At 70.4% G+C, this 45,908-nt stretch carries 36 protein-coding genes and 1 pseudogene (1 of these 37 only partly in view); 24 read left to right on the forward strand and 13 right to left on the reverse strand.

The genetic code is table 11. The features are described from left to right. The 7 genes from secA to GAS53_RS34225 form a co-directional block, all read left to right on the forward strand. Positions 1–1,493, forward strand: partial view of a preprotein translocase subunit SecA gene (secA, locus tag GAS53_RS34195; RefSeq protein ID WP_151481673.1) — the 3' portion only. The gene continues 1,249 nt to the left of window position 1, outside the view; 1,493 of the gene's 2,742 nt are visible here — the last part of the coding sequence; its start codon lies beyond the left edge, outside the window; it ends in the stop codon at positions 1,491–1,493. 127 nt (positions 1,494–1,620) lie between these two features. Further along, positions 1,621–2,910 (forward strand): 1-deoxy-D-xylulose-5-phosphate reductoisomerase, encoded by a 1,290-nt coding sequence (gene dxr / locus GAS53_RS34200; protein ID WP_151481639.1) that lies wholly within the window; start codon positions 1,621–1,623, stop codon positions 2,908–2,910. Further along, entirely contained in the window at positions 2,907–4,211 is a 1,305-nt protein-coding gene (locus GAS53_RS34205; RefSeq protein ID WP_151481640.1) for a M50 family metallopeptidase, read from the forward strand. The genes dxr and GAS53_RS34205 overlap by 4 nt, the downstream gene beginning before the upstream one ends. 166 nt (positions 4,212–4,377) lie before the next feature. Continuing rightward, positions 4,378–5,535, forward strand: a complete 1,158-nt coding sequence (gene ispG / locus GAS53_RS34210; protein ID WP_151481641.1) for a flavodoxin-dependent (E)-4-hydroxy-3-methylbut-2-enyl-diphosphate synthase — start codon at positions 4,378–4,380, stop codon at positions 5,533–5,535. A 114-nt stretch (positions 5,536–5,649) separates the two neighbouring features. Then, on the forward strand, positions 5,650–6,498 hold the full coding sequence (locus GAS53_RS34215; RefSeq protein ID WP_151481642.1) for a GNAT family N-acetyltransferase: 849 nt from the start codon (positions 5,650–5,652) through the stop codon (positions 6,496–6,498). Between the two features lie 148 nt (positions 6,499–6,646). Next, a complete protein-coding gene (locus GAS53_RS34220; RefSeq protein ID WP_151481643.1) occupies positions 6,647–7,216 on the forward strand; it encodes a GNAT family N-acetyltransferase in 570 nt (189 codons plus the stop codon). A 94-nt stretch (positions 7,217–7,310) separates the two neighbouring features. Continuing rightward, complete coding sequence (locus GAS53_RS34225; RefSeq protein ID WP_151481644.1) at positions 7,311–9,005, forward strand: proline--tRNA ligase; 1,695 nt, start codon at positions 7,311–7,313, stop codon at positions 9,003–9,005. Positions 9,006–9,163: 158 nt separating this feature from the next. On the opposite strand, the gene GAS53_RS34230 is transcribed toward GAS53_RS34225, so the two are convergent. From GAS53_RS34230 to GAS53_RS34240, 3 genes are read right to left on the reverse strand one after another with little or no spacing between them, the layout of a single operon-like run. Further along, positions 9,164–10,057, reverse strand: a complete 894-nt coding sequence (locus tag GAS53_RS34230) for an aminoglycoside phosphotransferase family protein (protein WP_151481645.1) — start codon at positions 10,055–10,057, stop codon at positions 9,164–9,166. A 27-nt stretch (positions 10,058–10,084) separates the two neighbouring features. Then, the gene (locus GAS53_RS34235; protein ID WP_151481646.1) at positions 10,085–10,567 is read right to left on the reverse strand and encodes a ferritin-like domain-containing protein; all 483 of its coding nucleotides are present in this window, start codon (positions 10,565–10,567) and stop codon (positions 10,085–10,087) included. Continuing rightward, complete coding sequence (locus GAS53_RS34240; protein WP_151481647.1) at positions 10,564–11,121, reverse strand: hypothetical protein; 558 nt, start codon at positions 11,119–11,121, stop codon at positions 10,564–10,566. The genes GAS53_RS34235 and GAS53_RS34240 overlap by 4 nt, the downstream gene beginning before the upstream one ends. A gap of 204 nt (positions 11,122–11,325) precedes the next feature. Here GAS53_RS34240 and rimP point away from each other — a divergent pair, with 204 nt between their 5' ends. The 9 genes from rimP (at position 11,326) to GAS53_RS34285 (ending at position 23,891) form a co-directional block, all read left to right on the forward strand. Beyond that, positions 11,326–11,838, forward strand: coding sequence for a ribosome maturation factor RimP (gene rimP, locus GAS53_RS34245; RefSeq protein ID WP_151481648.1), 513 nt, complete (start codon positions 11,326–11,328; stop codon positions 11,836–11,838). Between the two features lie 2 nt (positions 11,839–11,840). Continuing rightward, complete coding sequence (gene nusA / locus GAS53_RS34250; protein WP_151481649.1) at positions 11,841–12,863, forward strand: transcription termination factor NusA; 1,023 nt, start codon at positions 11,841–11,843, stop codon at positions 12,861–12,863. A 102-nt stretch (positions 12,864–12,965) separates the two neighbouring features. Further along, positions 12,966–13,247 (forward strand): YlxR family protein, encoded by a 282-nt coding sequence (locus GAS53_RS34255; RefSeq protein ID WP_151481650.1) that lies wholly within the window; start codon positions 12,966–12,968, stop codon positions 13,245–13,247. Between the two features lie 162 nt (positions 13,248–13,409). After that, the gene (infB, locus tag GAS53_RS34260; RefSeq protein ID WP_151481651.1) at positions 13,410–16,562 is read left to right on the forward strand and encodes a translation initiation factor IF-2; all 3,153 of its coding nucleotides are present in this window, start codon (positions 13,410–13,412) and stop codon (positions 16,560–16,562) included. A 303-nt stretch (positions 16,563–16,865) separates the two neighbouring features. Beyond that, on the forward strand, positions 16,866–17,162 hold the full coding sequence (locus GAS53_RS34265; protein ID WP_151481652.1) for a DUF503 domain-containing protein: 297 nt from the start codon (positions 16,866–16,868) through the stop codon (positions 17,160–17,162). A 67-nt stretch (positions 17,163–17,229) separates the two neighbouring features. After that, the gene (gene rbfA, locus GAS53_RS34270) at positions 17,230–17,682 is read left to right on the forward strand and encodes a 30S ribosome-binding factor RbfA (RefSeq protein WP_151481653.1); all 453 of its coding nucleotides are present in this window, start codon (positions 17,230–17,232) and stop codon (positions 17,680–17,682) included. Then, on the forward strand, positions 17,679–18,584 hold the full coding sequence (gene truB, locus GAS53_RS34275; RefSeq protein ID WP_151481654.1) for a tRNA pseudouridine(55) synthase TruB: 906 nt from the start codon (positions 17,679–17,681) through the stop codon (positions 18,582–18,584). Before rbfA ends, truB begins: the two co-directional genes overlap by 4 nt. Positions 18,585–19,166: 582 nt before the next feature. Beyond that, positions 19,167–22,793, forward strand: a complete 3,627-nt coding sequence (locus GAS53_RS34280; RefSeq protein WP_225859255.1) for a serine protease — start codon at positions 19,167–19,169, stop codon at positions 22,791–22,793. Positions 22,794–22,931: 138 nt separating this feature from the next. Further along, positions 22,932–23,891: a bifunctional riboflavin kinase/FAD synthetase gene (locus tag GAS53_RS34285; protein ID WP_151481655.1), complete on the forward strand. Its 960-nt coding sequence runs from the start codon at positions 22,932–22,934 to the stop codon at positions 23,889–23,891. 103 nt (positions 23,892–23,994) lie between these two features. Here GAS53_RS34285 and GAS53_RS34290 read toward each other — a convergent pair whose 3' ends face one another. The 8 genes and pseudogenes from GAS53_RS34290 to GAS53_RS34320 all read right to left on the reverse strand — a co-directional run bounded on the left by GAS53_RS34290 (position 23,995) and on the right by GAS53_RS34320 (position 35,236). Further along, positions 23,995–25,020, reverse strand: coding sequence for an ABC transporter ATP-binding protein (locus tag GAS53_RS34290; protein WP_151481656.1), 1,026 nt, complete (start codon positions 25,018–25,020; stop codon positions 23,995–23,997). Then, complete coding sequence (locus tag GAS53_RS34295; protein ID WP_225859256.1) at positions 25,017–26,021, reverse strand: ABC transporter ATP-binding protein; 1,005 nt, start codon at positions 26,019–26,021, stop codon at positions 25,017–25,019. The genes GAS53_RS34290 and GAS53_RS34295 overlap by 4 nt, the downstream gene beginning before the upstream one ends. Continuing rightward, entirely contained in the window at positions 26,018–26,950 is a 933-nt protein-coding gene (locus GAS53_RS34300; RefSeq protein WP_151481676.1) for an ABC transporter permease, read from the reverse strand. The genes GAS53_RS34295 and GAS53_RS34300 overlap by 4 nt, the downstream gene beginning before the upstream one ends. Positions 26,951–26,973: 23 nt before the next feature. Next, on the reverse strand, positions 26,974–28,041 hold the full coding sequence (locus GAS53_RS34305; protein ID WP_151481657.1) for an ABC transporter permease: 1,068 nt from the start codon (positions 28,039–28,041) through the stop codon (positions 26,974–26,976). Between the two features lie 78 nt (positions 28,042–28,119). Beyond that, a complete protein-coding gene (locus GAS53_RS34310) occupies positions 28,120–29,958 on the reverse strand; it encodes an ABC transporter substrate-binding protein (RefSeq protein ID WP_151481658.1) in 1,839 nt (612 codons plus the stop codon). A 379-nt stretch (positions 29,959–30,337) separates the two neighbouring features. Beyond that, positions 30,338–33,859, reverse strand: a complete 3,522-nt coding sequence (locus GAS53_RS34315) for a MinD/ParA family ATP-binding protein (RefSeq protein ID WP_225859257.1) — start codon at positions 33,857–33,859, stop codon at positions 30,338–30,340. Positions 33,860–34,450: 591 nt separating this feature from the next. Beyond that, a pseudogene (locus GAS53_RS58830) lies at positions 34,451–34,531 on the reverse strand (SCO5717 family growth-regulating ATPase); the annotation flags it as partial. Between the two features lie 408 nt (positions 34,532–34,939). After that, on the reverse strand, positions 34,940–35,236 hold the full coding sequence (locus GAS53_RS34320; protein ID WP_151481659.1) for a DUF397 domain-containing protein: 297 nt from the start codon (positions 35,234–35,236) through the stop codon (positions 34,940–34,942). A gap of 286 nt (positions 35,237–35,522) precedes the next feature. Between GAS53_RS34320 and rpsO the strand changes: the two genes are divergently transcribed. From rpsO to GAS53_RS34345, 5 genes are all read left to right on the forward strand, one after another. Beyond that, positions 35,523–35,810, forward strand: a complete 288-nt coding sequence (gene rpsO, locus GAS53_RS34325; protein WP_005479656.1) for a 30S ribosomal protein S15 — start codon at positions 35,523–35,525, stop codon at positions 35,808–35,810. Positions 35,811–36,091: 281 nt separating this feature from the next. Further along, positions 36,092–38,311: a polyribonucleotide nucleotidyltransferase gene (locus GAS53_RS34330; RefSeq protein ID WP_151481660.1), complete on the forward strand. Its 2,220-nt coding sequence runs from the start codon at positions 36,092–36,094 to the stop codon at positions 38,309–38,311. Then, positions 38,308–39,687 (forward strand): M16 family metallopeptidase, encoded by a 1,380-nt coding sequence (locus tag GAS53_RS34335; RefSeq protein WP_151481661.1) that lies wholly within the window; start codon positions 38,308–38,310, stop codon positions 39,685–39,687. The genes GAS53_RS34330 and GAS53_RS34335 overlap by 4 nt, the downstream gene beginning before the upstream one ends. Before the next feature lie 54 nt (positions 39,688–39,741). Further along, a complete protein-coding gene (dapB, locus tag GAS53_RS34340) occupies positions 39,742–40,494 on the forward strand; it encodes a 4-hydroxy-tetrahydrodipicolinate reductase (RefSeq protein WP_151481662.1) in 753 nt (250 codons plus the stop codon). Between the two features lie 5 nt (positions 40,495–40,499). Further along, positions 40,500–40,952: a hypothetical protein gene (locus GAS53_RS34345; RefSeq protein ID WP_151481663.1), complete on the forward strand. Its 453-nt coding sequence runs from the start codon at positions 40,500–40,502 to the stop codon at positions 40,950–40,952. 85 nt (positions 40,953–41,037) lie between these two features. Here the strand turns inward: GAS53_RS34345 and GAS53_RS34350 are convergent, their stop codons facing one another. Together GAS53_RS34350 and GAS53_RS34355 are read right to left on the reverse strand one after the other, a co-directional pair. Further along, a complete protein-coding gene (locus GAS53_RS34350; RefSeq protein ID WP_151481664.1) occupies positions 41,038–41,598 on the reverse strand; it encodes a hypothetical protein in 561 nt (186 codons plus the stop codon). Positions 41,599–41,721: 123 nt separating this feature from the next. Further along, positions 41,722–41,961 (reverse strand): hypothetical protein, encoded by a 240-nt coding sequence (locus GAS53_RS34355; RefSeq protein ID WP_151481665.1) that lies wholly within the window; start codon positions 41,959–41,961, stop codon positions 41,722–41,724. A 220-nt stretch (positions 41,962–42,181) separates the two neighbouring features. Between GAS53_RS34355 and thyX the strand changes: the two genes are divergently transcribed. The 3 genes from thyX (at position 42,182) to GAS53_RS34370 (ending at position 45,854) form a co-directional block, all read left to right on the forward strand. Continuing rightward, positions 42,182–42,922, forward strand: coding sequence for an FAD-dependent thymidylate synthase (gene thyX / locus GAS53_RS34360; RefSeq protein WP_151481666.1), 741 nt, complete (start codon positions 42,182–42,184; stop codon positions 42,920–42,922). Positions 42,923–43,133: 211 nt separating this feature from the next. After that, positions 43,134–44,033: a 4-hydroxy-tetrahydrodipicolinate synthase gene (gene dapA / locus GAS53_RS34365; protein WP_151481667.1), complete on the forward strand. Its 900-nt coding sequence runs from the start codon at positions 43,134–43,136 to the stop codon at positions 44,031–44,033. Between the two features lie 135 nt (positions 44,034–44,168). After that, positions 44,169–45,854 carry a ribonuclease J gene (locus tag GAS53_RS34370; protein WP_151481668.1) on the forward strand — a complete coding sequence of 562 codons (1,686 nt, stop codon included), beginning with the start codon at positions 44,169–44,171 and terminating at the stop codon, positions 45,852–45,854. Positions 45,855–45,908: the final 54 nt, after the last annotated feature.

The raw sequence follows: 45,908 nt of genomic DNA on the forward strand, positions 1-45,908 counted from the left end.
ACGACCCCGACCAGATCTACCGGACCGTGGAGGCCAAGTACACGGCGATCCTCAACGACATCGCCGAGAAGCACGAGAAGGGCCAGCCGGTCCTCGTCGGCACCACGTCCGTCGAGAAGTCCGAGATCCTCGCCGCCCGGCTGAAGAAGCGGGGCATCCGCCACGAGGTGCTCAACGCCAAGAACCACGAGCGCGAGGCGCAGATCGTGGCGCAGGCCGGCCGCAAGGGCGCCGTCACCGTGGCCACCAACATGGCGGGCCGCGGCACCGACATCATGCTCGGCGGCAACCCCGAGGCGATGGCCCTCGCGGAGCTGGACCGCAAGGGCCTCACACCTGAGGAGAGCCCGGACGAGCACCAGGCCGCGCTCGACCGGATCAAGGAATCGGTCGCGGCCGAGCACAACGAGGTCAAGGAGCTCGGCGGCCTCTACGTCCTCGGCACCGAGCGCCACGAGTCACGCCGCATCGACAACCAGCTGCGCGGCCGCTCCGGCCGCCAGGGCGACCCCGGCGCCTCCCGCTTCTACCTCTCCCTGGGGGACGACCTGATGCGGCTGTTCCGCGCCCAGGTCGTCGAGCGCGTGATGTCGATGGCGAACGTCCCCGACGACGTCCCCATCGAGAACAAGATGGTCACCCGCGCCATCGCCTCCGCCCAGTCCCAGCTGGAGCAGCAGCACTTCGAGTCCCGCAAGGACGTGCTGAAGTTCGACGAGGTGCTCAACCGCCAGCGGACCCTCATCTACGAGGAACGCCGCCGGGTCCTGGACGGCGAGGACCTGCGCGAACAGATCCTCCACTTCATGGACGACACCATCCGCGCGTACATCACCGAGGAGACCGCCGAGGGCTTCCCCGAGGAATGGAACCTGGAGCGGCTCTGGGGCGCCTTCAAACAGCTCTATCCCGTCCAGGTCACCATCGAGGACCTGGAGGAGACCGTGGGCGACCGGGCCAGCCTCACCGCCGACGACCTGATCGAAGCCGTCACCGAGGACATCCACGCCCGCTACGAGGAGCGCGAGGCCGAACTCGGCGCGGACGCCCTGCGCGACTTGGAGCGCCTCGTCGTGTTGTCGGTGCTGGACCGCAAATGGCGCGAGCACCTCTACGAGATGGACTACCTCCGTGACGGCATCGGGCTGCGGTGGACCCTCGGCCGTGAGCCGATCATCGAGTACGAGCGCGAGGGCTTCGACATGTTCACCGCGATGAACGACGCCATCAAGGAGGAGTCCGTCGGCTACGTCTTCAACCTGGACGCCTCCGGCAGGGGCACGGCCGGCCAGGAGGGCCTGGAGCAGGGCCGCCGCACCGACGGGCTGCACTTCAGTGCGCCCACGCTGGATACGGCGGAGGGGGTCGTCGAGGGGGAGTTCGAACCCGCCGACGCCACGCCTGTGCCTCCGGCGGAGAGCGTGGATGATGCGAGGCCGCGCTCGCAGCGGCGGGCGGCCAAGTCCAGGAGCCGTCGGAAGCGCAAGAGGTAGAGGGCCGCGCGGTTTGACGGCGGCTGCGGGTTGTTCCGGGCTGGTCGCGCAGTTCCCCGCGCCCCTTACGGGGCGCCTCGCGGGACGCGCTGTCCTGTTGGAGAGGCAATGCGGCAACAATGGGGGGATGAGCGACAGTCCAGCCCCACTCGCCGATCCGCATCTCGTCTTCGATCCTGTCGACGGAGTACGGGATGTCGTGATCCTCGGCTCCACCGGGTCGATCGGCACGCAGGCCATCGATCTCGTGCTGCGCAACCCCGACAGGTTCCGGGTGACCGGGCTCTCCGCCGCCGGCGGACGGGTCGGACTGCTCGCGGAGCAGGCCCACCGGCTGCGTGTGCGGACGGTCGCCGTCGCGCGCGAGGACGTCGTACCGGCGCTGCGCGAGGCCCTGTCCGCGCACTACGGTGCGGGGGAACCGCTCCCCGAGATCCTCGCGGGGCCGGACGCCGCCACCCATCTCGCCGCCTCCGAGGCGCACACCGTCCTCAACGGGATCACCGGCTCGATCGGCCTCGCCCCCACCCTCGCCGCCCTCGAGGCGGGCCGCACCCTCGCGCTCGCCAACAAGGAGTCGCTCATCGTCGGCGGCCCTCTGGTGAAGGCGCTGGCCAAGCCCGGCCAGATCATCCCGGTCGACTCCGAGCACGCCGCCCTCTTCCAGGCCCTCGCCTCGGGCACCAGGGCCGATGTACGCAAACTCGTCGTCACCGCCTCCGGCGGCCCCTTCAGAGGACGTACGAAGTCCGAGCTGGCCGACGTCACCCCCGAGGACGCCCTCGCGCACCCCACCTGGGCCATGGGCCCGGTCATCACCGTCAACTCCGCGACCCTCGTCAACAAAGGGCTGGAAGTCATCGAGGCACACCTCCTCTACGACATTCCCTTCGATCGGATTGAGGTGGTCGTGCACCCGCAGTCGTATGTCCACTCGATGGTGGAGTTCACGGACGGATCGACGATGGCGCAGGCGACGCCCCCCGACATGCGCGGTCCCATCGCCATCGGCCTCGGCTGGCCCGAGCGCGTCCCCGACGCCGCGCCCGCCTTCGACTGGTCGAAGGCTTCGAGCTGGGAGTTCTTCCCGCTCGACAACGACGCGTTTCCGTCGGTGGGGCTCGCCCGGCACGTCGGGGAGCTCGCAGGCACGGCCCCGGCAGTGTTCAATGCGGCCAACGAGGAGTGCGTGGACGCGTTCCTGAACGGCACTCTGCCGTATCTCGGGATCATGGAGACCGTGACGAAGGTCGTCGCCGAGCACGGCACACCGGGTACGGGAACCTCACTCACCGTCGCGGACGTCCTCGAAGCGGAGACCTGGGCGCGCGCCCGGGCCCGTGAACTGACAGCGCGGGCGGCAGCCCGGACGACAACGACAACGACAGCCACGACAACGGCGGAGGCTCGTGCATGACGACCCTGATGATGATCCTCGGCATAGTCGTCTTCGCGGTCGGCCTGCTCTTCTCGATCGCCTGGCACGAGCTGGGACATCTCTCCACGGCCAAGCTCTTCGGCATCCGCGTGCCGCAGTACATGGTCGGCTTCGGCCCGACCATCTGGTCGCGCAGGAAGGGCGACACGGAGTACGGGGTCAAGGCGATTCCGCTCGGCGGCTACATCCGCATGATCGGGATGTTCCCGCCCGGCCCCGACGGCCGTCTCGAGGCCCGCTCCACCTCGCCGTGGCGCGGCATGGTCGAGGACGCCAGGGCGCAGTCCTTCGAGGAGCTCCAGCCGGGCGACGAGTCCCGCCTCTTCTACACGCGCAAGCCGTGGAAGCGCGTGATCGTGATGTTCGCCGGCCCCTTCATGAACCTGATCCTGGCCGTCGCGATCTTCCTCGGCGTCATGATGACCTTCGGTGTCCAGACCCAGACCACCACGGTCGGCAAGGTCTCCGACTGCGTCATCGAGCAGAGTGAGAACCGGTCGAAGTGCGCGACCGGCGACCAGGCCGCACCCGCCAAGGCCGCCGGGCTCCAGGGCGGAGACAAGATCGTCGCGTTCAACGGCGAGAAGGTCGCCGACTGGTCCACCCTCCAGGCCGACATCCGCGCCAACCCCGGCAAGGACGTCACCCTCACCGTCGAGCGCGACGGCAAGCAGCTCGACCTGACGGCCCATCTGATCCGCAACCAGGTCAGCGCGACCGACGGCAACGGCGGCTATGTCGAGGGCAAGTACGTGTACGCCGGCTTCCTCGGCTTCACGCCCGCCTCCGGCATCGTCCAGCAGTCGTTCGGGCAGTCCGTGGACCGCATGGGCGACATGATGGAGAACGGCGTCGAGTCGCTGCTCGCCCTGCCGTCCAAGATCCCCGCACTGTGGGACGCGGCCTTCGGTGACGGCGAGCGCGAGGCTGACTCCCCGATGGGTGTGGTCGGCGCGGCCCGCGTCGGCGGCGAGGTCTTCACGCTCGACATCCCGCCGGAGAACCAGATCGCGATGATGCTGTTCCTCGTCGCGGGCTTCAACCTCTCCCTGTTCCTGTTCAACATGCTCCCGCTGCTGCCGCTCGACGGCGGGCACATCGCGGGCGCCCTCTGGGAGTCGCTGCGGCGGAACACTGCGAAGGTGCTGCGGCGGCCGGACCCCGGTCCGTTCGATGTGGCGAAGCTGATGCCCGTCGCGTACGTGGTGGCCGGAATCTTCATCTGCTTCACGATCCTGGTGCTCATCGCGGACGTGGTTAACCCGGTGAGAATCTCCTAGTCATACGCAGTTCGTGGCGGCCGGGCACACTGAGTGTCCGGCCGCCCGCCTTTGGGTGGACCTGCCTGTGGAATGTGCTCCCGCCTGCGGGGGTGCCGTAATCTCGATGGCTGGAGCCCGTCAGCTTTCGGGACCGACCGATCCTTACCTTGGGGTTGCACAGCAGATGACTGCGATTTCACTCGGCATGCCGTCCGTTCCGACCAAGCTCGCCGAGCGCCGGAAGAGCCGGCAGATCCAGGTCGGAACCGTGGCAGTGGGCGGAGACGCACCCGTCTCGGTGCAGTCGATGACGACGACGCGTACGTCCGACATCGGCGCCACGCTCCAGCAGATCGCCGAGCTGACCGCGTCCGGCTGCCAGATCGTACGGGTGGCGTGCCCCACGCAGGACGACGCAGACGCGCTCGCGACCATCGCCAGTAAGTCGCAGATTCCGGTCATCGCGGACATCCACTTCCAGCCGAAGTACGTGTTCGCCGCGATCAACGCCGGCTGCGCCGCGGTCCGGGTGAACCCCGGCAACATCAAGCAGTTCGACGACCAGGTCAAGGAGATCGCGCGGGCCGCCAAGGACACCGGCACGCCGATCCGGATCGGGGTCAACGCCGGTTCGCTCGACAAGCGGCTGCTCCAGAAGTACGGCAAGGCGACGCCCGAGGCGCTCGTCGAGTCGGCCCTCTGGGAGGCGTCCCTCTTCGAGGAGCACGACTTCCGGGACATCAAGATCTCGGTCAAGCACAACGACCCCGTGGTCATGGTCAACGCCTACCGTCAGCTGGCCGCCGCCTGCGACTACCCGCTGCACCTCGGTGTGACGGAGGCGGGCCCCGCCTTCCAGGGCACGATCAAGTCGGCGGTGGCCTTCGGCGCGCTGCTCGCCGAGGGCATCGGCGACACGATCCGGGTCTCCCTCTCCGCCCCGCCGGTCGAGGAGATCAAGGTCGGCATGCAGATCCTGGAGTCGCTGAACCTCAAGCAGCGGCGTCTCGAGATCGTCTCCTGCCCGTCCTGCGGGCGGGCCCAGGTCGACGTGTACAAGCTGGCGGAGGAGGTCACCGCCGGCCTGGAGGGCATGGAGGTTCCGCTCCGCGTGGCGGTCATGGGCTGCGTCGTCAACGGGCCGGGCGAGGCCCGCGAGGCCGACCTCGGCGTCGCCTCCGGCAACGGCAAGGGGCAGATCTTCGTGAAGGGCGAGGTCATCAAGACGGTGCCCGAGTCGAAGATCGTGGAGACCCTCATCGACGAGGCGATGAAGATCGCCGAACAGATGGAAGCGGACGGGGTCGCCTCCGGCGAGCCTTCGGTGTCTGTGGCGGGCTGACCTTCCGCTCGGGCTGCGGGGGGAAAAAGCCGGCCCAAGGCATGGGGCGGCGCGGCACATTTTCGCCAGGTACAGTGCGGGGATCAGCAGACTTGATGGTGAAGGCCCCCGTACGTGTTGACGCAGACGACCACCAGAGTCCTCGAACCGAGTGACCTGGACGCCGCGCTCGCAGTCCTCGACCGCGAGCCGGTCGCGAACGCCTTCGTGACCTCCCGAGTACAGGTCGCCGGCCTCGACCCATGGCGCCTCGGCGGCGAGATGTGGGGCTGGTACGAGGACGGCATGCTGACGTCCCTCTGCTACGCGGGCGCGAACCTGGTCCCGATCTGCGCCACCCCCCGAGCCGTCCGGGCCTTCGCGGACCGCGCCCGCAGGGCAGGCCGCCGCTGCTCCTCCATCGTCGGCCCCGCCGAGGCCACGGGCCCGCTCTGGCGCCTCCTCGAGCCGAACTGGGGCCCGGCCCGCGAGGTCCGCCCGCACCAGCCCCTGATGGTCACCGACCGTCTGCCCACCGACATCGCCCCGGACCCGTACGTCCGCCGCATCCGCAAGGACGAGTTGGAGACGATCATGCCGGCCTGCGTGGCGATGTTCACGGAGGAGGTCGGCGTCTCCCCGCTCGCCGGTGACGGCGGCCTGCTCTACCAGGCCCGGGTCGCCGAACTCGTCGGCTCCGGCCGCTCGTTCGCCCGCCTCGACAAAGACGGCAGGGTCGTCTTCAAGGCCGAGATCGGCGCGGCGACCCCCCAGGCCTGCCAGATCCAGGGCGTCTGGGTCGCCCCCGAGTACCGCGGCCAGGGCCTCGCGGCCCCCGGCATGGCAGCCGTCCTGCGCTACGCCCTCGCAGACGTCGCCCCGATAGTCAGCCTGTACGTCAACGACTTCAACACCCCCGCCCGCGCCGCATACCACCGGGTCGGCTTCCAAGAGGTAGGCGCTTTCATGAGCGTCTTGTTCTGAGAAGAAGGCGCGCCCCGTAAGGGGCGCGGGGCGTGACATTGTGCGGCTCCGCCGCGTGGGCGCGACCAGCCACACCCGACCCGCACCCAACAAGACAACCCCCCGTCCCCGGCGCCACCCATCGAAACGCCCGGGTAGTCTCCCGGGCATGCTCCGCTTCCCCGGTCAGGGCCCCCGTACGCCCGACGACGTCGTCATCGGCCCGCTGGATCTGGCCGCCCGGATCGACGAGGCGCTGGCCGTACAGGCCCTGGCCTTCGGACTCGGCTCGGACGAGATCGCCGTACGACGGCAGATCGTGCTGCGGCACATCACCTACCCCGGGGCCCGCGCACTCGGCGCGACCACCGCCGACGGACGGCTCGTCGGCTTCGTCTACGGCATGCCCAACGACCGTGCGCACTGGTGGTCCACCGTCGTCGAGCCCTACCTGCGGAGCCAGGGATACGACGACTGGCTGGACGACTCCTTCGTCATCACCGAACTGCACGTCCACCCGCGCTACCAGAACCGCGGCGTCGGCCGCGCCCTGATCACCACGATCACCGACAGCGCCGCCGAACCGCGCTCGATCCTCTCCGCCATCGACACGGAGAGCCCGGCCCGCGGGCTGTACCGCTCGCTCGGGTACAAGGACCTGGCCAGGCAGGTCCTGTTCCCCAGCGCGCCGAAGCCGTACGCGGTGATGGGCGCCCCTCTGCCCCTGCGCCGCCGGTGACGGATCCCGCCGACAGCGAATAACGGATTTCCGGCGACGGCTGCCCCCCGGCTAACCTCCTAGCATCACCCTTACGCAGCAGGAGTCGAGAATCATGGCCCAGGTCCAGCGCATGTCCCGTTTGATGGTCAAGACACTGCGTGACGACCCGGCGGACGCCGAGACGCTCAGCCACAAGCTGCTGGTCCGCGCCGGCTACGTACGCCGTAACTCGGCCGGCATCTGGACCTGGCTCCCGCTCGGCAAGAAGGTCCTCGACAACATCTCCCGTGTCGTACGGGAGGAGATGGACGCCATCGGCGCCCAGGAGGTCCTGCTCCCGGCCCTGCTGCCCAAGGAGCCGTACGAGGCGTCGGCCCGCTGGGAGGAGTACGGCGACCTGCTCTTCCGCCTCAAGGACCGCAAGGGCGGCGAGTACCTGCTCGGCCCGACGCACGAGGAGATCTTCACCCTCGTGGTGAAGGACCAGGTGGCGTCGTACAAGGACCTGCCGGTCATGCTCTACCAGATCCAGACGAAGTACCGGGACGAGGCCCGCCCCCGCTCCGGCGTGCTGCGCGGCCGCGAGTTCCAGATGAAGGACTCGTACTCCTTCGACACGACCGACGAGGGGCTCGCCGAGTCCTACCGGCTGCACCGCGAGGCGTACCAGAAGATCTTCGCGCGCCTGGGTCTGGACTACCGGATCGTCTCGGCCGTCTCCGGTGCGATGGGCGGCTCGGCGTCCGAGGAGTTCCTCGCGCCCGCCGCGGCCGGCGAGGACACCTTCGCGGACTGCCCGGCCTGCGACTACGCGGCGAACACGGAGGCGGTCACCTTCCAGCTGACGCCGGTCTCCCAGGAGCACGGCCCGGTCGAGGAGTTGGACACCCCCGACACCCCGACCATCGAGACCCTCGCCCAGCACCTCGGCGTCCCCGCCTCCGCCACCCTCAAGAACCTCCTGGTGAAGGTCGACGGCGAGATCGTGGCCGTGGGCGTCCCGGGCGACCGCGAGGTCGACCTCGGCAAGCTGGGCGAGCACCTCGCCCCGGCCGTCGTCGAACTCGTCACGGCCGAGGACTTCGAGGGCCGCGACGACCTCGTACGCGGTTACGTGGGCCCGCAGGGTATGGAGAAGGTCCGCTACATCGCCGACCCGCGCGTGGCCCCCGGCACGGCCTGGATCACCGGCGCGAACAAGGAGGGCAAGCACGCCCGCAATGTCGTCGTGGGCCGTGACTTCGAGGTCGACGACCACCTCGACGTGGTCGTCGTGGAAGACGGCGACCCCTGCCCGAAGTGCGGCACCGGCCTCAAGCTGGACCGCGCCATCGAGATCGGCCACATCTTCCAGCTGGGCCGCAAGTACGCGGACACCTTCCAGCTCGACGTCCTCGGCCAGCAGGGCAAGCCGGTCCGCGTGACCATGGGCTCGTACGGCATCGGCGTCTCGCGCGCGGTCGCGGCGCTGGCCGAGCAGTCGGCCGACGACCAGGGCCTGTGCTGGCCCAAGGAGATCGCCCCGGCCGACGTCCACGTCGTCGCGGCGGGCAAGGCCCTCCAGACCGAGCTGGCCCTCGACGTCTCGGAGAAGCTGGGCGCGGCGGGCGTACGCGTGCTCGTGGACGACCGGGCCGGTGTGTCGCCGGGCGTGAAGTTCACGGACGCCGAACTCATCGGCGTACCGAAGATCCTGGTGGCCGGACGGCGCTCGGCCGAGGGCGTCCTGGAACTGAAGGACCGCCGCACCGGCGAGCGCGAGGAGCTGACGGTGGACGAGGCGATCGCCCGCCTGTCGGCGGAGTAACCGGGGCTCCTGCACCTCCAGCCCGTCCGGTGTTTGAGGAGGAGGCCGTTCAGGCCGATAGCGGGGGTCTGGGGGCGCAGCCCTCAGGGATGGGACGGGTAGGGGCGGCGGGGGGAAACCCCCGCCCCCGCAACCACCGGGCTGTCCGAAGGCACCGGCTACAGCCAGCTCGCGAACTCCAGCAACAACTCCGCGTCCTGGAGGCGGCCCACGCGCCGGGCCCGTACCCCCGACTCCACGGCCCGGAACAGCGTCCAGCCGCGCAACCGCTCCTGATCCACGTCCAGGGACTCCGCGAGACGCTTCACCCGGCGGCGGGTGGTGGCGGCGCCGGACGGGGAGGCGATCAGGTCCTCGACGCGGTCGCGGACCAGGCGGGCCAGGTCGAAGGCGCACTCGCCGACGACGGGGTCAGGACCCACGGCCAGCCAGGGGCTGCGCTCGCCTGCCAGGACCTTGCTCTGCCGGAAAGTGCCGTGCAGCAGACGCGCCTCGGGCGCCGACGCGAGCAGCTCGTCCCGTACCGCCAGCGCCGCGTCGACCAGCGGCGCGGCCTCCGCGTCGGCGCTCGCCCGCATCGCCTCGGCCTGCCGCCCGGTCCGCTCGGCCACCGTCTCGAAGACATGGTCGGCGGGCGGCTCGACCCACAGCCGGCGCAGCGTCCCCGCGGCCTCCAACATCGACTTGGCCTCGGGCAGCGAACGCACCGACACATCGGGATGCAGCCGCTCAAGCAACAGGACGCCCTCGGGACCGGCCGGATCGAGGAGCCGTACCGCACCCAGGCCGTCCCAGTGCGCGAGCGCGGCCCGCTCGCTCTCCGGGCGGGCCCGGCGCGGGGCGAGCTTCAGGACGGCGGGGGTGCCGTCAGGCAGCCGCACGAGGATCACCAGACTGCTGCGCCCGCCGGGCACCTGCACGCGCTCCACGGTCAACTCGCGTAGCGCGACGGCCTGCTGAGCGGCCTGAGGCAGCTTCTCCAGCCAGTCGTCACCGCCCGGTGCCGTCTCGCCGAGCGCCTTGACGAGACGCTGCGGCGGTTCGAAAGCCATGCGCGAGTCGTTCCCTTCCTGTACGCGTTACGAGGTCGGTGTCGCCGACGCGGTGGACGGGGCCGACCGCTCGGCGAGACCAGGGAAGGCTACGCTCTCGCCGCTCCAGCGCACCGACCGCACCGCCGCTTCCCGCAACGCGTCCGCCGCCGCCCGGCGCCGGTCGCCCTCGGCGGCCCGGACCAGGTCGGAGTACACCCCGGCCACCCGGCCCTCCAGCTCGGCGGCGAACCGTACGGCCGCGTCCGAGTCCGTCACCGGGAACGGCAGCGCGTACGCGGCCGCCGCGGGCTCGGGCTTCCCGCCCAGGTCGCGCACGGCTCGCGTCAGCTCGTCCCGCCGCGCCCGGTGCGCGTCGTACGCCGCCCGCGCCTCACTCCGCCGACTCTCCTGGATCTTCCCGCCCACGACCCCGTAGCCGTACACGGCGGCATGCTCGGCACCGAGCGCGGCCTGCACGGCCGTCAGCTCCGCCGGCGCCTTCGCCTCCGTCTTCCCGGAACCGCTCACTTCTCGCCCTCCGTCAGCAGAAACACATGCACCGCACCGGCCGCCGCTACCGAGGCCAGCAGCCGGGCCAGCTCACCCGGCACCTCCAGCAGCGCCTTCGTACGCCGGTCCGCCAACTCCCGCTCGGCCGCGGCAAGCTCCGCAAGCGCGTCCTTCTCCGCAACCGGCACATCAGAGGAGGGGGCCGCCGACGGAGGCGCGGAAGCAGCCGTGGAAGGAGCAGCGGAAGGAGACGGAGACGCCGACGCGCGCTTCCCGCCCCCGAACGCCTGCGCGTGTCGTACGACCTCCGCCCGCAGCGGCGACAGACGCGCCGCCAGCGCTGGATGCGCGGCGAGCACGGCCGCGTACCGCTCCGCGAGCCGCTCACTGTCGCGGGCCGCACGCGCGCGTGCCCGGTCGGCGGCGGACGGGCTCCCCTTGGTGGCGCTCTCGGAAGAGGAGTCGGGGGCGGAGCAGCCCGCGAGCAGCGCGGCGCCGACGCCGGCGGCCCCGGTGAGCAGGCTCCTTCGGCGCGGCCCCGTGGGGGTGCGCGACGGCAGGGTGAACGGCACGGCAGACGTCCTCGGAGGGCTCGTACGAACGGAAGGGCGGCAGGCCCGTGATCACGGTACCCGCGTACCGCCGCCGCACCCACCAGCGGCGCCGTCCCGCTGTCGGGCGAGCCAGGTGGACGGCAACACCCCTTGGGACCGGATACCCTTTGACCTGACACGCGACATACCCACAACAGCACACGCGGCCGAGGAGTCACCCGGATGAGCACCACCCAGAGCGAGAGGCTGCGAGAGCTCCTGGAACCGCTCGTCAGCTCGCAGGGACTCGATCTCGAGGAGATCGAAGTGGACTCGGTCGGACGCAAGCGTGTGCTCCGCGTCGTCGTTGACTCCGACGAAGGAGCCGACCTGGACGCGATCGCCGATGTGAGCCGAGCGCTCTCGGCGAAGCTCGACGAGACCGACGCGATGGGCCAGGGCGAGTACACCCTGGAAGTGGGAACCCCCGGTGCCGAGCGCGAGCTCAAGGAACACCGTCACTACGTACGCGCCACCGACCGCCTGGTGAAGTTCCAGCTGAAAGACGGCGACGAGCTGGTCGCCCGCATCATCACGGTCGACGACGAGGGCACGGACGTCGAGGTACCCGGCGTAAAGGGGCGCAAGCCCACCGCCAAGAGGCTCGTCTTCTCGGACATCGCCAAGGCGCGCGTCCAGGTCGAGTTCAGCCGCAAGGACAAGAAGGACATGAAGGAAGAAGAGGAGGAGGCGTAGCCGTGGACATCGACATGAGTGCCCTGCGGGGCTTGGTACGGGAGAAGGAGATCTCCTTCGACCTGCTGGTCGAGGCGATCGAGTCGGCCCTCCTCATCGCCTATCACCGCACCGAGGGAAGCCGCCGTCACGCGCGCGTGGAGCTCAACCGGGAGACCGGCCATGTGACCGTGTGGGCGAAGGAGGATCCCGAGGACCTGGAGGAGGGGCAGGAGGCGCGCGAGTTCGACGACACCCCGTCCGGCTTCGGCCGTATCGCCGCCACCACCGCCAAACAGGTCATCCTGCAGCGCCTGCGGGACGCGGAGGACGACGCGACGCTCGGCGAGTACGCGGGGCGCGAGGGTGACATCGTCACCGGTGTGGTCCAGCAGGGCCGCGACCCGAAGAACGTGCTCGTCGACATCGGCAAGCTGGAGGCCATCCTGCCGGTGCAGGAGCAGGTCCCCGGCGAGTCGTACCAGCACGGCATGCGGCTTCGGTCGTACGTCGTTCGGGTGGCGAAGGGTGTACGCGGTCCCTCCGTGACGCTCTCCCGCACACACCCCAATCTGGTGAAGAAGCTCTTCGCGCTCGAAGTGCCGGAGATCGCCGACGGGTCCGTCGAGATCGCCGCGATCGCCCGCGAGGCCGGTCACCGCACGAAGATCGCGGTCCGGTCCACCCGGTCGGGGCTGAATGCCAAGGGCGCCTGCATCGGGCCCATGGGCGGCCGTGTGCGCAATGTCATGGCCGAGCTGAACGGTGAGAAGATCGACATCGTCGACTGGTCCGACGACCCGGCCGACATGGTCGCCAACGCGCTCTCCCCGGCCCGGGTCTCCAAGGTCGAGGTCGTCGACCTCGCGGCCCGCTCCGCGCGCGTGACGGTCCCGGACTACCAGCTGTCCCTGGCGATCGGCAAGGAAGGGCAGAACGCCCGGCTCGCCGCCCGTCTGACCGGCTGGCGCATCGACATCCGCCCGGACACCGAACAGACCGGTGAACAGGGCGGGGAGCGGTCCCGCGAACGGGCCGGGGAATAGATCCAAGCCGCAGGTGGCTTAGATCACGACAAGTTTATGTGCGGCAACTGTTCGATACTTGCCCCAAAGGGGTGAGGTCGGTGCAGGGAGGTAGACTTAAGAGTGTCTGGCCGGACGCGAGCCCGCGCATGCCCTGAGCGCACCTGTGTGGGGTGCCGGGAGCGAGCGGCCAAGACCGAGCTGCTGCGGACCGTGGAGGTCAAGGGCGAATGCGCCCCCGATCCTCGCGGTACGCTGCCCGGCCGGGGTGCGTACGTACACCCCGCCCTGGTCTGTCTCGACCTGGCGGTCCGCCGCCGGGCGTTCACGAGGGCGCTGCGTGCCCCGGGAGTGCTCGACACAAAGGCGTTGCGCCACTACGTCGAGCAGACAGAGAGTTGCTGAGCAGGCAACACCGTAAGACGTGTCGCACGGAACCCCGTGCGGCCCTGGTACCCCGCGAGTTGGAAGTAGGTCGAGATTGCGATGAGCACTCGATGAGCACGCGATGAGTACGCCCATGAAGTAGCGACGGTCCGGACGCAACCCGGACCTAAAAGGAGCGAAGTGGCTAAGGTCCGGGTATACGAACTCGCCAAGGAGTTCGGGGTTGAGAGCAAGGTCGTCATGGCCAAGCTCCAAGAACTCGGTGAATTTGTCCGATCTGCGTCCTCGACCATCGAGGCGCCCGTAGTACGCAAACTGACCGACGCCCTGCAGCAGGGCAACGGCGGCGGCAAGCCCGCCCCGCGCAAGGCCGCGCCCGCCAGGCCGGCCGCACCCTCTCCGGCTCAGGCAGCCCGTCCGGCTGCACCGCGCCCGCCGGCCCCGAAGCCGGCCGCCGCGGAGAAGCCCGTGTCTCCGGCCGCTCCGGCTGCCGGCACGCGTCCGACCCCGGGTCCCAAGCCCCCCGCGCCGAAGCCCGCTCCGGCGTCTCCGGCTCCGGCCGCGCCCGAGTTCACGGCGCCGCCCGCGCCTCCCGCGGCCCCGGCCGCAAGTCCGGCCGCTGCAGGTCCGGCCGCGGGTCAGCGTCCGAGTGGTGCCCGTCCCGGCGCCCCGAAGCCCGGTGCCCGTCCGGCCGGTCCCGCGCAGGGTGGTCAGGGTCGTGGCGACCGTCCCGACCGTGGTGACCGTCAGGGCGCCCCGCGTCCCGGCGGCCAGGGCACGCGTCCCGGTGGTCGTCCCGCCGGTCCGCGTCCGGGCAACAACCCGTTCACGTCTGGTGGCTCCACCGGCATGGCGCGCCCGCAGGCGCCCCGTCCGGGCGGCGGACGTCCGGGCCCCGGCGGCCCCGGTGCCCCGGGTGCTCCGCGTCCCCAGGGCGCGGGCCAGGACCGTGGTCCCCGTCCGCAGGGTGGTCCCGGTGGCGCTCCGCGTCCCGGTGGCGGCCCCGGCGGTGCCCGTCCGACTCCGGGCGGCATGCCCCGTCCGCAGGGTGGTCCCGGTGGCGCTCCGCGTCCCGGTGGCGGCCCCGGCGGCAACCGTCCGAACCCCGGCATGATGCCGCAGCGTCCCGCTGCGGGTAGCCCGCGTCCCGGTGGCGGTGGTCCTGGTGGCCGCGGTCCCGGTGGCGGCGGTCGTCCCGGTGGCGGTGGCGGCGGCGGTCGTCCCGGTGGCGGCGGCGGTTTCGCCGGTCGTCCGGGTGGCGGCGGCGGTGGCGGTTTCGCAGGCCGTCCCGGTGGTCCCGGTGGCGGTGGCGGCGGTTTCGCCGGTCGTCCGGGTGGTCCCGGCGGTGGCGGCGGTGGCCGTCCCGGCTTCGGTGGCCGTCCCGGTGGTCCGGGTGGCCGTGGTGGCACGCAGGGCGCCTTCGGTCGTCCCGGCGGTCCCGCGCGTCGTGGTCGCAAGTCGAAGCGGCAGAGGCGCCAGGAGTACGAGGCCATGCAGGCCCCGTCGGTCGGCGGCGTGATGCTGCCTCGCGGCAACGGCGAGACCATTCGCCTGTCGCGCGGTGCGTCCCTCACCGACTTCGCGGAGAAGATCAACGCCAATCCGGCGTCGCTCGTCGCGGTCATGATGAACCTCGGCGAGATGGTCACGGCCACGCAGTCCGTCTCCGACGAGACGCTGCAGCTTCTCGCCGACGAGATGAACTACACCGTTCAGGTCGTCAGCCCCGAGGAGGAGGACCGCGAGCTGCTCGAGTCCTTCGACCTGGAGTTCGGCGAGAACGAGGGCGGCGAAGAGGCCCTGGTCTCGCGTCCGCCGGTGGTGACCGTCATGGGTCACGTCGACCACGGTAAGACCCGACTGCTCGACGCCATCCGCAAGACGAACGTCATCGCGGGCGAGGCCGGCGGCATCACCCAGCACATCGGTGCCTACCAGGTCGCGACCCAGGTCAACGACGAGGACCGCAAGATCACCTTCATCGACACCCCGGGTCACGAGGCGTTCACCGCCATGCGTGCCCGTGGTGCCAGGTCGACCGACATCGCGATTCTCGTGGTGGCGGCCAACGACGGTGTGATGCCCCAGACGATCGAGGCGCTGAACCACGCCAAGGCGGCCGAGGTGCCGATCGTGGTCGCGGTCAACAAGATCGACGTCGAGGGCGCGGACCCGACCAAGGTCCGTGGTCAGCTGACCGAGTTCGGTCTGGTGGCCGAGGAGTACGGCGGCGACACGATGTTCGTCGACATCTCCGCCAAGCAGGGTCTGAACATCGACTCCCTGCTGGAGGCCGTGGTCCTCACCGCGGACGCCTCGCTCGACCTGCGGGCCAACCCGGAGCAGGACGCGCAGGGCATCGCGATCGAGTCCCGTCTCGACCGCGGCCGTGGTGCCGTGGCGACCGTCCTCGTCCAGCGAGGCACGCTGCGGGTCGGCGACACGATGGTGGTCGGCGACGCGTACGGCCGTGTCCGTGCCATGCACGACGACCTCGGCAACAACGTCGAGGAAGCCGGTCCGGCGACGCCGGTCCAGGTCCTGGGCCTGACCAACGTCCCGGGTGCGGGCGACAACTTCATCGTCGTGGACGAGGACCGTACGGCCCGTCAGATCGCCGAGAAGCGCGCCGCCCGTGAGCGCAACGCCGCGTTCGCCAAGCGCACGCGTCGTGTGTCCCTCGAGGACCTGGACAAGGTGCTCAAGGCCGGCGAGGTCCAGCAGCTCAACCTGATCATCAAGGGTGACGCTTCTGGTTCCGTCGAGGCTCTCGAGTCCTCCCTGCTCCAGCTCGACGTCGGCGAAGAGGTCGACATTCGTGTCCTGCACCGCGGTGTCGGTGCGGTCACGGAGTCGGACATCGACCTGGCGATGGGCTCGGACGCCATCGTGATCGGCTTCAACGTCCGTGCGGCCGGTCGTGCCGCGCAGATGGCCGAGCGCGAAGGTGTGGACGTCCGCTACTACTCGGTCATCTACCAGGCGATCGAGGAGATCGAGGCGGCCCTCAAGGGCATGCTCAAGCCGGAGTTCGAAGAGGTCGAGCTCGGTACGGCGGAGATCCGCGAGGTCTTCCGCTCGTCCAAGCTGGGCAACATCGCGGGTGTTCTCATCCGCTCCGGCGAGGTCAAGCGCAACACCAAGGCCCGACTGCTTCGCGACGGCAAGGTCATCGCGGAGAGCCTCAACATCGAGGGTCTGCGCCGCTTCAAGGACGACGTCACCGAGATCCGCGAAGGCTTCGAGGGTGGTATCAACCTCGGAAACTTCAACGACATCAAGATCGACGACGTCATCGCGACGTACGAGATGCGGGAGAAGCCGCGCGGCTAGCCTGCGGCTGGCTGAACCGGTGCTGGGGTTGGCCGGCGAGGATTCGTCCTCGTCGGTCGGCCCCCGCCGGGTTTCTGGGGCTCCGCCCCAGGTGCCGTTGTTGTCGGGTGCGGGTCTGCTGTGGCTGGTCGCGCAGTTCCCCGCGCCCCTGGGCTGGAAGTGGGGCTGCGCCCCGACTTCCAGCCCGGTTGGCGGGCGAAAACCCCGTCGAGCGGCCCGGCCGTTCGTTGTACGGTTCTGATGTCCTGCCAAGAGCTTGGCGGGGCCATCTATCCCGTACCGGCGGGACATCCGGATACACATATGTACGTGGGGACTCTGTCCTTCGATCTGCTCCTCGGCGACGTACGGTCGTTGAAGGAGAAACGCTCCGTCGTCCGCCCGATCGTGGCTGAGCTCCAGCGGAAGTACGCGGTGAGCGCGGCGGAGGTGGACCACATGGACCTCCACAGAAGGGCCATCATCGGCCTGGCGGTGGTCTCGGGGGACGCGGGGCACCTGACCGACGTACTCGACCGGTGCGAGCGTCTGGTCGCCGGGCGCCCCGAGGTGGAACTGCTGTCGGTGAGGCGGCGGTTCCACGGCGAAGACGACGACTGAGCGTATGGAGCGTGCGGCGACGAGGATCGGCCGTACACAGAACAGTAAGAAAGAGGGAGACGGACCAGTGGCCGACAACGCGCGGGCGAAGAGGCTGGCGGACCTCATCCGAGAGGTGGTGGCCCAGAAGCTGCAGCGCGGGATCAAGGACCCGCGGCTCGGTTCGCATGTGACCATCACGGACACCCGGGTCACCGGGGACCTCCGGGAGGCGACCGTCTTCTACACGGTGTACGGGGACGACGAGGAGCGGGCCGCCGCGGCAGCCGGCCTCGAGAGCGCCAAGGGCGTGCTCCGCAGCGCGGTGGGCGCGGCGGCGGGCGTGAAGTTCACGCCGACGCTCACCTTCGTCGCGGACGCCCTGCCGGACACCGCCAAGACCATCGAGGACCTGCTCGACAAGGCACGGGCCTCGGACGCGAAGGTGCGCGAGGTCTCGGCCGGTGCCACGTTCGCCGGTGACGCGGACCCGTACAAGAAGCCGGGCGAGGACGAGACGGACGGCGACGCCGCGGAATGACGCAGAAGCAGAAGACGCCCGACGGCCTTGTCATCGTCGACAAGCCGTCGGGCTTCACTTCGCACGACGTGGTCGCCAAGATGCGCGGGATCGCGAAGACCCGCCGCGTCGGACACGCGGGCACCCTCGACCCCATGGCGACGGGCGTGCTCGTCCTCGGCGTCGAGAAGGCGACCAAGCTCCTCGGGCACCTCGCGCTGACCGAGAAGGAGTACCTGGGCACCATCCGGCTCGGGCAGAACACCCTGACCGATGACGCCGAAGGTGACATCACCTCGTCCACGGACGCCTCCAAGGTGACCCGGGACGCCGTCGACGCCGGCATCGCCAAGCTCACTGGCGACATCATGCAGGTGCCGTCGAAGGTCAGCGCCATCAAGATCGACGGCGTGCGCTCGTACAAGCGGGCGCGTGAGGGCGAGGACTTCGAGATCCCGGCCCGTCCGGTACGGATTTCTTCGTTCGCCGTGTACGACGTCCGGGACGCGGTCGCCGAGGACGGCACGCCCGTCCTCGACCTGATCGTCTCGGTGGTCTGCTCGTCCGGCACGTACATCCGGGCGCTCGCCCGCGACCTGGGCGCCGATCTGGGCGTCGGCGGGCATCTGACGGCGTTGCGGCGCACCCGTGTCGGCCCCTACAAGCTCGACTCCGCCCGCACGCTCGACCAGCTCCAGGAGGAGCTGACCGTGATGCCGCTCGCGGAGGCCGCCGCGGCCGCGTTCCCCCGGTGGGACGTGGACGAGAAGCGGGGGCGCCTGCTGACGAACGGCGTCCGGCTCGAGATGCCCGAGGAGTACACCGGGGTCGGGGCCGTCGGGGTGTTCGATCCCGAGGGGCGGTTCCTGGCGCTGGTGGAGGAGCAGAAGGGCAAGGCGAAGAGCCTGGCGGTGTTCGGCTGACCCATGCGGTCAGCCGGGTCGGTCGGTTCGGCTGGGTCAGTCGGTTCGGCCGGTTCGGTTGGATCGGCCGGGCCGGCCGGATTCGTCGTGGAGCGGCGTTCACGGGGACACCTGTGTGCGCCGCTCCACTGTCCCCCTCGGTTCCCCCACCCAAGGGTGTATCCATACGCCCCCGGCTATTCACCCGTCCGGGCAGGCGCTCGGAGTGAACCGGGGGAGTGGAAGGGGGCTCGTTCGGCTTGCGATCTGTCGCGCCCGATCACCCGGCGCCTACCGTCGAAATCGAAGCGTCGATGGCACGGTGAGCGGCGCGCGCGGCGGGGAGGTTCGAGCATGGCGGGACGGGGCCCGCGGGCCGAAGGCCGTCATCAGGCGCCGGGCGCTGCCCGGAAAACCCGGGACGCGGTCCGGGAGACTCGGGGCGTTGCCCGGGACACTCGGGATGCTGTCAGGGGGCCTCGGGACGCTGCTCGGGAGTCTCGGGACGCCGCTCGGCAAGCGCCGGAGGCTGCCCGCGAAACGTCAGACCGGGCACGCGAAGCGCCTTACCGGGTCCGGGAAGCGCCTTACCGGGTCCGGGAAATGCCGGACGAGGTCCGGGAATCGCCGAACGGGGTCCGGGAAGCAGCGGATCCGGCCCTGGTGCGGATCTGCGATCTGGCCGGGCGGCCGCGCGGTACGGGGGTCGTCGCCGACCACCAAGGCACGGTGGTCACCAGCCACGAGGCGGTCGACGGGCTCACCCGCCTCGTCCTGCACGCTCCCGAGGACCGCACCTGCCTGGTGACGGCCGACGCGGTCACCCCTCTCCCGTCTCTCGACCTCGCCCTCGTCCACACCGACGGGCTGGGCCTCGCGCCCCTCCCGATCACGGTTCGGAAGTCCGTGGAGACCGGCACGTACGTCCGTATCGCCGCGGGCGGCTGGCGCGAGGCCCGCGTACTGGGCACGACGGCCGTGACGTACACGGCGACCGACCGCTTCCATCTCCTGGACGGCGCCGTGGAGTTGGCGATCGGTACGGCGGGGAGCGATGCGCTGCGGCTCGGAGGTGGGGCGGCCGGGGGGCCGGTGGTCGATGCGGCCACCGGTGCTGTCGTCGCCGTTCTGGGTACGGCACTTCAGTCCGGGCGGCGGGTGGGGGGCTTCGCCGTGCCGCTGTCCGCGGGCTGCGCGACTCCCGGCGGGGCGCTCGCCGAGTTGCTGGCCCGCAACGCGGCGACCGTGCCCGCGTACGGGGACGACCTGAATCTGGCGGGGGTGCTGGAGCTGACGGCCACCGTCGCGTCTCCGCCTGGCTCCGGCGGGGTCGATCCCGTCGAACGAGCCGATACGGCAAGGGAGTTCGCCGACTTTGCCGAAGGCCCGTACGCCGTCCTCGGTCTCGTCGGTGCCCCGGGAAGCGGCCGTACGACGGAACTGGCCTCCCTTGCCACCCGGCGCAACCAGGGTGCGGAACCGGCCCCGACCTTGTGGCTGCGCGGAGCGGATCTGCTGGACGCCGACTCGTCGGTGGCCGACGCGGCGAGGAGGGCGTTGGAGCGGGCGGGGCGGATCGTGGCGGCTTCGGCCTCCGGCGGTGGAGCGGTGGGGGCGGGTGCGGAAGCAGGGTTCCGGGACGGCCGGAGTCCGGTGGGGGAGTGCCTGGCAGCCGACTGCCTGCCTGCCGACTTCCTGTCGGCCGGCTCCCCGGCGGAGCCCGGAGACACGGACAGTGAACTCGGTGACATCGGTCCCGAGCGTCTGGCCCGGCTCGCTCGGGACGCCGGGCGGCCCCTCCTGCTGCTCCTCGACAGTCCCGAGGAGATGCCGCCGGCCCTCGCGCACCGGCTGCCCGAGTGGACCGCGGGCACCTCCGAGTGGCTGCGGGCGCACGGGGCGCGGCTCGTCGTGGCCTGCCGGGCCGAGTACTGGGAGCAGGCGGGGGCGGAGTTCCCACGGGAGACGCTGTACGGGGCCGACCGGGGCGGTGACGGGCTTCCCACCTGCGTACGGCTCGGAGATCTGGACGAAGAAGAGGCGCGGCGGGCCCGGGCGGCCTACGGGATCCCGGAGGATGCCCTGGAAGGGGCCGACGCACGGCACCCCCTGGTGCTGCGGCTGCTGTCGGAGGTGCGGGCCGCGCTGGCCGGTGCCTCCGTGGGGCTTGTGGGGCGGGACGAGGTGTTCGCCGCGTACCTCGATCTGATGTGCCTGCGGGTGGCCGTGCGGCTCGCGGCGGCGAACGGGCTGCGCGGCACGGCCGTGCGGCGGCTCGCGGCCAGGGTGTCCGGGCAGGTGCACGAGGCGGCGCGGCGTTGTCTGGGGCCGGGGCAGGGGGAGTTGGACCGGGCCGCTTTCGAGTCCGTGTTCCCGTGGGGGCCGGTGCCCGACCGGCGGCTCGGCGGGTGCACAGGGTGGGCCTCCGCCGTGCTCACCGAAGGGCTGCTCGTGCCCGCGGGGAACGGATACCGCTTCGCCCACGAGGAGCTCGCCGACTGGATCCAGGGCATGCACCTCGACCTGGACGGGGCACTCCAGGCCTTGGTGCACCACGCGAGCCCTGGTCCCCTGAGCGAGCCGCAGCCCTTCCCGGTCCCCCGCCACCGCATCGGCCCCGTACTGCAAGCCCTGCTCCTCCTGCCGCGTCAACAAGGAGCCGCCCAGCTCATCCTCCGCCTGCGCGAGCTGCTCCACGCGGTCGACGAACTCGAGCCGACAGACGCCGCGACCGACACGGCGACAGACATCACGACAGACATCACGACAGACACCGGGGCCTGGTGGGCCACCCGCCTCCTCAGGGACGTACTGCTCCGGGTGCCCGATGCGACCCCGTACATCGGAGTGCTGCGGCACCTCGCCGAGCGTGTGGTGAGGTGGCGGGCCGAAGGGCGGGCCGTGCCGGAGGAGTTCGGGCCGGGCTTCTGGACCGGGCTGCCCCTGCCGGAGGCGCACCGCTTCGATCTGCTGAGGCGACTCGTCGTGGCGGACGAGGCGCCGCCTGCCCCCGAACTCCGTTACCTGGACGCCGTGTCCGAGCTGCTCGCCGCCGACCCGGCCGCCGTGCAGCCCCATCTCACCCACTGGTTCGACGACGACCGCCCGCTGCCCGCGACCCCCGACGCCACCGTCGCGACCGCGGCCCAGGTCCTCCTGCACACCCACCGGCACCGTGCCCTGGACGACCTCACCGAGGCGCTGGTCGAGAGCGCGCACCAGCGCGGAGACGAGCTGCTGGCCGCCCTCGCGGAGGAGGAGCCGTCCGCCGTGTGCCGGGCGGTCGACCGCTGGGCGCACGACGAGCGCCCGGCCCGCCGGGTGGCGGCGGTGGCGTACGCGCTGCGGGCCGCGCCGCACGTACGCACCGAGGCCGACCGCGAGCTGCTGCGCTACGCCGCGCTCGCCCTGCTCGCCCGCCCCGGCGACTGCACGCTGCACGGGAGCGCCCTGGCGCTCCTCGTCCGTGATCCCCTCACCCGGGCCCGCTATCTGCCGCAGGCCCTCGCGCGCTTCAGGGCAGGCGACCCGCGGCTGCCCGTGAGCGCGCTGGTCGCCGCGCTGGCGACGCATCCGGACCCGGTGCTCGCCGCGTTCCGCGACCGCCTGCGGGAGCCGGACGCAGGCGAAGCAGCCGAGGCGCTGCGCACGCTCGCCGAGGTCACGACACCCCCGCTGGCCCGCCGTGTCGCCGCCCTCGTACGCGATGTCGTGGAGCGGCGTCCGGAGGCCGCCGTCCATGTGGCGGCGTACGTCGACCGGCGCCTTGAGCACGGCCTTGCCGCGCGTGCCGTGCTGTATCCGCTGGTCAGCGGGCTGCTCGGTGGGGGCAGGCCGCAGCTGCGGGCCGCGCTCGCCGAGGTGTTCGCGGCGCCCGGCACGCCCGCGTCGCGCCCGCTGCGGCGCGAGTTCCTGGACCTGTTGTTGACCCGGGAAGACGACCCGGCCGTCCTTGACGCGCTCGTACGGGCCGCCGCCGAGGCCGCTGCGCGCACTGGTGAAGAGCACACCCGCGCGCTGGTCCACAGCGCCGGCCTCCTCCTCGTCCGCACCCCGGACGGCGCCACCCGCTTCGACCGCGCCCTCCTCGATCTGAGCGGCCGTGTCCCCGGCTTCGCCGCCCTCGTCGCCCACTGGCTCACCGCCACGCCAGAGGACTGGTCCATCGTGGTCGGCCCCAGCACGCGCCGCATGATCGAGAACGTGGTGGGGGTGCGGGTTCCGGTGTGACCATTCCGCGTGCCGCGGCCGCCGCGTGCCGCCTGTCACAGCCCTCCATACCGATGCAGGCCGAGTGGACGCGGCATGGCACCCTTAGAGCTGCGTATGAGGCAGACACGGACACAGGTTCGACGAGGAGCGGTCACAGTGCAGCGCTGGCGAGGTTTGGAGGACATCCCCCAGGACTGGGGGCGCAGCGTCGTCACCATCGGCTCGTACGACGGCGTCCACCGCGGGCACCAGCTGATCATCAGCCATGCCGTGGAACGGGCGCGTGAGCTGGGCGTTCCGTCCGTCGTCGTCACCTTCGACCCGCACCCCAGCGAGGTCGTGCGCCCCGGCAGCCATCCGCCCCTGCTCGCCCCGCACCACCGCCGCGCCGAGCTGATGGCAGAGCTGGGTGTCGACGCGCTGCTGATCCTCCCCTTCACCACCGAGTTCTCGAAGCTGTCACCCGCCGACTTCGTGGTGAAGGTCCTCGTCGACAAGCTGCACGCCAAGGCCGTCGTCGAGGGCCCCAACTTCCGCTTCGGCCACAAGGCCGCCGGCAACGTCGCCTTCCTCTCCGAGCAGGGCAAGACGTACGACTTCGAGGTCGACGTGGTGGATCTCTACGTGACCGGCGAGGCCGGCGGCGGCGAGCCCTTCTCCTCGACCCTCACCCGGCGGCTGATCGCCGAGGGCGATGTCGAAGGGGCGCGCGAGATCCTCGGCCGCCCGCACCGCGTCGAGGGCGTCGTCGTCCGCGGCGCCCAGCGCGGCCGCGAACTCGGCTTCCCCACCGCCAACGTCGAGACCCTCCCGCACACCGCGATCCCCGCCGACGGCGTCTACGCCGGCTGGCTGCACGCGCAGGGCGAGGCGATGCCCGCCGCGATCTCCGTTGGCACGAACCCGCAGTTCGACGGCACCGAGCGCACGGTGGAGGCGTACGCCATCGATCGCGTCGGTCTTGATCTGTACGGTCTGCACGTGGCCGTGGACTTTCTTGCCTTCGTGCGGGGGCAGGCGAAGTTCGACTCCATCGAGGCGTTGCTCGTGGCGATCGGGGACGATGTGAAGCGGTCGCGGGAGCTCATTGAGGCGTATGAGGGTGGGCGGCGGTAGGCGCCGCCCGCGTCGTCTGTGTCGATGACGTGGGTTGTTCGGCTGCGGGTGGTTCGTGGCTTGTCGCGCAGTTCCCCGCGCCCCTACGGGGCCCGTGCCACCGTTACTGCGTCGTTGACGCCCGCGACCGCGCCCAGTGGCACGCCACCTGTGCCCCGCCGCCCCCGTCCAGCACCGGCAGGTCCTCCCCGCGGCACGCGTCCGCGACGCCCGCGCGCTCGGCCTCGCCGCCCGCCAGGATCTGGCAGCGCGCGTGGAAGCGGCAGCCGGAGGGGATGCGGGACGGGTCCGGGGGCTCGCCGGTGAGGACGACCGGAGCGCCCGGCGCCTCGGGCAGGACAGACAACAAGGCCTGCGTGTAGGGGTGTTGAGGAGCCGTCAGGACCTCCTCCACCGTGCCTGTCTCGACGATCCGGCCCAGGTACATCACCGCGACGCGGTCGGCGATGTTCCACGCGAGACCCAGGTCGTGCGTCACCACCAGGGCGGACAGGCCGAGTTCGGCGCGCAGTCGCAGCAGCAGGGCCAGGATCTCGCCTCGTACCGACGCGTCCAGGGAGGCCACCGGCTCGTCGGCGACGATGAGTTCGGGCTCCAGGACGAGCGCGCCCGCGATGACGACACGCTGCCGCTGACCGCCGGAGAGTTGGTGCGGGTAGCGCAGGAAGAAGCGCTCCGGGGGGCGAAGTCCGGCCCGGGACAGGGCCGTTGAGACAGCCTCGCGCTCGTCGCCCGCGTACTTGTGGATACGTAGCCCCTCGGCCACCGCGTCGTACACCGTGTGCCGGGGGTTGAGCGAGCCGCTCGGGTCCTGAAGGACCAACTGGACGCGCCTGCGGTACGCCTTGAGGTGGCGCGAGGAGTAGTCGAGAGGCCTGCCCGCGAAGGTGACGCGGCCCGCGGACGGCCGGACGAGACCGAGGAGCGAGCGCGCCAGGGTCGTCTTGCCGCAGCCCGACTCGCCGACCAGCGCGACGATCTCACCGGGCCGGATGTCGAGGTCGACTCCGTCCACGGCACGGGCCCGGGTGGCGTCGCCGCGCCGGCCGGGGAACGTGACGTGCAGGCCTTCTGCGCTCAGCAGGGGAGCCGAGGACGCCGAGGGGACCGCTGCCGCGGTGGTCGTCATGGGGTGCTCCTCGCTTCTTCCGCCACGGGCACCGGCCCCACGTGCACACATGCAGCCCGGCGATCCGGCGTCGCCGCCGCCCGCAGCACCTGGTCCTCCGTCGCACACGATTCCAGCGCCACCGCGCACCGCGGATGGAACGCACAGCCGGACGGCAGTGCCGACGGATCCGGCGGGTCTCCGGGCAGCCCGCGCGGCGCGAACCGCGACCCCGCGTCCCCGATCCGCGGAAAGGCCGCCGACAGGGCCTGCCCGTAAGGGTGCTGGGCGTCCTCGTACACCTGCCGGGCCGGCCCCTCCTCCACCACCCGTCCGGCGTACATCACCGCGAGCCGGTCGCAGGTGTCGGACAGGACCGCCAGGTCGTGGCTGATCATGATGAGCCCCAACTCCTGTTCGGAGACGAGCTGTTGGATCAGCCGCAGGATCTGCGCCTGGATCATCACGTCGAGCGCGGTGGTCGGTTCGTCGGCGATGATCAGGCGCGGGTCGCAGGCCAGGGCCATGGCGATCATCACGCGCTGACGCTGGCCGCCGGACAACTCGTGCGGATACGCGGACGCCCGCGCCGCCGGAAGGCCCACGTGCTCCAGGAGTTCGCCGGTCTTCTTCCGCGCGCCCGCCGGGGTCGCCTTCCTGTGCAGCAGGATCGGCTCGGCGATCTGGTCGCCCACGCGGTGCACGGCGTTGAGCGAGTGCATCGCGCCCTGGAAGACGATCGAGGCACCGGCCCACCGGACCGCTCGTACCCGCCCCCACTTCATGGTCAGTACGTCCTCGCCGTCGAGGAGGATCTCGCCGGTCACCCGGGTCCCGGACGGCAACAGCCGCAGCAGCGCGAGCGCCAGCGTGGACTTGCCGCAGCCCGACTCGCCCGCGATGCCCAGCTTCTGACCGGCACTCAGGGCGAGGTTCACGCCGCGCACGGCGGCCACTCCACCGGCGTACGTCACGTGCAGGTCCCGTACATCCAACAGGCGATGTGCGGTCGGCGTGCTCAACGGGCCACCCCCAGCCGGGGGTTGAGGACGGACTCGACCGCGCGTCCGCACAGGGTGAAGGCGAGGGCCACGACGGCGATCGCGATGCCCGGCGGTACGAGATACCACCACTTTCCGGCGCTGACCGCGCCCGCCTCGCGCGCGTCCTGGAGCAGTCCGCCCCAGGAGACCACCGTCGGATCGCCGAGGCCGAGGAAGGCGAGCGTCGCCTCGGCGAGGATCGCGGAGGAGATGATGAGGGTCGTCTGCGCCAGCACCAGCGGCATGACGTTGGGCAGGACGTGGCGGGACATGACGTGCCAGTGGCCGCCGCCCAGCGCCTTGGCGCGTTCGATGTACGGCCGGGACTCCACGGCGAGGGTCTGCGCGCGCACCAGCCGGGCCGTCGTCGGCCAGGTCGTGACACCGATGGCCAGGATGATCGTGCCGAGCGAACGGGACATCACGGTCGCGAGCGCGATCGCGAGGACCAGCGTCGGCATGACCAGGAACCAGTCCGTGATCCGCATCATCACCGTCGCGTACCAGCCGCGGAAGTGCCCGGCGGTGATGCCGATGAGCGCGCCGATCGCGACCGAGAGGACGGCCGCGAGCAGTCCCACGAGCAAGGACACCCGCGATCCCCATACGACAAGGCCGAGCAGACTGCGCCCGAACTGATCGGTGCCCAGCGGGAATTCGGCACTCGGGCTCTCCATGGGCCGCCCCGGCGCGTCCGTCACGCTCTGCACGCCGGAGCCGACGGTCAGCGGCGCGGTGAGCGCGATCAGGGCGAAGAGCCCGAGAGCGGCCAGGCCGAAGAGGCCGGCGCGGTGGGTGCCGTACCGGTGCCAGAAGCGGGCGGCGGACCGGCGGCGGCGCTGCCGGGCGAGGGCACGGGGACCGGCCTTGGCCACCTGGGCCTTGGAAACCGCCTCGGGCGTGGTCATCGGCTCGTCCGGGTCCGTCGTCGTCATCGGCCCACCCTCGGGTCGAGCAGCGGATAGATCAGATCGGCGAGCGTGTTCATCACGATCACCGCGGCGGCGAACACGAAGAACAGCCCCTGGACCAGCGGCAGATCGGGCACGCTCAGCGCCTGGTAGAAGAGCCCGCCGAGGCCCGGCCAGGAGAAGACCGTCTCGACGAGGATCACGCCCGCGACGGTCCGGCCGAGGTTGATGAAGATCAGCGTCATGGTGGGCAGCAGCGCGTTCGGAACGGCATGGCGGCGGCGTACGAGATCGTCCCGCAGCCCCTTGGCCCGCGCGGTCGTCAGATAGTCGCCGCCCATCTCGTCGAGCAGCGCCGAGCGGGTGACGAGCAGGGTCTGCCCGTACTCGACCGCGACCAGCGTCACGACCGGCAGGACCAGGTGATGGGCGACATCGAGGACGTACGCGAAACCCTCCTCGCCGCCCGACTCCATGCCGCCGGTCGGGAAGAGACCGGGAATCGGCCCGATGCCCACCGAGAAGACGATGATCAGCAGCAGCCCCAGCCAGAACGACGGGATCGAGTAGAGGGTCAGCGCCAGACCGGTGTTGAGCCGGTCGCCGAGCCCGCCGCTGCGCCACGCCGCGCGTGTGCCGAGGAAGATACCGAGTGCCGTGTAGAGCACGAACGAGGTGCCGGTGAGCAGCAGCGTGTTCGGCAGCGCCTCGGTGATCTTGTCGATGACCGGCGCCCGGAACTGGTACGAGGTGCCGAGATCGCCGGTGAGTGCCTTGCCGCAGTAGTCCGTGAACTGCTCCCACAGCGGCAGATCGAGCCCGAACTCCCTTCGGTACGCGGCGAGTTGCTCGGCAGACACCTGACGCCCGCCCGTCATGAACTTCACCGGGTCGCCGGGGATCAGCCGGAAGAGGAAGAAGCTCGTAACGAGAACGGCGAGCAGCGAAACGGCCGCGCCGCCCAGCTTGCCCGCCACGTACCGCGGATACCCGGAGGTGCCGCGCGCCCGTGCTCCGCGGGCCGACGGCCCGGCCCCGGCCGGACCGTCGGTCTTCCCGACCAGCGAGGGTGTCGCTTCAGCGGTCATGAACGGCTCTCACTACTCCGCCACTCTCGGCTATTCGGCTGTGCGCGGTCTGCGTCCGTCGCGTGCGGTCCTCGGCGGTTATTCGCGGTCTTCGACGGTGGCGTGGTGGCGCCTGGCGAGGAACACCCCGAGGCCCGCCAGGACGACGACGCCCGCGACGATGCCGATGATGACGCCTGTCTGGCTCGAGTCGTCGGAGGACTCGCCAGCGGCCGGAGTCGCCGACCACCAGCTCCAGTAGCCGTCCTGGCCGTAGATGTTGCCCGCGGCCTCCGGCATCGTCGTGATCGACGCGATGTGGTCGGTGCGGTAGGCCTCGACCGCGTTCGGGTACGCCATGACGTTCATGTACCCGGTGTCGTACAGCCGCGACTCCATGCGCTTGATGAGTTCCGCCCGTTTGGCGGGGTCGTACTCGGCGAGCTGCTGCTCGTACAGGTCGTCGTACTTCTTGTCGCAGATGAAGTTGTCGGTGGCGCCGATGTCCTTGGGTGTCGCAGGGAGCGCCGCGCAGGTGTGGATGGAGAGCACGAAGTCGGGGTCGGGGTTGACGGACCAGCCGTCGAAGGCGAGGTCGTACTCGCCCGCGAGCCAGGGATCGCTCACGTTGTCCCGGCAGTCGAGCGTGACACCGATACCGAGCTCGCCCCACCATTCCTCGAGATACTGGCCGACTGCCTTGTCCTGCGGGTCCGTCGCGTGGCACAGGACGCGGTAGGTGATCGGCCTGCCGTTCTTGCCGACACGCTTGCCGTCACCGTTCTTCCGGTAGCCCGCCTCGTCGAGGAGCCGGGCCGCCCGGTCCGGGTCGTACGCGATCTTCTGACTGCCCGTCGGCTTCCAGTAGTACGTGGAGAAGCGCGGCGGGATGTAGCCCTCGCCCTCGGCCGCGTGGCCCTGGAAGACCTTGTCGATGACGGTCTTGCGGTCCACGGCCATGAACAGGGCCTTACGGACCCTCTGATCGAGCAGCGACTCGTGGCCGTCGCCGAACTTCTTGCCGTCCTTGGCCTGGGCGCCCGGGTTGGTGGCGAGCGCGTAGAAGCGGCGGCCGGGCGCGTCGTTGACCGTGACGTTCTCCTCGCCCCTCAGCGCCGCCGACTGCGCGGGCGTCAGGCCGGAGACGAACGACACCTCGCCCTTCTGCAGGGCCGCGACCGCCGCGTCACCGTCCTTGTAGTACTTGAAGACCAGCTCGTCGAACTTCGGAGTCCCGCGCCAGAAGGACTTGTTGGGCTCCAGCCGTACGTAGCTGTCGGCCTTGTAGCCCGTAAGGATGAAGGGGCCGTTGCCGACGACGGGGAAGTCCTTGTCGTTGTTGAACTTCGAGAAGTCGCCGACCTTCTCCCAGACGTGCTTCGGCACGATCGGAACATCCAGCGCGGCCATGGTGGCCTGCGGCTTCTTCAGCTCGATGACGAGCTCGGTGGGGCTGGGCGCGGTGACCTTCTTGAAGTTCGCGACGAAGCTGCCGTTCGCGGTGGCCGCGCCCTCGTCGGTCATCATCTTGTTGAACGTCCACGCCGCGTCCTCGGCGGTGGCCTGTTCGCCGTCGGACCACTTGGAGTTGTCGCGGATCGTGTAGGTCCAGGTGAGCTTGTCGGCGGAGGGCTCCCACTTGGTGGCCAGGCCCGCGATCGCGCTGTTGTCCTTCGCGGAGTAGTTGGTCAGGTACTCGTACGTGAGGCGGTGCAGGCTCGTACTGACCAGGCGCTGTGCCAGGAACGGGCTCAGCGAGTCGACGCTCTGCGCCACCGCGACCGTGAGGACCTTCTTGCCATCCTTCGCCTCGGCCTGCTGGGGCGCCGGATTGAGCGGGGTCACGAGGCCGACCGTGAGGGTGAGGGCGGCGGCGCCGGCGGCCGCGAGGAGGCGGAGGGCTGTGCCCCTTCCGCCGAACTGGTCGTGTGTGTCCATGGGTCGCTGACCTCGTGTCATCACTCGCACGGAGATGGGCTGTCGCACTGCTCGATCCGGTGACCGCGGCCGGATTGATGTGAGTGTCTATCAGCGGCGGTCCACACGAGTCAACGGCCGGAGAACCCCATGTGGCCTGCGGAAATAACGAGTTGACCCGGATTTCATGGCCATTGGTTCAGACCGGTGAAGGGTGCCTGGTCGGGGGATGGCGGAGGGGAACGGGGCTGGTGCGGGGGCGTTTTGGGCCGGGCCGCGCGGGGTGCGTTCGGAAGGTGTTCGGGGTACGCGAAGGGCCCGCGCCGTGAGGTACGGGGCGGGCCCTTCGGGGTGGAACGGGGGCCGGGGATTCGGCCGGACGGGTTACGGGTGGGGTTTGTTACTGGTGGGGCGGCGGGGGTGGTGGGGTCTGGCCCTGGGGGTCCTGAGCGGCGCCCTCCTGGCCGCCCTGTCCTGCCGCCTGGGGTTGCTGGGGTTGCTGGGGTGCCTGAGGCTGCGGCGCCTGGTAGGGCTGGCCGGGCTGGAACTGCTGGCTCGGAGCCGGGGCGTTCGGGTTGAAGGGCTGACCCGGGGCGGCCGGGGCCGGGGGCTGCTGGAAGGGGGCGCCCGGCTGAGGCTGACCCGGCTGCTGGGGCTGGGAGGCCGGGGCGGACGGCTGGGGCTGCCAGCCCTGGGGGGCGGCGCCGGGGTGCCCCTGGTGGCCTTGCTGGCCCGGGTGACCGGGCTGGCCCTGCTGCTGGGGCGGCTGCGGGTAGGGCTGACCCGGCTGGGCGGGCGGGCCCTGCTGGGGGGCCTGGCCCGGATATGGCTGACCTGGCATCGGCTGCCCTGGCATTGGCTGGCCCGGAATGGGCTGGCCCGGCATCGGTGGGGCGGCGACCGGCGGCGGGTTGCCGTCCGACGTCCACAGGCCCTGCGACTGCTGGTGGCGCGCGATGTCCTCGGCGACCAGGGCCGAGAGGTTGAAGTACGCCTCGCGCACCTTCGGCCGCATCATGTCGAGATCGACCTCGGCGCCCGCGGCCAGATGCTCGTCGAACGGCACCACGATCACGCCCCGGCAGCGCGTCTCGAAGTGGCTGACGATGTCGTCCACCTTGATCATCTTGCCGGTGTCGCGCACCCCGGAGATGACGGTGATGGACCGCGACACCAGGTCCGCGTACCCGTGCGCCGACAGCCAGTCCAGCGTCGTACTGGCGCTGCTGGCACCGTCCACCGACGGCGTCGAGATGATGATGAGCTGGTCGGCGAGGTCGAGCACGCCGCGCATGGCGCTGTAGAGCAGACCCGTACCGGAGTCCGTCAGGATGATCGGGTACTGCTTGCCGAGCACGTCGATCGCGCGCCGGTAGTCCTCGTCGTTGAAGGTCGTCGACACGGCCGGGTCGACGTCGTTGGCGATGATCTCGAGCCCCGACGACGCCTGCGAGGTGAACCGCCGGATGTCCATGTACGAGTTGAGGTACGGGATCGCCTGTACGAGGTCACGGATGGTGGCCCCGGTCTCCCGGCGCACACGGCGACCGAGCGTGCCGGCGTCCGGGTTGGCGTCGATGGCGAGGATCTTGTCCTGCCGCTCCGTGGCGAGCGTGGAGCCGAGCGCGGTGGTCGTGGTCGTCTTGCCGACGCCGCCCTTCAGGCTGATGACGGCGATCCGGTAGCACGACAGCACCGGCGTACGGATCAGCTCGAGCTTGCGCTGCCGCTCGGCCTCCTCCTTCTTCCCCCCGAGCTTGAACCGGGAGGAACCGGCCGCCGGGCGCCCGCTCTTCGCCTTCTGCTTCTTGTTGTTGAGCAGCCGGTCCGACGACAGCTCCACGGCCGCCGTGTACCCCAGTGGTGCCCCCGGGTTGGTCGGCTGCCGCTGATCGTGCTGCACGGGCTGCGGCCAGGCGGTGCCGGTACGGGGGTCTACGGGGGGCTGCTGCCCGGGCTGGGGCTGCTGGGCCTGGGGCTGGGGCTGGGGCTGGTGAGCCTGCGGTTGAGGCTGAGGCTGGGGCATGCCGTGCTGGCCGTGCTGGCCGGCACCGGGGTTCGGCTGCTGTGGTGCGGGCTGCTGGTGGGGCTGGCCCTGCTGGGGGAGCGGCTGCGCGGCGGGCGGCTGAGGAGCGGCTGCCTGCTGATCCGGAGCCGGAGCCGGAGCCGGGGCCTGCGGCGCGGGAGCCTGCGGCGCCTGAGCGGTCGGCGGCTGCGGGAACCCGTAACCTCCAGGCTGGGCAGGCGAGTTGGGCGTACCCGGCTGCGGGAATCCGTATCCGGCCTGCGGGTTGGGCGGCTGGGGTGCGGTGGGGTCGGCGGCGGGAGTGCCGGGCTGCGAGAACCCGTAACCGGCTCCTGCCTGCTGGTTGGGCACCTGCGGTGCCGCGGGGTTCGCAGCAGGGGCTCCGCCGGGTTGCGGGAATCCATAACCGGGCTGCTGGCCGGGCACGTTGGGCGTGCTCGGGGCGGGGGCACCCGGCTGCGGGAACCCGTAACCCGCAGGCTGCGCAGGCACGTTGGGCGCGCCCTGAGCAGGAGCGCCCGGCTGCGGGAACCCATAGCCGGGAGCCTGCGCGGGAATGCTCGGTGCTGCCGGAGCCGGTTGCGCCGGAGCAGGCTGGGATGCGGCGGGCTGGTCCGGCCGCTGGAGACCGTAGCCGTCCTGGGGCGTGTGGGGCGCCGGGTGAGCGGGCTGAGCGGAAGCGGGGCCGGACTGCGGGAATCCGTAACCACCTTGAGGATCCGGGGCCGGAGCGGGAGCCGGGGCCGGCGTCTGTGCCGGAGGTGCCGTGGAAGCTCCGGGCGGCGGGAATCCGGGAACGGCCTGCCCCGCGGGAGCTGCACCGGGAACGTTGTCCTGCAGCCCCGGAGCCGTACCAGGAACGCTGTCCCGCGGCCCCGGAGCCATACCCGGAGCGCTGAACTGCGGGAAGCCGTAACCCCCCGGCTGCCCAGGAGCTGCCGGAGCACCGGAGGCGGGTGCCGGAGCGGGCGCGTCGGCGGCAGGCGATTCAGACGACGCAGGCGCAGCAGGACTGCCGGACGCGCCGGGCGTACCGGACGCGCCGGGCGTACCCGGCGCGGCAGGCCAAGCCGGCGGCGAAAGCTGCGGTGCCTGCGGCTGGAACGGCGGCTGCCCCTGCGGCGGCACGGACGGCTGAGCCGGAGCCGCCGGCGGCTGCTCGCCGTCACCCTCTCCGGACGCGGGCCACTGCGCGGCAGATGCGGGCGCGGCGGGCTGGTACGAGGGCGGCAACGGCGGAAGCCCACCCTGCGGCAGCGGCGGCGGAGCCCACGCGGGAGGCGCGTCCTGCACGGCGTCGGTCACATCCGAACCGGCCCCCGGCACCGCATCCTGCGGCTCCGCGTCCCGGGGCTCGGCCCCGCCCGCCGGCGCGGTGTCCTTCGGCTCCGCATCGCGAGGCCGGACGTCCTCGGGCTCCGCGTCCCGCGGCTCGGAGTCCTGCGGCTCGGAGTCCTGCGGTTCCGCGTCCTGCGGCTCGGAGTCCTCCACGGGCACGGCATCACTGACGTCACCGGAGTCCTCGGCAACGACGTCAACCTGATGCAACTCGACAACGTTCGCGGACTCCTCCGCGGCGTCGCCCGTGTCCTCGTCGACGTCCTCGTCGACCTCGCCGGACACGTCCTCCGAGGTCGCCACCTCGGCATCTTCGTTTTCTTCGTCTACGTCATCGCTGTCATCGCTGTCATCGCCGCCGTCGGACTCGCGCCCGAACGCCACCTCGACGACCTCCGCGTCGGCGTCGGGGCCGGCGTCGGCGTCCTCGTCGGCTCCTTCCGCGACGTCATCCGCGACGGCACCCTCAATGTCATCCGCGACCTCGTCCGCGACCGCGTCCGAGGCCGTGGCCCGCTCCGCGATCTCCCGCTTCAGAGCGACAGAGGAGATCCGCATGGTGGCGCCACTCTCAATGTCACCGTTACCGCCCTCGACCTCGTCAGAGGCCTCATCGGGCTCAGGGGTGTCGGCCACAGGAGCCGACGGCACATCGGCCGCGGGAGCCGGAGCCGTACCCTGCGGAGCCCACGGCCCCTGAAGGTTCGGCAGATTCGGCAGAGCGGCAGGCCCCCCGGCATCCGCGGCCGGCGCCTCAGGAGTCGGCCCGCCGGGCTCGAACCCGCTCCCCACAGGCAACTTCGGCACGGCAACCGGACTGCCGGCAGGAGCAGCAGGAGGGGGAGTAGCAGAAGCAGCGGGGGGAGCGGCGGGAGGAGTAAAAGGAGCCCCGGGAGCAAAGGAAGGCGCGGGAGGCGTGGAAGGCACAGAAGCCGCCGAATCCGAAGGACCCTCAGTATCCGAAGGACCCTCAGTCGCCCCGGGTGCCTCTGCCTCGCCCGTTCCCTCCGCAGCGTCGGCGTCCGACGCCTCTTCCGCCGTGTCCGACTCCTCCTTGACCGGAGCCGACGAAGCCCCGTCCGAACTCCCCGACGCATTCTGCGTATACCAGGCAGGAGGGGCGTAGTCGATGGTGAACTCGCCCGTCGTCTCGACGGCGGACTCGGCGTCGGACTGGTCATCGCCGGGTGTGGCCCAGCCCCCGCGGATCCCGTCCCGATCGCTGTTCACAATTCCTCCTGGTGTGGTCGAGCACCCTCATGCCGAGCTGGGGCGACCGTTCTCGTCGTCCGAGGCCGTCCGACGCGCCCCGGCTCCCCCTGTGACGCGGCGGTCCCGTCCACGGGTTCTGCTGCCGCGCCCACCCCAGCCTAATCACGACAACCATCCCCACGGCAGGCCCGTCCACCCCTCCGGTCCCACCCACTACGTCACACCCTGCCCAGAAGTAACGTACGAACGGCCTTGTACGGAAGGCAAAGTGGACAAAAGAGAGCGTAAGAAGCGCGCCCCGAGCCTCCCATGCACCCCCATGCAACGCCTCGACGCAACAAGAGGGACCGGTGGCAAACAAGCCACCGGTCCCTCCCACGCGCGCTCGACGCGGCTGCGCAGCTAATCGGCTACTCGGCTACTCGGCTACTCGGCCGAAACCCCTCCGTTGTGCGGCGCCGGCTCCAGATCGAACTCGCCGTCCCGCGCCCCCAGCACGAAGGCCCGCCACTCCGCCTCCGTGTACCGCAGGACCGTGTCCGGGTCGAGGGATGACCGCATGGCCACCGCGCCTCCGGGGAGGTACGCGATCTCGACCCGCTCCTCGTGCTCCTCCGTACCCGGCGCGCTCTGCCATTCGACGCCCGAGATGTCGAGGGCATAGAGCTCGTCCTTCTCCCGCTCCTTGCGCGCCTTGACGTCCTTGTCCTCTGCCTCGGCCATGGCGAAGCGACCCCTTCCCGACGTACGAACCCGACATGCGAACGATCTGCCGCGACACCCTACTGGGACCGGCCCTGGCCTCCCCGGACTCCTGGAACCGCGGTCGGAGGGACCCCTGCCCCCTGGTACGCTGTGTGACGGCCGTATGTGTACGCACCCCCGGACCGCCCCCAAGGGGCCCTGGAGGACGCGCCCAGCGGATCCCCGCCTCCCGAGTAACGGAAGCTCCCCTGAGAAGTGGACCAGGGGCACTCGGTGGCCAGTGACAAGACTACGAGGAGTACGCGTGTCGCTCGACGCCGCTACGAAGAAGCAGATCATCACCGAGTTCGGTACCAAGGAGGGCGACACCGGCTCCCCCGAGGTCCAGGTCGCGATGCTCTCGCGCCGTATCTCGGACCTGACCGAGCACCTCAAGACCCACAAGCACGACCACCACTCCCGTCGTGGTCTGCTGATCCTGGTCGGTCAGCGCCGTCGCCTGCTGCAGTACCTGGCGAAGAAGGACATCCAGCGCTTCCGTGCGCTGGTCGACCGCCTGGGCATCCGCCGCGGTGCGGCGGGCGCCAAGTAAGACGCCGTGGAGGGAGCGGTTCCCACTCTGAGGGGGCCGCTCCCTTTGCTGTACGTGCGGAGTGTCACCACCCCTTTGTAGTGTGGTAGCACAACGCAATAGCACGAGGATGAAGTGCACCTCGCCGCCGCCGGTCCTCGGTAGTGGCCCCCGGGCGATGCGAACCCCGGGTGCTTCGATCGAAGACCGGCCCGCACCAGATGGAGCGCTTCTCCGCCCACCGTCCCCCCGCCACACGGGCGGACCGGGACAAAAGACGAAAAGTATCGGAGAAAACGCTAGTGGAGAACGAGACCCACTACGCCGAGGCCGTTATCGACAACGGTTCCTTCGGCACCCGCACCATCCGCTTCGAGACGGGCCGCCTGGCCAAGCAGGCCGCCGGCTCCGCCGTGGCGTACCTGGACGACGACACCATGGTGCTGTCGGCCACCACCGCCTCCAAGAACCCCAAGGACCAGCTCGACTTCTTCCCCCTCACGGTGGACGTCGAGGAGCGGATGTACGCCGCCGGCAAGATCCCCGGCAGCTTCTTCCGTCGTGAGGGCCGGCCGAGCGAGGACGCGATCCTCACCTGCCGCCTCATCGACCGCCCGCTGCGCCCGTCCTTCAAGAAGGGCCTGCGCAACGAGATCCAGGTCGTCGCCACGATCATGGCGCTCAACCCCGACCACCTGTACGACGTCGTGGCGATCAACGCCGCGTCCGCGTCCACGCAGCTGGCCGGTCTGCCCTTCTCCGGCCCGATCGGCGGCGTCCGCGTCGCGCTGATCAACGGCCAGTGGGTGGCGTTCCCGACGCACACCGAGCTCGAGGACGCCGTCTTCGACATGGTCGTCGCCGGTCGCGTCCTGGAGGACGGCGACGTCGCGATCATGATGGTCGAGGCCGAGGCCACCGACAAGACGATCCAGCTGGTGGCGGGCGGCGCCGAGGCGCCGACCGAGGAGGTCGTCGCCGCCGGTCTGGACGCCGCGAAGCCCTTCATCAAGGTGCTCTGCAAGGCCCAGGCCGACCTCGCCGCGAAGGCCGCCAAGCCGACCGGCGAGTTCCCGGTCTTCCTCGACTACCAGGACGACGTCCTGGAGGCGCTCACCGCCGCGGTCAAGGACGAGCTCTCCCAGGCCCTCACCATCGCGGGCAAGCAGGACCGCGAGACCGAGCTGGACCGCGTCAAGGCGCTCGCCGCCGAGAAGCTGCTCCCGCAGTTCGAGGGCCGCGAGAGGGAGATCAGCGCGGCCTACCGCTCGCTGACCAAGTCCCTGGTCCGTGAGCGCGTCATCAAGGACAAGGTCCGCATCGACGGCCGTGGCGTCACGGACATCCGTACGCTCGCCGCCGAGGTCGAGGCCATCCCGCGCGTGCACGGCTCGGCGCTGTTCGAGCGTGGCGAGACCCAGATCCTGGGCGTCACCACGCTGAACATGCTCCGGATGGAGCAGCAGCTGGACACCCTTTCCCCGGTGACCCGCAAGCGCTACATGCACAACTACAACTTCCCGCCGTACTCCGTCGGCGAGACCGGCCGCGTCGGCTCCCCGAAGCGCCGCGAGATCGGCCACGGCGCCCTCGCCGAGCGCGCCATCGTGCCGGTCCTCCCGACGCGCGAGGAGTTCCCGTACGCGATCCGTCAGGTGTCCGAGGCCCTCGGCTCCAACGGCTCGACGTCCATGGGCTCGGTCTGCGCCTCCACCATGTCGCTGCTGAACGCCGGTGTGCCGCTGAAGGCCCCCGTCGCCGGTATCGCCATGGGCCTGATCTCCCAGGAGATCAACGGCGAGACGCACTACGTCGCCCTCACCGACATCCTCGGTGCGGAGGACGCCTTCGGCGACATGGACTTCAAGGTCGCCGGCACCAAGGAGTTCGTGACCGCCCTCCAGCTCGACACCAAGCTGGACGGCATCCCGGCCTCCGTCCTGGCCGCGGCCCTCAAGCAGGCCCGTGACGCCCGCCTCCACATCCTCGACGTGATGATGGAAGCGATCGACACGCCGGACGAGATGTCCCCGAACGCCCCGCGGATCATCACCGTCAAGATCCCCGTGGACAAGATCGGCGAGGTCATCGGCCCCAAGGGCAAGATGATCAACCAGATCCAGGAGGACACCGGCGCCGAGATCACGATCGAGGACGACGGCACCATCTACATCGGTGCCCAGGTCGGCTCGCAGGCCGAGGCCGCCCGCGCCACGATCAACGGCATCGCCAACCCGACCATGCCGGAGGTCGGCGAGCGCTACCTGGGCACCGTCGTGAAGACGACGACCTTCGGTGCGTTCGTGTCGCTGCTCCCGGGCAAGGACGGTCTGCTGCACATCTCGCAGATCCGCAAGCTCGCCGGCGGCAAGCGCGTGGAGAACGTCGAGGACGTGGTCGGCGTGGGCCAGAAGGTCCAGGTCGAGATCGCCGAGATCGACTCCCGCGGCAAGCTCTCCCTCATCCCCGTGATCGAGGGCGAAGAGTCCGACGACGACAAGAAGGACGACACCGACAAGTGACGTCTAGTAGCTCCACGGCGACGGCCCGCACCTCTTCTGAGGCGCGGGCCGTCGCCCGTACCCAAACCCTGATCAAGGGCGAGAACGGCATCGGTACGGTCCGCAAGACCACCCTCCCCGGGGGCCTGCGCGTCGTCACCGAGACCCTGCCCTCCGTGCGCTCCGCCACCTTCGGCATCTGGGCGCACGTCGGCTCGCGCGACGAGACGCCGGCTCTGAACGGCGCCACGCACTACCTGGAACACCTGCTCTTCAAGGGCACCGAGCGCAGGTCCGCCATGGACATCTCCTCCGCCCTCGACGCGGTCGGCGGCGAGATGAACGCGTTCACGGCGAAGGAGTACACGTGCTACTACGCGCGCGTGCTCGACACCGACCTCCCCCTCGCGATCGACGTGGTCTGCGACATGTTGACGGGCTCGCTCATCCTCGAAGAGGACGTCAACGTCGAGCGCGGCGCGATCCTCGAAGAGATCGCGATGACCGAGGACGACCCGGGCGACTGCGTGCACGACCTGTTCGCGCACACCATGCTCGGCGACACCCCGCTGGGCCGCCCGGTCCTCGGCACGGTCGACACGGTCAACGCCCTCACCGCGGACCGCATCCGCCGCTTCTACAAGAAGCACTACGACCCGACGCACCTTGTCGTCGCCTGCGCGGGCAACGTCGACCACAACAAGGTCGTACGCCAGGTCCGCGCGGCCTTCGAGAAGGCGGGCGCCCTGAAGCAGCTGGACGTCACCCCGATCGATCCGCGCCACGGCTCCCGCACCATCCGCACCGCGGGCCGCGTCGAACTGCTCGGCCGCAAGACCGAGCAGGCCCATGTCGTCCTCGGCATGCCGGGCCTGCCCCGCACCGACGAGCGCCGCTGGGCCCTGGGCGTCCTGAACACCGCGCTCGGCGGCGGCATGTCCTCCCGCCTCTTCCAGGAGGTCCGGGAGAAGCGCGGCCTGGCCTACAGCGTGTACTCGTACACCTCGGGCTTCGCCGACTGCGGCCTCTTTGGCGTGTACGCGGGCTGCCGCCCGAGCCAGGTCCACGACGTGCTGAAGATCTGCCGCGACGAACTCGACCAGGTCGCCGAGCACGGCCTGTCCGACGACGAGATCGGCCGCGCCATCGGCCAGCTCCGGGGCTCAACGGTCCTTGGTCTTGAGGACACCGGCGCGCTGATGAACCGTATCGGCAAGAGCGAGCTGTGCTGGGGCGAGCAGATGTCCGTCGACGACATGCTGGCCCGGATAGCGTCGGTCACCCCGGACGACGTACGGGACGTGGCCCGCGACATCCTGGGACAGCGCCCCTCGCTGTCGGTCATCGGTCCGCTGAAGGACAAGCAGGCGTCCCGTCTGCACGAAGCGGTCCTGTAGACCGACGTGAGCCGGCCCCGGCCGGTGTAAGTCCTCGACTAAGGAATCAGGAACATGAGCAAGCTGCGCGTGGCGGTCCTCGGTGCCAAGGGCCGTATCGGATCCGAGGCGGTACGGGCCGTCGAGGCCGCCGAGGACATGGAACTGGTGGCCGCCCTCGGCCGCGGAGACAAACTGGAGACGCTGGCCGACACCGGCGCCCAGGTCGCCGTCGAACTGACCACGCCCGCCTCGGTCATGGGCAACCTCGACTTCTGCGTACGCCACGGCATCCACGCCGTGGTCGGTACGACGGGCTGGACCGACGAGCGCCTCGCGCAGCTGAACACCTCGCTCGCCGCGTCGCCGGAGACGGGCGTGCTCATCGCCCCGAACTTCTCCATCGGCGCCGTCCTCACCATGAAGTTCGCGGAGACGGCCGCGCCGTACTTCGAGTCGGTCGAGGTCATCGAACTGCACCACCCGAACAAGGTGGACGCCCCGAGCGGCACCGCCACCCGCACCGCCCAGCTCATCGCCGCCGCCCGGCAGCAGGCGGGCAGCGGTGCGCAGCCCGACGCCACGGTCACGGCCCTGGACGGCGCCCGCGGCGCGAATGTCGACGGCGTCCCGGTGCACGCGGTCCGCCTGCGCGGTCTGCTCGCCCACCAGGAGGTGCTGCTCGGCGGCGAGGGCGAGACCCTCACCATCAGGCACGACTCCCTGCATCACAGCAGCTTCATGCCGGGCATCCTGCTCGGCGTGCGCCGCGTCGTGGAGACCCCGGGCCTCACTTTCGGCCTGGAACACTTCCTGGATCTGAAGTAGCAGCGATGCGCGCGAAGATCACTTACGCCGTCACGGCCGCCGTCCTGGTCGTCTACTTCGTCCTGGTCGGCAGCCGCGGGGTGATGCTCATACAGAGCGGCACGCTGCTGACCGTCACCTTCGGCGTCGCCGTCCTCGTCCTGCCGGTGATCGGCATCTGGTTCCTCTGGAAGAACACCCAGTTCGTCAAGAAGGCCAACCAGCTCGCCGCCGAGCTCGACGCCGAAGGCGGCCTGCCCGTCGACGAGTTGAAGCGCACCCCGGGCGGCCGTATCGACCGCGACTCGGCCGACGAGGTCTTCGCCCGCCGCAAGGCCGAGACGGAGGACGCCCCCGAGGACTGGCGCAGCTGGTTCCGCCTGGCCATCGCCTACCACGACGCCCGCGACACCCCGCGGGCCCGCAAGGCGATGCAGCACGCGATCGCTTTGCACGAGGGGAAGCCGGTGCGCGCCTGAGCGGCGGTACCACGAAGGCGGTTACGACGAAGGGGCCGGCCCCGCACATCGCGGGCCGGCCCCTTCGTGCTGTGGCTCAGATGGCTCAGACGTGCTGCCGGTACTCGTCCGCCCACACCTCGACGCCGTCGGCCGCCCGGTCGAAGGCATCGGGGCGCCCCAGGAAGTCGGCGTTGTGCGTGGTCAGCAGCGGCGTCGGCTCGTCACCCGCCCGGTCCCCGCGAACGAGGATGAGCGCCTGCCCCTGCACCGTGCGCGGCAGCCCGAGCCAGCGCACCGGCTGCTGGACGGTCCGGACGGCCTGGACCTGCGCCCAGGGCGCCGTACTCGTACTGAGGAAGCGCACCCGGCGCAGCCCGTACGCGCTCACCCACGCGCCCATGCGCAGCAGGCGCAGGGCGCAGACGATGACGAGCGCCGCGATCCCCAGGCAGACCGCGCCGCCGGACGGCGTGCCGGCCACCGCGATGATGACCGCGGCGAACAGGACGTACGACGCGAGCAGCAGCAGAAGCGCGGCCGCGGCGACCCGCCACGGTCCGGGCCGGTAGGGGCGCCGCCACTGGTCGCGGTCGTCGAACGGCAGCGCGAGATCCTCGCCCGCCTCCTCGAAAGCGCGGTCGGCGGTCAGAAAGGGCAGGGGCACGACTGATCCTCACTCAATCCACGCATGGACTATGCCCGGTGAGGCTACCTAGCCGGATCTCCGCCCACCACCCTTGGGGGTCCATGGGGGGTGCCCCCGCGCCATTTGGGCAGTGGAGGCGAGTCAGCGGCCCTGGGACGCGTCAGACTGCTGCGTATGCGCAGGTGAGGCGTCGACGGAGAGGGCGGGCAGCCCGAGGAGCAGGGAGCCCACGAGACCCGCGACCACCGTGAGGCCTATGAGCCATCGGCCGGCCAGCTCACCGGCGGAGGCCCGCTGACGCGGTGGGGGAGTGACATTGCTGCGGAACTTGTCGGCTTCGGCGATGAAGGCGAACGGAACAGGCTCGCGCCGACGGAACATAGGTTGCGCTTCTCCTCTGGAGACTCGAAGGGAACGGGCGACCCGAACGGATCGCTGTCACCAATACAGACGAGCGAATGCCCCAATTGGTGCCCAGTTTCACCGACTTCGCAGAAGTTCGGCGAAGAATGTCGCGGCACGACACCGAACGCCCCGTTGTCAGTGCCGGGCCGTAGAGTGGACGCCGCCCGAGCCAGTGATGGGAAGGACCCTCCAAGCCGTGACCGACACACCCGCCGACGACCTCAAGCCCAGCTTCCGCAGCGATGTCACCGTCGAGCTGGTCAAGCACACCGCCTCCGACTCGGACGTGCTGTTCGCCGCCCGCGTCTCCACCGTCGGGGAGCAGTCCCTGGACGAGTTGCAGAAGGACCCGGAGCGCTCCAAGGGCCTGATCAACTTCCTGATGCGGGACCGGCACGGCAGCCCCTTCGAGCACAACTCGATGACCTTCTTCATCAGCGCCCCGATCTTCGTCTTCCGCGAGTTCATGCGGCACCGCGTGGGCTGGTCGTACAACGAGGAGTCGGGCCGGTACAGGGAGCTCCAGCCGGTCTTCTACGTCCCGGACGAGTCCCGCAAGCTGGTCCAGGAGGGCCGCCCCGGCAAGTACGTCTTCGTGGAGGGCACCCAGGCCCAGCAGGAGCTCACGGGCCGCGTCATGGAGGACTCGTACCGCCATGCGTACGAGGCGTACCAGGAGATGCTCGCCGCGGGTGTCGCGCGCGAAGTGGCCCGCGCGGTCCTCCCGGTCGGACTCTTCTCATCGATGTACGCGACGTGCAACGCCCGTTCGCTGATGCACTTCCTCGGCCTGCGCACGCAGCACGAGCTCGCCAAGGTCCCGACCTTCCCCCAGCGGGAGATCGAGATGGTCGGCGAGAAGATGGAAGCGGAATGGGCCCGGCTCATGCCCCTCACACACGCCGCCTTCAATGCCAACGGGCGCGTGGCGCCGTAGCGCACCTCGGTCACTCCATCGGGCACATCTGTACGGGTCAGCCGGGCGAAGTGTCCGTATTGCGGCATTTCGAGAAGTTCATCTAGCCTGATCAAACGGACCCGGCACTGCTTGAACCCCCGAGCAGGCAGTGCCGGGCTCCACCTTTGTCATGACTTGTCGTGTCCCCCGAGGGAAGACCGCACGTGGAGCAGCGAGTAGCGTGTTACCCATGGCTCCGACCTCCACTCCGCAGACCCCCTTCGGGCGGGTCCTCACCGCCATGGTCACGCCTTTCACGGCGGACGGCGCACTCGACCTCGACGGCGCTCAGCGGCTCGCCACCCACCTGGTGGACGCAGGCAACGACGGCCTGATCATCAACGGCACCACGGGCGAGTCACCGACCACCAGCGACGCGGAGAAAGCGGATCTCGTACGAGCCGTACTGGAGGCGGTCGGCGACCGCGCCCACATCGTCGCGGGCGTCGGCACGAACGACACGCACCACAGCATCGGGCTGGCCCGAGCCGCCGAGAAGGTGGGCGCACACGGCCTCCTGACCGTCACGCCGTACTACAACAAGCCCCCGCAGGAGGGCCTGTACCGGCACTTCAGGGCCATCGCCGACGCGACCGAACTACCGGTGATGCTCTACGACATCCCCGGCCGCAGCGGCGTCCCGATCAACACGGAAACGCTGGTGCGCCTGGCCGAGCACCCGCGTATCGTCGCCAACAAGGACGCCAAGGGCGACCTCGGCCGTGCCAGCTGGGCCATCGCCAGCTCCGGCCTCGCCTGGTACTCCGGCGACGACATGCTGAACCTGCCGCTGCTCTCCGTGGGCGCGGTCGGCTTCGTCTCCGTCGTCGGCCACGTCGTCACCCCCGAGCTGCGGGCTCTGATCGACGCGTACGTCAGCGGCGACGTCCAGAAGGCCACCGAGATCCACCAGAAGCTGCTTCCGGTCTTCACCGGCATGTTCCGTACCCAGGGCGTCATGACGACCAAGGCCGCGCTCGCCCTCCAGGGCCTGCCCGGCGGGCCGCTGCGCCTCCCCATGGTCGGCCTGTCGCCCGAGGAGACCGCCCAGCTCAAGATCGATCTTGCCGCCGGCGGGGTACAGCTCTGACCACAGACTTCACAACTGAATACGTACGACCACGCAGGCCAGCAGGCCTGCACCACCAGACAACTGCTACTGCACGAACGTCACGCGCGCCACGTGCCCTGCCAGGTACGTGGCGCGTGTGGTGAGGAGAGTCTTTTGAGTCATCCGCATCCTGAACTCGGCGCTCCGCCGGTGCTCCCGAAGGGCGGCCTCCGGGTCACCCCGCTCGGCGGCCTCGGCGAAATCGGCCGAAACATGACGGTCTTCGAGTACGGCGGCCGTCTCCTGATCGTCGACTGCGGGGTGCTCTTCCCCGAGGAGGAGCAGCCCGGAATCGACCTGATCCTGCCGGACTTCAGCTCCATCAGGGACCGCCGCGACGACATCGAGGGCATCGTCCTCACGCACGGCCACGAGGACCACATCGGCGGTGTCCCCTATCTCCTGCGCGAGAAGCCGGACATCCCGCTCATCGGCTCCAAGCTGACCCTCGCCCTCATCGAGGCGAAGCTCCAGGAGCACCGCATCCGCCCGTACACGCTCGAAGTCGCGGAGGGCCACCGCGAACGCATCGGCCCCTTCGACTGCGAGTTCGTCGCGGTCAACCACTCCATCCCGGACGCCCTCGCGGTCGCCATCCGCACCCCTGCGGGCATGGCGGTCCACACCGGCGACTTCAAGATGGACCAGCTCCCGCTGGACGGCCGCCTCACGGACCTGCACGCGTTCGCGCGCCTGAGCGAGGAAGGCATCGACCTTCTCCTCTCGGACTCGACGAACGCCGAGGTCCCGGGCTTCGTCCCGCCCGAGCGCGACATCTCGAACGTACTGCGCCAGGTCTTCGGCGGCGCCCGCAAGCGGATCATCGTGGCGAGCTTCGCCAGCCACGTGCACCGCATCCAGCAGATCCTCGACGCCGCCCACGAATACGGCCGCAGGGTCGCCTTCGTCGGCCGCTCGATGGTCCGCAACATGGGCATCGCACGGGACCTCGGCTACCTGAAGGTCCCGCCGGGCCTGGTGGTGGACGTCAAGACGCTCGACGACCTCCCGGACCAGGAGATCGTGCTCGTCTGCACGGGCTCGCAGGGCGAGCCGATGGCGGCCCTGTCGAGGATGGCCAATCGCGATCACCAGATCCGGATCGTCCAGGGCGACACCGTGATCCTGGCGTCGTCGCTCATCCCCGGCAACGAGAACGCGGTCTACCGCGTCATCAACGGCCTGACCCGCTGGGGTGCCCACGTCGTCCACAAGGGCAATGCCAAGGTGCACGTCTCGGGCCACGCCTCGGCCGGCGAGCTCCTGTACTTCTACAACATCTGCAAGCCGCGCAACCTGATGCCGGTCCATGGCGAATGGCGCCACCTGCGCGCCAACGCCGAGCTGGGCGCGTTGACGGGCGTCCCGCACGACCGGATCGTCATCGCGGAGGACGGCGTCGTCGTCGACCTCATCGAGGGCAAGGCCAAGATCTCGGGCAAGGTCCAGGCCGGATATGTGTACGTCGATGGCCTCTCGGTCGGCGACGTCGGCGAAGTCGCGCTCAAGGACCGCAGGATCCTCGGCGACGAGGGCATCATCTCGGTCTTCGTGGTGATGGACTCCAGCACGGGCAAGATCACCGGTGGTCCGCACATCCAGGCCCGCGGCTCGGGCATCGACGACTCCGCGTTCAGCGACGTCCTCCCGAGGGTCACCGAGGTCCTGGAGCGGTCGGCCCAGGACGGCGTCGTCGAACCTCACCAGATGCAGCAGCTCATCCGCCGCACGCTGGGCAAATGGGTCTCTGACACCTACCGCCGCCGGCCGATGATCCTGCCGGTCGTGGTCGAGGTCTGACCACCTCGTACACGTCAACCAGGAGCGGGGCGCCTCGATTTGCATCGAGGCGCC

Origin of the sequence: Streptomyces albicerus, from assembly GCF_008905045.1 — a bacterium.
In the GTDB taxonomy this organism is placed as follows: domain Bacteria; phylum Actinomycetota; class Actinomycetes; order Streptomycetales; family Streptomycetaceae; genus Streptomyces; species Streptomyces albicerus.

Excerpts from the sequence above, each read along its gene's own strand:
- GAS53_RS34265 (WP_151481652.1), top strand. The coding sequence starts at position 16,866 with ATGTACGTGGGGACTCTGTCCTTCGATCTGCTCCTCGGCGACGTACGG.
- GAS53_RS34280 (WP_225859255.1), top strand. The coding sequence starts at position 19,167 with ATGCCGGACGAGGTCCGGGAATCGCCGAACGGGGTCCGGGAAGCAGCG.
- GAS53_RS34355 (WP_151481665.1), bottom strand. The coding sequence starts at position 41,961 with ATGTTCCGTCGGCGCGAGCCTGTTCCGTTCGCCTTCATCGCCGAAGCC.
- rimP (WP_151481648.1), top strand. The coding sequence starts at position 11,326 with ATGAGCACCACCCAGAGCGAGAGGCTGCGAGAGCTCCTGGAACCGCTC.
- ispG (WP_151481641.1), top strand. The coding sequence starts at position 4,378 with ATGACTGCGATTTCACTCGGCATGCCGTCCGTTCCGACCAAGCTCGCC.
- GAS53_RS34305 (WP_151481657.1), bottom strand. The coding sequence starts at position 28,041 with ATGACCGCTGAAGCGACACCCTCGCTGGTCGGGAAGACCGACGGTCCG.
- GAS53_RS34290 (WP_151481656.1), bottom strand. The coding sequence starts at position 25,020 with ATGACGACCACCGCGGCAGCGGTCCCCTCGGCGTCCTCGGCTCCCCTG.
- dapB (WP_151481662.1), top strand. The coding sequence starts at position 39,742 with ATGAGCAAGCTGCGCGTGGCGGTCCTCGGTGCCAAGGGCCGTATCGGA.
- GAS53_RS34310 (WP_151481658.1), bottom strand. The coding sequence starts at position 29,958 with ATGGACACACACGACCAGTTCGGCGGAAGGGGCACAGCCCTCCGCCTC.
- GAS53_RS34345 (WP_151481663.1), top strand. The coding sequence starts at position 40,500 with ATGCGCGCGAAGATCACTTACGCCGTCACGGCCGCCGTCCTGGTCGTC.
- GAS53_RS34230 (WP_151481645.1), bottom strand. The coding sequence starts at position 10,057 with ATGGCTTTCGAACCGCCGCAGCGTCTCGTCAAGGCGCTCGGCGAGACG.
- GAS53_RS34320 (WP_151481659.1), bottom strand. The coding sequence starts at position 35,236 with ATGGCCGAGGCAGAGGACAAGGACGTCAAGGCGCGCAAGGAGCGGGAG.
- GAS53_RS34225 (WP_151481644.1), top strand. The coding sequence starts at position 7,311 with ATGGCCCAGGTCCAGCGCATGTCCCGTTTGATGGTCAAGACACTGCGT.
- GAS53_RS34205 (WP_151481640.1), top strand. The coding sequence starts at position 2,907 with ATGACGACCCTGATGATGATCCTCGGCATAGTCGTCTTCGCGGTCGGC.
- GAS53_RS34300 (WP_151481676.1), bottom strand. The coding sequence starts at position 26,950 with ATGACCACGCCCGAGGCGGTTTCCAAGGCCCAGGTGGCCAAGGCCGGT.
- GAS53_RS34220 (WP_151481643.1), top strand. The coding sequence starts at position 6,647 with ATGCTCCGCTTCCCCGGTCAGGGCCCCCGTACGCCCGACGACGTCGTC.
- truB (WP_151481654.1), top strand. The coding sequence starts at position 17,679 with ATGACGCAGAAGCAGAAGACGCCCGACGGCCTTGTCATCGTCGACAAG.
- dxr (WP_151481639.1), top strand. The coding sequence starts at position 1,621 with ATGAGCGACAGTCCAGCCCCACTCGCCGATCCGCATCTCGTCTTCGAT.
- dapA (WP_151481667.1), top strand. The coding sequence starts at position 43,134 with ATGGCTCCGACCTCCACTCCGCAGACCCCCTTCGGGCGGGTCCTCACC.
- GAS53_RS34315 (WP_225859257.1), bottom strand. The coding sequence starts at position 33,859 with ATGCGGATCTCCTCTGTCGCTCTGAAGCGGGAGATCGCGGAGCGGGCC.